Source organism: Olegusella massiliensis, assembly GCF_900078545.1.
Lineage (GTDB): Bacteria > Actinomycetota > Coriobacteriia > Coriobacteriales > Atopobiaceae > Olegusella > Olegusella massiliensis.
Genome location: NZ_FLLS01000001.1, coordinates 1 through 50838, shown reverse-complemented (window position 1 = coordinate 50838; position 50838 = coordinate 1). Strand labels below are relative to the sequence as shown.

At 46.7% G+C, this 50838-nt stretch carries 50 protein-coding genes, 2 tRNA genes and 1 pseudogene; 6 read left to right on the top strand and 47 right to left on the bottom strand.

All coding sequences use genetic code 11. The features are described from left to right. Positions 1 to 36: 36 nt before the first annotated feature. From BN4314_RS00265 to BN4314_RS00170, 20 genes are all read right to left on the bottom strand, one after another. Positions 37 to 113 (bottom strand) — tRNA-Pro (locus BN4314_RS00265). A gap of 161 nt (positions 114 to 274) precedes the next feature. After that, the gene (locus tag BN4314_RS00260) at positions 275 to 2080 is read right to left on the bottom strand and encodes an ABC-F family ATP-binding cassette domain-containing protein (protein ID WP_068539145.1); all 1806 of its coding nucleotides are present in this window, start codon (positions 2078 to 2080) and stop codon (positions 275 to 277) included. Then, a complete protein-coding gene (gene coaBC / locus BN4314_RS00255) occupies positions 2080 to 3531 on the bottom strand; it encodes a bifunctional phosphopantothenoylcysteine decarboxylase/phosphopantothenate--cysteine ligase CoaBC (protein WP_068539143.1) in 1452 nt (483 codons plus the stop codon). The genes BN4314_RS00260 and coaBC overlap by 1 nt, the downstream gene beginning before the upstream one ends. Next, on the bottom strand, positions 3528 to 4247 hold the full coding sequence (locus tag BN4314_RS00250) for a zinc ribbon domain-containing protein (RefSeq protein ID WP_068539141.1): 720 nt from the start codon (positions 4245 to 4247) through the stop codon (positions 3528 to 3530). The genes coaBC and BN4314_RS00250 overlap by 4 nt, the downstream gene beginning before the upstream one ends. Before the next feature lie 32 nt (positions 4248 to 4279). After that, positions 4280 to 5458, bottom strand: a complete 1179-nt coding sequence (locus BN4314_RS00245; RefSeq protein WP_068539139.1) for a cysteine desulfurase family protein — start codon at positions 5456 to 5458, stop codon at positions 4280 to 4282. A 1-nt stretch (position 5459) separates the two neighbouring features. Beyond that, the gene (gene rpe / locus BN4314_RS00240) at positions 5460 to 6137 is read right to left on the bottom strand and encodes a ribulose-phosphate 3-epimerase (RefSeq protein ID WP_082911101.1); all 678 of its coding nucleotides are present in this window, start codon (positions 6135 to 6137) and stop codon (positions 5460 to 5462) included. A 34-nt stretch (positions 6138 to 6171) separates the two neighbouring features. Next, entirely contained in the window at positions 6172 to 7176 is a 1005-nt protein-coding gene (locus tag BN4314_RS00235; RefSeq protein ID WP_068539135.1) for an NAD(P)H-dependent glycerol-3-phosphate dehydrogenase, read from the bottom strand. Then, entirely contained in the window at positions 7176 to 7841 is a 666-nt protein-coding gene (plsY, locus tag BN4314_RS00230) for a glycerol-3-phosphate 1-O-acyltransferase PlsY (RefSeq protein WP_068539133.1), read from the bottom strand. Before plsY ends, BN4314_RS00235 begins: the two co-directional genes overlap by 1 nt. A 2-nt stretch (positions 7842 to 7843) precedes the next feature. After that, positions 7844 to 9163, bottom strand: a complete 1320-nt coding sequence (gene der, locus BN4314_RS00225) for a ribosome biogenesis GTPase Der (RefSeq protein WP_021735548.1) — start codon at positions 9161 to 9163, stop codon at positions 7844 to 7846. A 128-nt stretch (positions 9164 to 9291) separates the two neighbouring features. Further along, positions 9292 to 10140, bottom strand: a complete 849-nt coding sequence (gene ispH, locus BN4314_RS00220; protein ID WP_068539131.1) for a 4-hydroxy-3-methylbut-2-enyl diphosphate reductase — start codon at positions 10138 to 10140, stop codon at positions 9292 to 9294. A 48-nt stretch (positions 10141 to 10188) separates the two neighbouring features. Continuing rightward, positions 10189 to 11733, bottom strand: coding sequence for a (d)CMP kinase (gene cmk / locus BN4314_RS00215; RefSeq protein ID WP_068539129.1), 1545 nt, complete (start codon positions 11731 to 11733; stop codon positions 10189 to 10191). Between the two features lie 73 nt (positions 11734 to 11806). Beyond that, positions 11807 to 12607 carry a pseudouridine synthase gene (locus tag BN4314_RS00210; protein WP_068539127.1) on the bottom strand — a complete coding sequence of 267 codons (801 nt, stop codon included), beginning with the start codon at positions 12605 to 12607 and terminating at the stop codon, positions 11807 to 11809. Then, a complete protein-coding gene (gene scpB / locus BN4314_RS00205) occupies positions 12600 to 13337 on the bottom strand; it encodes an SMC-Scp complex subunit ScpB (protein ID WP_021735557.1) in 738 nt (245 codons plus the stop codon). Before scpB ends, BN4314_RS00210 begins: the two co-directional genes overlap by 8 nt. Before the next feature lie 2 nt (positions 13338 to 13339). Continuing rightward, positions 13340 to 14152 (bottom strand): segregation and condensation protein A, encoded by an 813-nt coding sequence (locus BN4314_RS00200; RefSeq protein WP_068539125.1) that lies wholly within the window; start codon positions 14150 to 14152, stop codon positions 13340 to 13342. Next, complete coding sequence (locus BN4314_RS00195) at positions 14152 to 14847, bottom strand: site-2 protease family protein (protein WP_068539123.1); 696 nt, start codon at positions 14845 to 14847, stop codon at positions 14152 to 14154. The genes BN4314_RS00200 and BN4314_RS00195 overlap by 1 nt, the downstream gene beginning before the upstream one ends. After that, positions 14844 to 16835 (bottom strand): ribosomal protection-like ABC-F family protein, encoded by a 1992-nt coding sequence (gene abc-f / locus BN4314_RS00190; RefSeq protein ID WP_068539122.1) that lies wholly within the window; start codon positions 16833 to 16835, stop codon positions 14844 to 14846. The genes BN4314_RS00195 and abc-f overlap by 4 nt, the downstream gene beginning before the upstream one ends. 45 nt (positions 16836 to 16880) lie before the next feature. After that, positions 16881 to 17282, bottom strand: a complete 402-nt coding sequence (locus tag BN4314_RS00185; RefSeq protein WP_021735564.1) for a VOC family protein — start codon at positions 17280 to 17282, stop codon at positions 16881 to 16883. Positions 17283 to 17399: 117 nt separating this feature from the next. Next, positions 17400 to 18413, bottom strand: coding sequence for a CPBP family intramembrane glutamic endopeptidase (locus BN4314_RS00180; protein ID WP_068539120.1), 1014 nt, complete (start codon positions 18411 to 18413; stop codon positions 17400 to 17402). Then, positions 18410 to 19633: a radical SAM family heme chaperone HemW gene (hemW, locus tag BN4314_RS00175; protein WP_068539118.1), complete on the bottom strand. Its 1224-nt coding sequence runs from the start codon at positions 19631 to 19633 to the stop codon at positions 18410 to 18412. Before hemW ends, BN4314_RS00180 begins: the two co-directional genes overlap by 4 nt. After that, positions 19630 to 20706 (bottom strand): tRNA dihydrouridine synthase, encoded by a 1077-nt coding sequence (locus BN4314_RS00170; protein ID WP_232309691.1) that lies wholly within the window; start codon positions 20704 to 20706, stop codon positions 19630 to 19632. Before BN4314_RS00170 ends, hemW begins: the two co-directional genes overlap by 4 nt. Positions 20707 to 20807: 101 nt before the next feature. On the opposite strand from BN4314_RS00170, the gene BN4314_RS00165 reads away from it, so the two are divergent. Further along, positions 20808 to 21692: a histidinol-phosphatase HisJ family protein gene (locus BN4314_RS00165; protein WP_232309690.1), complete on the top strand. Its 885-nt coding sequence runs from the start codon at positions 20808 to 20810 to the stop codon at positions 21690 to 21692. A 20-nt stretch (positions 21693 to 21712) separates the two neighbouring features. Next, positions 21713 to 22678, top strand: coding sequence for an Abi family protein (locus BN4314_RS00160; protein ID WP_068539115.1), 966 nt, complete (start codon positions 21713 to 21715; stop codon positions 22676 to 22678). A gap of 40 nt (positions 22679 to 22718) precedes the next feature. Here BN4314_RS00160 and lepA read toward each other — a convergent pair whose 3' ends face one another. Beyond that, positions 22719 to 24533 carry a translation elongation factor 4 gene (lepA, locus tag BN4314_RS00155; protein ID WP_068539113.1) on the bottom strand — a complete coding sequence of 605 codons (1815 nt, stop codon included), beginning with the start codon at positions 24531 to 24533 and terminating at the stop codon, positions 22719 to 22721. Positions 24534 to 24673: 140 nt separating this feature from the next. Between lepA and rpsT the strand changes: the two genes are divergently transcribed. Further along, positions 24674 to 24937: a 30S ribosomal protein S20 gene (rpsT, locus tag BN4314_RS00150; protein ID WP_021735541.1), complete on the top strand. Its 264-nt coding sequence runs from the start codon at positions 24674 to 24676 to the stop codon at positions 24935 to 24937. A gap of 467 nt (positions 24938 to 25404) precedes the next feature. Next, positions 25405 to 25608 (top strand): hypothetical protein, encoded by a 204-nt coding sequence (locus tag BN4314_RS00145; RefSeq protein WP_068539111.1) that lies wholly within the window; start codon positions 25405 to 25407, stop codon positions 25606 to 25608. A gap of 207 nt (positions 25609 to 25815) precedes the next feature. Here the strand turns inward: BN4314_RS00145 and BN4314_RS08360 are convergent, their stop codons facing one another. The 26 genes and pseudogenes from BN4314_RS08360 to BN4314_RS00015 all read right to left on the bottom strand — a co-directional run bounded on the left by BN4314_RS08360 (position 25816) and on the right by BN4314_RS00015 (position 50079). Next, positions 25816 to 25962: a DNA methyltransferase gene (locus BN4314_RS08360; protein WP_408634863.1), complete on the bottom strand. Its 147-nt coding sequence runs from the start codon at positions 25960 to 25962 to the stop codon at positions 25816 to 25818. A 222-nt stretch (positions 25963 to 26184) separates the two neighbouring features. Then, complete coding sequence (locus tag BN4314_RS00140) at positions 26185 to 26691, bottom strand: hypothetical protein (protein ID WP_035098410.1); 507 nt, start codon at positions 26689 to 26691, stop codon at positions 26185 to 26187. Further along, positions 26691 to 27044, bottom strand: coding sequence for a hypothetical protein (locus BN4314_RS00135; RefSeq protein ID WP_196800686.1), 354 nt, complete (start codon positions 27042 to 27044; stop codon positions 26691 to 26693). The genes BN4314_RS00140 and BN4314_RS00135 overlap by 1 nt, the downstream gene beginning before the upstream one ends. 32 nt (positions 27045 to 27076) lie before the next feature. Continuing rightward, positions 27077 to 27385: an alpha/beta fold hydrolase gene (locus BN4314_RS00130; protein ID WP_021736209.1), complete on the bottom strand. Its 309-nt coding sequence runs from the start codon at positions 27383 to 27385 to the stop codon at positions 27077 to 27079. Between the two features lie 167 nt (positions 27386 to 27552). Next, a pseudogene (locus BN4314_RS00125) lies at positions 27553 to 27930 on the bottom strand (MptD family putative ECF transporter S component); the annotation flags it as partial. 105 nt (positions 27931 to 28035) lie between these two features. Next, positions 28036 to 29772, bottom strand: a complete 1737-nt coding sequence (locus BN4314_RS00120; protein ID WP_021736238.1) for an ABC transporter ATP-binding protein — start codon at positions 29770 to 29772, stop codon at positions 28036 to 28038. Beyond that, positions 29765 to 31483, bottom strand: coding sequence for an ABC transporter ATP-binding protein (locus BN4314_RS00115; protein WP_068539109.1), 1719 nt, complete (start codon positions 31481 to 31483; stop codon positions 29765 to 29767). Before BN4314_RS00115 ends, BN4314_RS00120 begins: the two co-directional genes overlap by 8 nt. 73 nt (positions 31484 to 31556) lie before the next feature. Then, entirely contained in the window at positions 31557 to 32150 is a 594-nt protein-coding gene (locus BN4314_RS00110) for a TetR/AcrR family transcriptional regulator (RefSeq protein WP_021736262.1), read from the bottom strand. Positions 32151 to 32670: 520 nt separating this feature from the next. Next, the gene (locus tag BN4314_RS00100; RefSeq protein ID WP_051333058.1) at positions 32671 to 33306 is read right to left on the bottom strand and encodes a VanZ family protein; all 636 of its coding nucleotides are present in this window, start codon (positions 33304 to 33306) and stop codon (positions 32671 to 32673) included. Positions 33307 to 33318: 12 nt separating this feature from the next. Continuing rightward, positions 33319 to 33744, bottom strand: a complete 426-nt coding sequence (locus tag BN4314_RS00095) for a GNAT family N-acetyltransferase (RefSeq protein ID WP_068539107.1) — start codon at positions 33742 to 33744, stop codon at positions 33319 to 33321. Between the two features lie 40 nt (positions 33745 to 33784). After that, the gene (gene holA, locus BN4314_RS00090; protein WP_068539105.1) at positions 33785 to 34762 is read right to left on the bottom strand and encodes a DNA polymerase III subunit delta; all 978 of its coding nucleotides are present in this window, start codon (positions 34760 to 34762) and stop codon (positions 33785 to 33787) included. A gap of 39 nt (positions 34763 to 34801) precedes the next feature. Next, a complete protein-coding gene (locus BN4314_RS00085) occupies positions 34802 to 37180 on the bottom strand; it encodes a DNA internalization-related competence protein ComEC/Rec2 (RefSeq protein ID WP_068539103.1) in 2379 nt (792 codons plus the stop codon). Beyond that, the gene (locus tag BN4314_RS00080; RefSeq protein ID WP_068539101.1) at positions 37173 to 37871 is read right to left on the bottom strand and encodes a helix-hairpin-helix domain-containing protein; all 699 of its coding nucleotides are present in this window, start codon (positions 37869 to 37871) and stop codon (positions 37173 to 37175) included. Before BN4314_RS00080 ends, BN4314_RS00085 begins: the two co-directional genes overlap by 8 nt. Positions 37872 to 38137: 266 nt before the next feature. Next, a complete protein-coding gene (thiI, locus tag BN4314_RS00075) occupies positions 38138 to 39415 on the bottom strand; it encodes a tRNA uracil 4-sulfurtransferase ThiI (RefSeq protein WP_068539099.1) in 1278 nt (425 codons plus the stop codon). 97 nt (positions 39416 to 39512) lie between these two features. Continuing rightward, positions 39513 to 39809, bottom strand: coding sequence for a DNA-directed RNA polymerase subunit omega (locus BN4314_RS00070; protein ID WP_021735033.1), 297 nt, complete (start codon positions 39807 to 39809; stop codon positions 39513 to 39515). After that, the gene (gene gmk, locus BN4314_RS00065; RefSeq protein WP_021734812.1) at positions 39796 to 40386 is read right to left on the bottom strand and encodes a guanylate kinase; all 591 of its coding nucleotides are present in this window, start codon (positions 40384 to 40386) and stop codon (positions 39796 to 39798) included. The genes BN4314_RS00070 and gmk overlap by 14 nt, the downstream gene beginning before the upstream one ends. Beyond that, the gene (gene mihF, locus BN4314_RS00060) at positions 40386 to 40694 is read right to left on the bottom strand and encodes an integration host factor, actinobacterial type (protein WP_021734838.1); all 309 of its coding nucleotides are present in this window, start codon (positions 40692 to 40694) and stop codon (positions 40386 to 40388) included. The genes gmk and mihF overlap by 1 nt, the downstream gene beginning before the upstream one ends. A gap of 223 nt (positions 40695 to 40917) precedes the next feature. Further along, a complete protein-coding gene (gene pyrE / locus BN4314_RS00055) occupies positions 40918 to 41571 on the bottom strand; it encodes an orotate phosphoribosyltransferase (RefSeq protein ID WP_021735100.1) in 654 nt (217 codons plus the stop codon). A gap of 40 nt (positions 41572 to 41611) precedes the next feature. Then, positions 41612 to 42346: an orotidine-5'-phosphate decarboxylase gene (gene pyrF / locus BN4314_RS00050; RefSeq protein ID WP_068539097.1), complete on the bottom strand. Its 735-nt coding sequence runs from the start codon at positions 42344 to 42346 to the stop codon at positions 41612 to 41614. After that, complete coding sequence (locus tag BN4314_RS00045; protein ID WP_068539095.1) at positions 42340 to 43266, bottom strand: dihydroorotate dehydrogenase; 927 nt, start codon at positions 43264 to 43266, stop codon at positions 42340 to 42342. Before BN4314_RS00045 ends, pyrF begins: the two co-directional genes overlap by 7 nt. After that, positions 43260 to 44042, bottom strand: a complete 783-nt coding sequence (locus BN4314_RS00040) for a dihydroorotate dehydrogenase electron transfer subunit (protein WP_068539093.1) — start codon at positions 44040 to 44042, stop codon at positions 43260 to 43262. Before BN4314_RS00040 ends, BN4314_RS00045 begins: the two co-directional genes overlap by 7 nt. Before the next feature lie 26 nt (positions 44043 to 44068). Further along, on the bottom strand, positions 44069 to 45358 hold the full coding sequence (locus tag BN4314_RS00035) for a dihydroorotase (protein WP_068539091.1): 1290 nt from the start codon (positions 45356 to 45358) through the stop codon (positions 44069 to 44071). Further along, on the bottom strand, positions 45358 to 46281 hold the full coding sequence (locus BN4314_RS00030; protein WP_021735061.1) for an aspartate carbamoyltransferase catalytic subunit: 924 nt from the start codon (positions 46279 to 46281) through the stop codon (positions 45358 to 45360). Before BN4314_RS00030 ends, BN4314_RS00035 begins: the two co-directional genes overlap by 1 nt. Then, positions 46269 to 46862 carry a bifunctional pyr operon transcriptional regulator/uracil phosphoribosyltransferase PyrR gene (gene pyrR, locus BN4314_RS00025; RefSeq protein ID WP_021734806.1) on the bottom strand — a complete coding sequence of 198 codons (594 nt, stop codon included), beginning with the start codon at positions 46860 to 46862 and terminating at the stop codon, positions 46269 to 46271. The genes BN4314_RS00030 and pyrR overlap by 13 nt, the downstream gene beginning before the upstream one ends. A gap of 215 nt (positions 46863 to 47077) precedes the next feature. Continuing rightward, entirely contained in the window at positions 47078 to 47635 is a 558-nt protein-coding gene (locus BN4314_RS00020; RefSeq protein ID WP_068539089.1) for a hypothetical protein, read from the bottom strand. 65 nt (positions 47636 to 47700) lie between these two features. Beyond that, entirely contained in the window at positions 47701 to 50079 is a 2379-nt protein-coding gene (locus BN4314_RS00015) for a DUF3160 domain-containing protein (RefSeq protein ID WP_068539088.1), read from the bottom strand. A gap of 101 nt (positions 50080 to 50180) precedes the next feature. Between BN4314_RS00015 and BN4314_RS00010 the strand changes: the two genes are divergently transcribed. Together BN4314_RS00010 and BN4314_RS00005 are read left to right on the top strand one after the other, a co-directional pair. Next, a complete protein-coding gene (locus BN4314_RS00010) occupies positions 50181 to 50657 on the top strand; it encodes a deoxycytidylate deaminase (RefSeq protein ID WP_021734988.1) in 477 nt (158 codons plus the stop codon). Positions 50658 to 50715: 58 nt separating this feature from the next. Beyond that, a tRNA-Asn gene (locus BN4314_RS00005) sits at positions 50716 to 50790 on the top strand. The last annotated feature ends 48 nt before the right edge of the window (positions 50791 to 50838 follow it).

Sequence of the window (50838 nt, the reverse complement as noted above, 5' to 3'; positions counted from 1 at the left end):
AAAGGCCAGAGCATAAAGCTCTGACCTGCGCTTACGTGGTCGGGTGGACTGGATTCGAACCAGCGACCCCTTGACCCCCAGTCAAGTGCGCTACCAAGCTGCGCCACCACCCGTTTGCTCGTCTTATCGACGCGCGAGTAAGTAATTTAACACCCTATCAGAAATAATGCAAGTAGAAATATCACAACAATTCACATGAACATTGATAAACAAGCATCTCTTGAGCATCAGCGATAGTTGCAACACGCAAAAAAACCGTTCTCCTCATTTGCGCTCATGCCAATTCCAGCTTTTCTGCTAGCTCAAGCCATTCATCTTCAAGTTTGGAAACTTCTTGCTTGTTTGTGTTCAAATGCTCTTGAATGTTTAGCAAACCTTGATAATCCGTAGGATTATGTGCCGCTAGCGCATCTTGTAGCTCGTCTGTCTCTTCACGCAATTTTTTAAGACGACGCTCAACAGCATCAAAGCGCTTTTTTGCAGTACGACGCTCTTGATTACTCAATCCAGAGACGACCTGATTGGAAGCATCAGAGGCAACACTCTGCAAAGAAACCCCATTTACTCCAGCAGCTTTACGCTCATCCAAAAGGCACAAATATTCATCAACCCCACCTGGACAATGCCTAAGGTGTCTGTCGATAATCGCGTACTGATTGTCTGTGACACGTTCCATTAAAAAGCGATCGTGAGTCACAAGCAGCAAAGTCCCTGGCCAGCTATCAAGCAAATCTTCAACCACCGCAAGCATATCGGTATCAAGGTCATTGCCCGGCTCGTCCAGTATCAAAACATTAGGTTCCTGAAGAAGAACTGCCAAAATTGCGAGACAGCGACGCTGGCCCCCAGACAAATCTTTAATAAAAGTTGGCCAATCGGCACGAGTAAAGCCTAATCGTTCTGCCATCTGTTGCGGACTTTGGGGCTTTCCGCCAGTATAGTAAATCTGCTTAAACAAGCTCAATAAATCCTCTACCCGCTCGTCATTGTGTGCAGATAATTCTTCAAGCTGTTGGGACAGAACTGCCAGCTGAACTGTTTTGCCAATTTTTAGGAAACCAGTTGTGGGACGAAGCCTGCCACACATCAAGCGCAGCAGGGTTGACTTACCGGCACCATTTTCACCAAGAATACCTATACGATCACCTGGGCCTACAATCCAATTGAGACCCTCAAGCACGATCTGATCTTCAAAGCGCACACCAATATTTTTGAGTTCAAAGACCTGCTTTCCCAAACGCCCTACTGCAAGACGACACAACTCAACGCTATCGCGTACAGGAGGATCTTGTGCGAGTAAGGCACGTGCAGCCTCAATGCGGAACTTTGGCTTTGAACTGCGGGCCTTGGCACCATGAGCCAACCAATTGAGTTCTTTACGCAAAACATTTTGTCTACGTTCTTCAGATGCTGCCGCTTGTCTTTGGCGCTCAACACGCTGCTGAATATACGCAGAGTATCCACCCTCAAAAGGATCAATGATGCCATCGTGAACTTCCCACATATGTTCACAGACCTCATCAAGAAACCAACGATCATGTGTCACTACAAGCAGCGCACCAGTACCTGCAGGCCAGCGACGCGTCAGATGACCTGCGAGCCATCGAATTGCATGCATATCTAAGTGGTTGGTTGGCTCATCCATTAAGAGGACATCCCAATCACGAGACAACACGCGTGCAAGATCGACACGACGACGCTGACCACCTGAAAGCGTGCCCACCTGACTTTGCAAGTCAACGTCAACTAACAGCTCATCACAAATAGAACGGATTTTGGGATCTGATGCCCATTCATATTCGGGCGTATCCCCCATCACTGCATGAATAACCGTATCACCATCATCAAGGCTATCTGACTGCGTTAACATACCAACAGAGATAGTATTACGCCAAGTAATGCTTCCCGCATCTGGCTCGATCCGATGTCCAATGAGTTGCAACAGCGTGGATTTACCATCACCATTTCGACCAACGATACCAATACGTTCGCCTTCATTAATGCCTATTGTGGCATCATGTAAAACCTGTTTGCCAGGCCACTCATGTGCAACGTGCTCAAGTCCAACCAAAATGCCCATTACGTATATAACCTCGGTCTCACCACGGTTGCATCTATATCATTTTTTGAATCAGAATGAGATGTTTTATGAGCCGTCTCAGAAGTAGTTTTTGCTGCCAACATGTTTGCAATATGCTCAGCAAGAGCTCTTGCTACCTGGTGTTTGCTTAGCGTTGGAAGCTGCTCAACGCCATCTGCTGTAACAAAGCTCACCCTATTGGTATCCCCGCCAAAGGCAGAATCCTTTCGCGAAACATCATTTGCAACAATGAGGTCACAACCCTTCTTGGCAAGCTTTTCCTGTGCATTTTTAAGCAAATCATTAGTTTCTGCAGCAAAGCCAATAACCAAGCGCTCACCTTTATTTACAGAAAGACTTGCAAGAATATCTCGTGTGCGTACGAGTTTAATAGTATCGAGATTCTCACGACCTTTTTTGAGCTTGTGATCGGCAGGATCCGCGGGCTTATAGTCCGCAACTGCAGCGGCACAAATTGCAATATCGCAGTTCTCAAAAGCCTTGATCGTGGCTTGATACATTTCAGACGCAGATACCACGTCAATGCGGTTGACGCCCTCAGGCGTTGCAAGGCTAGTAGGCCCTGCTATAAGCGTCACCTCAGCACCAAACGATTTACATGCTTCTGCAATAGCAAAACCCATCTTTCCCGAAGAAGCATTGGCAATATAACGAACAGGGTCGATAGCTTCGTGCGTGGGACCTGCCGTGATAAGAACACGCTTACCAGCAAGCTTCTCCTGCATAGCTGCTGCATCTTCTTTATCTTGTTCGCCACAAGCAACCTGACCAAAAGACAAAAGCATGGTGCGATCAGGGTCTGTATCAAAACTGCGCAGAGCAGTACGCGCATCGAGAGCATCCATTACAGAAGCAAAAATTTCATTAATATCAGCAAGCTTACCGGCGCCCACATCACCACACGCAAGGCGCCCGTGGACAGGAGAAATAATACGTATACCCCTGCGCTCGAGCGTCTCAAGATTATCTTGGGTAGCCGCTGCCTGCCACATATGTACATTCATCGCAGGAGCAAGCAATAAAGGGGTATTTCGTGGCAAAGCAAGCAAAGTAGTTGAAAGCGCATCATCAGCAATGCCACAAGCAAGCTTTGCCATACTATTTGCTGTTGCCGGTACAACAACAGCCGCATCTGCCCACTCGGCAAGCGTGATATGAGGAATAGGATCGGATCCTTCAAAAAGCTTAACAAGTACCTCATGCTGCGTTAAAGCCTCAAAAGTCGCTACTCCCACAAACCGCTCTGCTTCGGGAGTTACACACACGCGCACTTCACAGCCCTGCTTTTGGAAGAGCCTGAGCAGCTCGCAGGCTTTATATGCGGCAATCCCTCCACTTACACCCAAAAGAATTTTTGGAGCAAGGGTATCCTCCTTATCAGGATAAGTCTGACGAGACAGCTGGGAATCTCGTTGTGAGGATTCACTCATGCCAGGGCTCCTTTAGTAATAAGGATACGATGACAATAGGGGCAAGTAGCAATCTCCGGACCACGTCTAAGATCACCAAAATCTGCAGGTTGTAATTTAACGCGACAAACAGACGGTACATTTCCGCGCAAGGCCTCCACTGCAAGACCGCCAAAGCGTTTACAAGCCTGCTCGTAACGCTTAATCACCTCTGCAGAAATCTCCGTTATTACTTGCGCACGCTCGTTCTTAAGCAAGCGTTCTTCTGCTCTTAAATCAGCACTATCCTTCTCAAAGGAATCCTTTTGCGCAGTCTTTTCAGCAACAAGACGTTCTGCCATAGCACGAGCATTTGATTCAGCTTTTTGAAGGCGTTCCAAAGCTGCAGCTTTTTCCATATAAGCATGCTCAAGCTTTTCTTGTTGCTTGGCCAAAGCAGATAAATGAGCCTCTAAATCGCGTGTTTGACGAAATCCCGCCTCGCGCGCGTGCGCCTCCGCCTTTACATTGGCAATCTTATCCAACACAAGCGCATGTTGAGATTCATTGTCGTCAAGCTCCATCTGAGCATCTTTAAGTTGACCCACAATAATGGTTGTTTGGCGCGCCAACTGACGCTGTGCACGAGCAATGGTCCCAAGCTTTTTCTGCTGAGGCATGGCATCAAGCTGAGCGTGAATTCTCATCAATTTGATATCTATATCTTGTAGGCGAAGCAATGCCTCTGGTTCGGCCATATGAATCCTCAATCTCTCAATGTTGGTATCCACTATTTATTTTTGTGATAGCGACCAACAACACTAATCAGTGCAGCAGCAAAATCATACAATTCATCATCGGAAACACGCTCATCAAAAGAAATACGCAGTGCACCCAACGCAAGGTCTCTAGGAATGCCCATGGAGAGTAATACGTGACTCGCATCAAGAGAACCCGAAGAGCACGCAGATCCCGCAGAAACCTCAAACCCCAGTTGGTCAAGACTTAAAACAAGGGTTTCAGAATCAACACCTTCAACAAGCACAGATACCAAACCAGGTAGACGGTCTGCGTTCATCAAAGCAGAAGTAGTAGGACGAATATGCGTACCTGGGGCGCAAATATAATCATAGAGGCGCTGTGCTCGTGCGCAAACAAGCACGCGACGCTCCGTCATATGTTCTATACAATCACAGGCAGCGGCTGCAAAGGCAAGAGCAGCACGCACTGGCTGAGTACCTGGACGCTTGCCTTGCTCTTGTCCTCCCCCAAAAGTTTGTGCACGAAAAGGTGTACGACCGCGAATAGCAAGGGCACCAATGCCCACAGGGCCGCCAATTTTGTGCGCAGCAATACTTACCGCATCAACATCATCCAACGCGAGTGGTATGCGACCAAATGCCTGCACTGCATCACAATGCATCAAGGCGCCAGCCTTATGAGCAGTCGTTGCAATCTGTGCCAAAGGCTGTATAGTGCCCACCTCGTTGTTTGCTGCCATAACAGATACGAGAGCGGTATGCTCATCACAATGCTTTGATACGGCCTCAACCGTAACCACACCATCACGATTGGGGCGCGCTAACTTAACTTCAAAGCCACGGTCATGAAGCGCCGGAATAACATCAATTTCTGAATCATGTTCAAATTCAGAAATCACAATAACTCTACGCTGACGATTACGACTTCGAGCACCTTCCGCCATACCATAAAGAGCAAGATTATTTGATTCAGTGCCCCCAGAGGTAAAGATGACATCTGATGGACGAAAGTGACCTCCCAAACAATGGGCAATATCACTTCGAGCACCATCGAGAGCGCGAGCGGCTTTCCTACCAAGCGTATGTAATGAATTAGGATTAGCGCCTGCAATTTCTGATGCTTCGTAGGCAGCTTCGGCATCTATGGCAGCTTTGCTCATAGGCGCAGAAGCCGCATAATCCAAATACACATAAGGTCTAGAAGACATGCTATGCCCTTTTCATTTGTCCACGTTGACCCGCAGCACGAATATCAGCAATGGCCTGGGCACGATTGGCTGCACCAAATATCGCAGAACCCGCAACGAGTAAATTGGCACCCGCAGATACTATCGCTTCAGCATTGCTTACACCAACACCGCCATCAACCTCAATAAGAGGATTGACTTGGTGCTTGCAGCAAAGCTGATGTAACTCACGTAATTTTTGATAGCTACCTTCAATAAAACTTTGGCCACCAAAACCTGGATTTACTGACATGATGAGTACTAAATCAACATAGTCAATAATGCTTTCAAGACAGTTCACGGGAGTGCCAGGATTGAGAACAACGCCTGCTTTTGCACCTGCATCTTGAATCTGTCTTACTAAGCGATGGGCATGAATTTGAGACTCCCAGTGAAAACTCACCATATCAGCGCCTGCCTGAAGGTAGTGAATAACCACTTCGTCAGGATTACTCACCATAAGATGCACATCAACGGGAAGTGTGCTTGTCTTTTTTACCTGCTTTAAAATGGGCAAACCAAAGCTCAGGTTGGGAACAAAATGTCCGTCCATCACATCAAAATGAATATAGTCGGCTGTGGAAATAGCTTCGATATCCTCACCTAGCTTCATAAAGTCAGCTGAAAGAAGGGATGGAGCAATGCGAACCTCATGTGTCATGAGTGTAACTCTCCTCATCTAGTAACTTACCTGTCTAATCAATGCCATAAAACTCTTTTCGAGGCGGCCTGCCCAAAAGGCTATCTATTGCCGAAGAAATATCTGCGTGTTCATACAAAATGGCATGAACACTCTCAGTAATCGGGCATTCAACTTTGAGCTGATGCGCAAGCTCAAGGGTGGAGCACGCAGCTCGCGCTCCCTCTACCACCATATGCGTACGACTCTCGTAATCACTGAGACTCTCCCCTGCTACAAAAGCCTCACCAAAACTGCGGTTACGTGAATGTGGAGAGGTACAGGTAGCAACAAGGTCACCCATGCCCGCAAGACCCATACAGGTCAATGGATCACCACCTGCAGCAACGCTGATGCGTCCAATTTCAGCAAGGCCACGGGTCATAAGTACCGCAAGAGTGTTGTCTCCTGCGCCCAGACCAACAGCTACGCCGCAGGCAATTGCGATCACATTTTTGATTGCAGCACACAGCTCGACGCCTTTGATATCTGTACTGGCATATGCACGGAAGCTGGGACTCATAAAGAGTGTTTGAAACAAGGCGCTAATCTGAGGATCTTCAGAGGCAACTACTGCTGCAGATACCTTGCCTCGACAGATTTCCTCAGCATGATTGGGACCAGACAATGCTGCAACTTTTGCCTTACCACCCAGCTCTTCTTCAACAACATCAGCCATAAGCATGCAGCTGCCCTGCTCGATACCTTTGGTAAGCACACATATAGGCATATCTTTTGCAATATAAGCTGCTATCTGCCTTGTAGTGTCTCTTAAAAAAGAAGAAGGAACGGCAATAACTACCGCATCTACATCAGCAATGCTTTGACAATCTAGCGTCGCACATACATTTGCAGGCAGGACGTAGTCACAAAGATGTCGAGGGTTGTGATGGTTTGTATTGATAGCATCTGCAACCTCAGCACTACGAGCGAGCAGTGTTACCTCATCTGCATTTACCGCAAGTAAACCCGCTGCAGCAGTACCCCACGAGCCAGTACCAATGACTGATACCTTGCTCATTATTTATCCTCCTCTTCGTGATGGAAAGAAAACTTCTTTTCTTCACCTCTAGCGAGTTTTGCAATATTGTCACGATGTGCCCAAATAACAATGCAAGCAGCAGTAACTAAGCCATACAGAGCCGAAGATGGAAACCCAAAACAAAGCGCCCAAAACGGTAGAGAAGCCGCCGCTGCAACCGAACCAGCTGATACAAAACGTGTGGGTACAACCACACAAATAAAAACTACTAAAAGACCTAGGGGTAAAGGAGCCCAAAGACCAAGGGAGGCACCAAAACCTGCAGAAATTCCCTTTCCACCATGAAAATGGAGATAGGGACTAAAGATATGACCACAAATACAGGCAAGATAAAAAAGACTTGACACCCAACCAAATGAAGTTTGGGGATTAGTCATGGCGTAGTCTCCACCAAAAGCAATGTTTGCAACCAACTGCCGTGCCAAGACCATGCAAAGCAAAGCTTTTGCAGCATCTGCAATCAGCGTCGCAACTGCCGCCTTTACTCCTACCGAACGCCCAACATTTGTAGCTCCAATGTTGTGTGAGCCTACACTGCGCACATCAATGCCATGCAGCTTGGCAATCACCAATCCAAAGGGGATGCCACAAACTAAATAACACAGAATCATTCCCGCCAACAGAGCAGCCATGAGAGGCGTCATGCCTATGCATCCTTCCTGCGGAATTTCAACCTAAGAGGAGTTCCTTCTAGATTGAATGCCTCGCGAATACGATTCTCAAGAAAATGCTCAAAGTTATCATCTACCAAATCGGGTGCATTACAGAAAAACGATAGTACCGGTGGCTTACTCCCCGTCTGCGTTGCATAATTAATCTTGAGACGACGACCGCGGTCACTCACGGTATGACCGGTAGCGCGGATAGATTCGAGCACTCTGTTGATTTCCGAGGTCTTAAGCTGCTGCGCACGTGCTTCGGCAGCCTGGATAGCAAGGGATAAAATCTTGTCGCAAGAACGACCTGTCAAAGCCGACACATTGATAGAGGATGCCCAGGGTGCAAAGACAAGACGACGCTCAAGACCTGCTACCAATGAATCACGCATAGCATCAGTATCAACAAGATCCCACTTATTAAGAACAACAACTAGTCCGCAACCTCGGTCAATAGCAGCAGAAGCTAGTTTTTGATCTTGCTCGGTTACCCCTACGCTGGAGTCAACCACAAGCAAGCATACGTCAGCGCGGTCAATCGCCGCAAGGCCACGTACCAAGCTATAGTACTCAATATCCTCATGTACCTGGCTCTTTTTGCGCATACCTGCAGTATCAACAAGGCGAATAGGACGACCTTGCCACTCAATCATTGTGTCAATAGCATCACGAGTGGTACCTGCAATGTCAGAAACAATGGAGCGGCTCTTATTGGAAAGCCTATTAGCAAGACTGGATTTGCCAACATTGGGACGACCGATAATAGCGATGGACAAAACATCATCATCGACTTCTTCTTCGTCGCTTTCCTCAGGCAAAAGATTGACAATTTCATCGAGTAGATCGCCTGTCCCATAGCCATGACCTGCAGATATGGGACGAGGCTCACCCACGCCAAGCGAATAATATTGCCAAGTTGCAAGCTCATCTTGAGGATTGTCCTGCTTGTTAACCACAAGCAAAGTTGGTTTTTTTGCACGGCGCACAACGCGTGCGACCTCTTCGTCCTCGTCGGTCACCCCAACACTACCGTCAACAACCATGACAATAACCTGCGCTTCATCACAGGCAAGTAAAGCTTGTTCACGAATGCGCGGAGCAAAAGTATCCTGAGATTTAATTGACTCAATACCACCCGTGTCTATAAGGGTAAATTCGCGCCCATTCCAGTCACATTCATGATAGCTGCGATCTCGGGTAACACCGCGAGACTCATGAACAATGGCATCGCGAGATTGAGCGAGACGATTTACAAGCGTAGATTTGCCAACGTTGGGACGACCAACAACAGCAACAATTGACTTGGACATAGCTCTCCTTGCTGGTAAGTACTTACTCTAAGAGTCTACCCCAGCAACCGAGGCTCTAGTGCTACAAGCGCTGTATATCCTTTAGAAAATGCTCGCGACCATTTAGAGCACAAATATATCGATTTTTATTATCGAGCTTCTGCACAGAGCTTAGCAATGCGATTCCGTACCGCATCAATCTGATCGGTTGGTGTAGAGGCGCCTGCTGTAATACCTACCAGCTCCGCATCGATAAACCAATCGGCTTCAAGTTCGCTAGGTCCCTCAATATGGTGTGTCTTTTTGCAATGCTCAGCACAAATTTCAGCTAAGTGAGTGGTATTGGCAGAATTACGTCCACCAATAACAATCATTACATTTGCCTCAGTCGCTAGCTCAGCTGCCGCACGTTGACGCGATGAGGTAGCCTCACAAATGGTATTCACTACACGCAACTCATCAGTTAAAGGAAGTAGCGCATCCATAATCCCTTGTACGCGATCCTGCGTCATGGTGGTCTGTACCACCATGCCCACACGACGGGAAATGTTCACACCTTTAAGCTCTGAAGCATCTCCCACAATCAAAGCTTCAGGAGCATGCCCTACGGTACCTTCTACTTCGGGATGTCCTACCTCGCCCACAACGATAAGCTGATAGCCTTCGCGGCTAAGAAGTTCAGCTGCATTGTGTGCCCGTTTTACAAAAGGGCAAGTGGCATCAATAACCGTTGTGCAGGCCTTCCGAGCAGCAGATTCAACCTCTGGCGTCACGCCATGTGTCCGTAGTACCAAGGTATTGCCCTCAGCTTCGCAAGGCTGCTCAACCACTTCAACACCAGAAGCGTCCAAATCAGCCACAACCGTTGGATTGTGAATAAGAGGACCCAGCGTACGCACATGACCAGGAGCTGTTAGTGCTGCCTTACGTACCATATCAAGTGCACGGCCCACGCCATAGCAAGCGCCCGCTTCGCGAGCGATACGAATTTCTGGCATCAAGAAAGCTCCTTTCAGGTGAGCCACAAGACTGCAGAGGTCTTACATCTATTCTTTGCCTGGGTGCTTGGCTCGTAGCTCATCTCGCAATGCATAGACCTGCTCCATAGCAATGCGTTCCATCTCACGTGCCTTTGCCTTACGACCCTGAGCAGGAATATCCGCAAAAGAAATAGGGTCGCCTACTTTGAAGAAAACGCGCCAAAAAAGACGTTTGAAATGTGCGCCTTGAGGGGTAATTTGACGAGCCCCAACCACGGCTGTAGGCTGCACATCTGCCTTTGCCAACTGTGCCATCAATGCAAAGCCACCGTGAATCTCAATGGGCTCCTCATCACTGCGAATGCGTGTGCCCTCAGGATAGATCACAACACATTCACCTCGCTTGAGTGCTCGCTCAGCTCGACGTACCGCCTTAAGATCTGCTGTGCCCCGCTCTACGGGAATACAACCCGCTCTTGAAAGTAACCAGCTCATAAATTTATTTTTATCAAACTCACTTTTGTAGATAAAACGGCCTCGAATACCGTGCACATATAAAGTGACGAAGGCTGCAACTGGCTCCAACATTGAGACGTGATTCATAATGATGACACGACCCTTACGATTGGACCAAAGCTTTTCACCATCCTCAAACGTCCAAGGCCACAACAGCTTGGTCAAAAAGCCCAAAACCCCTACTACAACACCAATAAAGAGCTTTGCCGGTCGTGGATATTCGCACATTGCACGATCTCGGTAGTCATCAAAACTATTACCTGCAAAAGCGCGCAAGGGCTCTGCTTTTTCACGAGCAATTAACGACTTTTGAGAACTAGACTTTATAGATTGAGACGTGACTTCAGCGGTTTTTTGTTCACCGCCTTTAGCAAAAGGGACACATTCACCCTTTATAACAGGCTCTGTCATCCGCGCCTCATCAATCAGCGTAACTACACGTGTCACGACTTCTTCTACCGTAAGAGTTGATGAATCAATGTGACAAGCTCCCTCAGCTGGACGAAGCGGCGCCACCTCACGTGTAGAATCTAGTTGATCTCGACGCAAAATATCATCAAGCACCTGTTTTTCTTCTTCTGCATTGGTAGTCGCATCAAGGTCTACGGCAGCATCAAGACCTTCACGCTGCACCGTACGACGATGGGCACGAGCGGCGGCATCTGCAGTCAAAAATACTTTGACCTCTGCGTCTGGAAAAACAACGGTACCAATATCGCGACCTTCAGCTACCACATCACCTGCCGCACCCAGCTCACGCTGACGGGCAACCATCGCTTCGCGAACCGCAGGAATTGCAGAAACTGCAGAGACATTACGATCAACACCAGGAGTACGGATAGCAGCAGTCACATCAGAGCCATCAACATAAACGGTCTGTCCTCTACCATCAAGACCAAATTCAATTGAGATAGTCTGAGCAAGATGAGCAACACGTTTGACATCATCTACCGGCACACCGTTAACAAGACACTTCCAAGTAACCGCGCGATACATTGCTCCTGTGTCCAAATAAGTAAGACCACAGCGCTCAGCAACTACCCGTGCGACGGTTGACTTGCCCGAGCCTGCCGGACCATCAATGGCAACTCTCATGCTTTTCCTCTCATGCTGCGTACTAGAAGATTGATGCTAGCAGAAATAGTAATCCCCTCCTGCACGGCGCTCCTCATGAGCCCGCAGCCTGCTCAATAGCATACTGCTCTTGTTGCGTAAGTAAACGCCAATGTCCTCGTTTGATATCCACCAAGTGCAAAGGTCCAAAACTATCACGGTGCAAAGCAAGCACCTCATGGCCAATAAAGGACAGCATACGCTTAACCTGATGCTTTTTACCTTCATGAATCGTGAGTCCAACAAGAGAAGTACCTTTAAGCAAACCCTGTGGAATCACAGCCTGCGCCTCTGAATTATCAGCGGAAAGTAATTCTACTTCTGCTGGAGCAGAAATCCTATCGTCAAGTGGCACTCCTTTGCGTAGGCGTTTAAGCTCAGCCTGCGATGGTACACCTTTAACAAGAGCAATATAGTGTTTATCCACATGCCTTGAAGGATGGAGCAAAGCCTGTCCCATATCACCGCTGGTTGTAAAAAAGAGCAATCCTGTAGTATCACTATCCAATCTCCCCACAGGAAAAAGGCCTGGATAAAGCTTGGTTGGCACCAAGGAAGCAACACAGCGACGGCCTTGAGGATCGTTCATCGTCGTGACATAGCCTTGAGGTTTATAGAGCATCAAATACACGGGACTATCTGCAAAATGAACTCTTTTATTATCAACCGTAACTTCATCTACCAGTGGATTTACCTTGCTGCCCAACTCCTTTACCACAACACCGTTAACACGCACACGACCAGCTGTCATCAAATCCTCAGATTTACGACGGCTTGCAACACCTGCTCGCGCTAAAAACCGCTGCAGCCGTAAAGGAACAATACGCTCATCTGTCTGGTTTGAAGTCTCATTCATCTGCGCTGTCGCCTTCAACTGCAACTTTTTGCTCCTCTTGAGCAAAAGAAACTTCTTCGTCAGATAGATCATCTAGATCGTAGTTGGTATCAAGCAAATCACGCTCTGCTTCAAGCTCTTCTGTAGTTTCATCAAGAGTAGATCCTAGACTCGCACCCGAAAGGCGCTCGCGAATAAATTGGCGTGACTCCTCATCAGGAGCAAAATCCTCCAGAGGTGGCAAATCACGCAACGATTTCAAACCAAAACGCTCAAGGAAAGCGCGCGTAGTACCATACAAAATCGCCTGACCACGAATACGATCACGTCCCGCCTCACGCACCAAGCCCTTCTCTACCAAAGAGGCAATAACACCATCAGAGTTGACCCCACGCACCGCACGCACACCCTCACGTGTTACCGGCTGGTGATACGCAATAACTGCTAAGGCCTCAAGAGCAGCCTGAGACAAACGAGATTTGTCCCACGAAAGCACATAGGCCTCAACTTGATCATGATAGGATGGATGGGTAAAAAAGCGCCAACCACCAGCAACTTCACGGAGCTGGATGCCGCGATTGGCATCAGCATACTCAGCCGCAAGTTCAGCGAGGGCTGCAGAGGTCTCTCCCGGTGTTGAGCCGGCAGCCTTAGCAAGGTCAAGGGCAGAAACTGCCTCAGAAGACACTAAGAGGAGCGCCTCGAGAGCACCTTTGAGTGACTGATTGCTCAAGCGTTCAAAATCAGACATCCTTACTCCTCACCCACACTCGAAAGGCCTGCATTTGCATCAAAAGCAGGAGCCCCCTCGACATGATTTACCTCAATATCACCAAAAGGCTCAGTTTGATTGAGCGTCACAGCACCACGACCTGCCAGCTCAAGCATGGCAAGAAAAGCCGCAACAACAGACTCAGGCGTATGCTTACCCTCAATCAACTCAGAAAAACGCACCCGTGTGCGTGCGCGCACCATACGATCTACTGCAGCCACCGTCAAAGCCAAGGGTAAGCGCTTGGGAGCTACATGTTCTGCTTCCAAGAGAACGGCATCACGACGACAGTCGAGGTCCGCGCAGATAACTGCAAGTGACCTCAGTGTAATACCTTCAAGATAGTCAGGCATCAAACCAAGGAAATCAGGATCTGGGCCCGCTGTACGCGGCTCCATTAAAGCCTCAGTCTCTTGACGAGAGACAAGAGCGGCCGCAGCATTACGAAACTGTTTGTATGCAATCAAGCGCGCAATCAATACTTCGCGAGCAGTCTCGGGTGTAAGACCTAAAAATTCATCATCGTCATCATCTTCACGGGTAGTAGCACGTTTTTTTCCAAAGTCCTCAGGAATGAGAGCAGCCGCTTTAAGATCAAGTAAGGTAGCTGCCACCAGCACAAAATCGCTCGCTACATCTAAATCCATCGAACCCATTGACTCAACTTCTGCCAGATATTGATCAGCCACCTCAGCGACCGAGATAGCGCCGATATCAAGCTTTTGTCTACTTACGAGTTGCAGCAGCAAATCAAAGGGCCCTGAATATGTTTGGGTACGAATCCGGTATGACATCACAGACCCATCAACAAAAAGTCAAATAAACGTCCTGCTGTCAAATCGAGATAAGAAGACAGGGGATCAATATTAAGCCAGCTTGGCAGTACAAAAAGCAAAACGAGCAATACAGGCATAGAGTAGCGCTCGACTTTGTAGTACCACAGTCGAGCTTCGCCCGTAAGGAAAGGGGAAACAATCTTTGAGCCATCCAATGGAGGTAAGGGAATCAAATTGAAAAAACAAAGCACCAAATTGATGTAGCAAAAATTCAATAAAACAATGACTACCCAATAACTCCAGCCTTGACTCATAAGATAATCGGCCCAAATCACGTGAGGAAAAATGAGATGACAAAGGCCAGCACCAATAAACGCAAGCATGAGATTGCACATAGGTCCTGCAAGAGCAACTAGCAATTCGTCCCTCTGAGGGTTTTTGAGAAAGCGTGGATTATAAGGCACAGGCTTTGCAAATGCAAAAATAGGACCATGTGCGAGAGCCAAGACAAGCGGCAAAGCAAATGAGCCAATAGGATCGATATGAGCTAGAGGGTTAAGCGTGAGGCGCCCTTGCAGTTTTGCCGTAGGATCACCTAGTTTATAGGCAGCATAGCCGTGGGAAATCTCGTGCAACGTAGCAGAAATCATTACTATCACCACAGAGATAACAATGAGTATGACTTTGGTAAATTGAGCGTACGCCGCACTCATATAGATGCCTCCTCTATTTCGGCGGAAAGCTCCAGCCATTCTTCTTCCAGTAGGGGAATTTTCTTTGAGAGCGCCTCATACTCCTTCATGGCCTGATCAAACTTGGCGGCATCTGCATAGAGCTCTTCGTCTGCCATGAGTTTCATCAGCTGTTCATAGCGGGATTGCGCAGGTTTCAGCGCGGCTTCAACCTCTGTGAGACGTTTTTTTGTAGAACGGAGTGCTTTGCTCGTAGCTTGACGTGCTTCCGCCTCAGCACGGCGCTGCTCACGTGTCTTTACATTGCGGCCTAGTATTTGTGGTGCTTCAGCGGTAGTTTTGGTTTCTACCTTTGCCTGAACAACTGTTTCAGCCGACTGGCTAGCGGCACGCGCAGCCAGCTCAGCGCGCTTAAACTCAAAGTATTCGTAGTCACCATCGTAGAGTGTGACCTTATGGTCACGCACATCAATGACTTTGTTTGCCACAGCTCGCACTAAATGCTCATCATGGCTAATAAGGACGATAGTACCTGCAAAGGATACAAGCGCACGTTCAAGCACATCAACCGAATCGATATCCAAATGATTGGTTGGCTCATCCAAGCACAAAAGTGGATCGGGAGCCACGAGCATTTTTGCCAAAGCAAGGCGTGCCTTTTCACCACCAGAAAGCACTGATACATGCTTGTCAACATCATCACCATGAAAGAGAAAGGCACCAAGCAATTTACGCTCTTCAGAGGTGGTCCAGCCAGGCGCTACCGTGTCCATCTCAGCAAGTACCGTATTGCTCTCGTTCAGGCTTTCTAGCTGATGTTGAGCGTAATAAGCAGTGCTGACATTTTGTCCTAGCTCAATACTGCCGGCACTTGGCGCTTCAAGTCCCAAAATAAGCTTCATAAGTGTGGACTTACCAGCACCATTAGGACCAACAAGTGCAACATGATCTCCACGATAGAGACTCAAATTGACATCGCCATACACACGATGAGGTCCAAAAGACTTTGCAACATCGGTGAGTTTGACAACTAAGTCACCCGTACGAGGTGGCTCAGGAAAACGGAAATGCACCTTATGAGCCTGCTCGGGCAACACAACCAACTCAGACTGAATCTGCTCAACACGGCGAATACGCTCTTGGACCTGCTTTGCCTTAGTAGGCTTGTAACGAAATTTATCAATGAAGACCTGCATATGAGCAATATCGCGCTCCTGCGCCGCGCGCTTGGCACGCAATTGCAACAAATTATCCTCACGTTGGTGCAGGTAAGCAGAGTAGTTGCCCGTATAGGTATAAAGGTGGCGGTTTTCAAGAGATGCAACATGGGATACACAAGCATCCATGAAGCTACGATCGTGGGAGACTAAAAGCACTGCGCCATCATAAGCTGCAATAAATTGTTCTAGCCACTGAACGCTCTCAAGATCTAAGTGATTAGTTGGCTCATCTAACAAAAGCAAATCGGGATGACGCAACAGAAGCTTGGATAATGCAATACGCATCTGCCAACCACCCGAAAACTCATCTGCAGGCTTACCAAAATCTTCCACGGGAAAACCGAGGCCACCCAAAATTGCACGTGCGCGACTCTCCAATTCATAGCCGCCTAGACGCTCAAAACGATCCTGACTTGCTGCATAGCGCTCAAGCAAAACGTCCAACTCAGGGCCGGCTCCACAAAGCGAAATCTGTTTTTCTAATTTCTTGTTCTGATGCTCGAGGGCACGAATCTCTTCTGCAGAGTCAATCACTTCGCGCAATGCACTTTTACCACCATCAAGTTTGGTTTCCTGTTCAAGATAACCAATGCATATATCGCGAGCAAAACTTACGGTACCCTCATCAGGTACTTCTTGACCCATAACAATCTTGAGCAGAGTAGTTTTTCCAGCTCCATTAGGGCCCACCAAGGCCCAGCGCTCGCCAGCATTAAGCTGCAGCGTTGCTCCCGAATAGAGCATACGGCCACCAAAAGATTTTGAGATTTTATCTGCAAGAGCTATCAAAGTAGTACTCGTCCTATCTTGAGCCGTCAAAATACGGCTGTTACCTTACTCGTCATCAGTGAGGTGAATTGCAAAACCAGCAATTTCTTGCGTGAAATACACCAGATGAGTACTGCCGTCAGGATTGAGCGCACGGCTTGACTCGTTAATTTCAAAACCTCGATCTGCAAACCAACGTTCAGCGGCGGGAATATCATCAACATGAAAGCCAATATGACCACGCTTCCCGCGTCCTACGCCTTTCATAACCTCAATCAAGGTGCCTGCAAACACTGACACCGGCGCCAAAACATTGCGGGGTAGCCCCATCAGAGTATCGAACTGGCTGGCAATATCTTCTGCTTCTGCATCATCGGCAGCGTTAATACCCACATGTGCAATACGCAGACCAAAAAGCTCAACGGGATCTTCCGAAATGCCATCATTTTTTTGCAGATTCTCAGCCATAACTTTCCCTCCGAAGGTTTGCACGGTGTGCCCAAAGCATAGGCACAGAGACCTTTAGTATACGCACGCATACACCGGCCCGCCATGCTATATAAGCTCTACCACGACTTTCCCACCTTACATAGCAAGTTTTAAAGGGGTCTGCTGATCTTGAGCTGACCTCTTTATAAGAACACGATAAGACATGATGCCTACGGCTATAAATACCAGCAGGACTAATATGAGGCCGCTCTCGCCACTACCGAGATATTTTTCGCCAAGGCGAGCGGCAGGAGTAAAGAAATAGCCTACAAAAAATGACGACGCATTTACTGCAAAATGTCCAATCATTGAAGTAGGAAGATCTCCAACTCTCAGACAAATAAAACCAAGTACCGAGCCCACCACAAAAGCATAGGTTCCCTGCACAAGATTGCCATGGGCAATACCAAAGGCTAAAGCTTGTGCTACGACAACAAGCCAGAGTTTTGTAGTCGAGCGACGAGCATACTCAAGGGCAACACCACGAAAGAAAATCTCTTCACTAATGGGTGCCATTACCACCAGAGCAACAATAGAAACCCAGTTAGTATCAAATGCCTCCTTCATAAGTTCACTGTACTCACCCATCAACTTAGGGATAAAAGGCTCAATCAGGGTAAGGGCGGCGGAAATAACAAGCTGCAAGGCTAGGCCGATAACGATAATTAAAATCACATCTATGGTTTTTTTGCCGACACTCCCCTGCCAATCTTTACGAGCAAGCACGTTATCCAGCCAAGTCTTCTTATCTTTAAACACAATTTGCCGACGCGAGTTAATAAGACGCAAATAGCGGTAGAGAGGAAGACCAACAGCTACTGTTGTGATCTGGGAAAGCAAAAGCGCATATTCAATCAGCGTATTTTGAGACAGTTTTATCCGTGCAATAAAGGTCGTCAACATAAAAATAATACTCACGAGGATTTGAATCCCTAGATAGCCACCAAGACAAACAAGAACAATCATCAGCAGCCAACGAAGTCCTCCATGAATAATCTTTTCCTGTGGCTGAGAAGCTGTTGATTGGGGAGTTTGTTGTGGGGATATAGCGGTGTCACTATCAGTTAGGGGGACAAAGCCAGTAGGAACTGGCGGCATTGTTTCACTCATAAGCTAACCTCCAAAGTTTTGGTCTCAAACTCAGGCGTAAGCGACCAAAGCATCTCAAACAATTCATTGCCCAAGAGCCAAGCGCGCTGAGTAGGAGCCACTCGTTGTCCTTTTGACTGCAAAAGCCCCTGTTTGATGAGCTGCTCTATCTGCCTTTCAAGTAGTGCTTTTCCCAAAACCGACTGAGCGTAGTCAAGCTGATCAGCTGAAATCCCCTCAACCAAACGCGCGCTCAGCATCAAATCTTCTGCACAAGCTTGGCTCTCTGTCAAAAATTCGAGCTCAAGCTTATCACCTGTCAGCTTAGTACGGATACGCTTAAAAGAATCTTCAAGCTGAGGGAAAGCATAACCTTGTTTTCGCATGCGTCCATACAATTCAGCCGTCATCATGCCTGCAGCACCTTTCCCCAAACCCAAATAACTACGTCCTTGCCAATAGCTCAGGTTGTGCTGACAAAACTTATGATTTTTGGCAAAACTGGCCACCTCATAACGCTCAAAACCTACCGAACTCAACTTATCAGCTGCATAGCTCATGCGTTCTGCTTGGACATCCGAATCATTCCAAGCTGGGTTTTGGTCGCCTACTCTGTAAGCCAGTTCAGTGCCCTCTTCAATTTGGAGTGGATAGACACTGATATGAGTTGGGCCCCAAGAAATAAGCTTATCAAGACTATCTTTCCAACTTTGAGCAGTCTGTAAGGGTATGGCGCACATCAAATCGCACGAAACATCAAGACCTGCAGCAACCGCCTCTTTTACCCGCAGTTCTGCACAAGCTACATCGTGTATACGCCCCAAAGCATTAAGCTCATTGTCGTTGCAAGACTGCACACCCACCGAAATGCGCGTTAAGCCTGCTTCCTTGAGTTTTGAAACAAGTGGTGCAGAGAGTGACTCAGGGTTTGCCTCGCTGGTAAGTTCACACAGTTCAGGACAGCTTTGACGCAGTTCAGATACCAACTGCACCAACCCATCACCTAACATCGAAGGAGTACCACCACCTATATAGGCGCACCGACAATGCTCAAGCAAACCAGCTGCTGCCGCACGGTGTATGTCTGCAACCAAAGCATTCAGGTAGTCCTGCATCACAGCTGCGTGATGTGACGTAGCAAGTGAATAAAAATCACAGTAGGCACATTTCTTTATACAGAAGGGTATATGCAGGTAAATAGCCTCAAAACTGTCTTCATGTAAACGCGTATCCCAGCTCATGAGAGCGTCTCTTCAATTTTTTTTGCCATGGCAATAAAGGACTGGGCATCCAAGCAGTGCATAGCCTGATCGCGCCATTCTGCAGCATCAGGAATCCCCCTAAAGTACCAACCCGCAATGCTACGTGCTCGAGCAATATGTGCTCCTGTAGCTTCAAGCAAAGCAACATGGCAGCGAAAAGCTGCAAGGCGTTGATGAAGATCATGCTGAGGCGGAGTCTTTCCCAGCTGCAACAGCTGCGCGTCATTAAAAATCCAAGGATTGCCATACGTACCGCGGGCCACCATGACAGCTGTAGCACCAGTCTGCTCACGCACCGACTTTGCAGAGTCGGCATCTTTGATATCGCCTGAAGCAATAACGGGGATATCCACTGCATCCACCACGCGCGAAATGGTTGACCAATCAGCCTCTCCACGATAAAACTGATTGGCAAAGCGCCCATGCACCGCAATTGCTGAGACGCCTGCCTCTTGCATTTTTTGAGCAAATTTTGGTGCGAGTTCGTTATCCATCTTGTAACCGCGTCGAATTTTGCAGCTTACTGGCACAGGTTCTATGCCCAAATACTCAGCTCCCGCTGCAATGCCTTCACGGCATGCAGCTACAATTTCTGATGCGAGACCAGAGTCCAGCATCAGAGCAGAACCTTCACCCTTGCGAGTTACCTTGGGTACGGGACAGGCCATATTAATATCAATAAGCACAAGTTTTTTGCCTACTCGCTTGACTACCTGTTCGCTAGCCTCACGAAACTGTTCGACTTGAGCCCCAAAAAGTTGGACTGCAAGCTCTGGCTCAAACTCATGCGGCAACGCCAAATCCCAGGTTTTATCACCACCGAAGTGAATGCCTGCAACCGACACCATCTCGCTATATGCTAAAGCAGCACCACCTGCGCGTGCCATAATGCGCCACGCTGCATCACTCACCCCAGCCATGGGCGCCATCAAATAGGGCCTAGACTGCAAGCGTTCAGCAAGACTTTTTACCTGAGGGGGCTCTTCCCAGGCAGTCATTAAGCCCGCGCCAAGCGCATAGTGTTCTAGTACCTCTTGTGCTGTCTTTTGCACATTGCCTCCCTTTGCGGTAACTCAATTAGAATAGCAATAGTGTTCTCATACGGACAGATATGCACTATAGAAAGAGGCATTATATGTATGCGGATTACCACGTGCATAGTATTTTTTCCGATGATTCTAACTACCCTATTGAAGAAGTTTGTAGGGATGCATGTCGTCTTGGTCTTGATGAAATTTGTTTTACTGACCATGTAGATTACGGCATCAAATACGATCTCAGTCCTCTTGATGCTGCGGGCACACTCTTTGATAAGAGTTACGCCGAACCAAAAGAAACTAATGAATCTGCCCACATTGTCACCAATGTTGACTACCAGCACTACTTTCCTGCCATTGCCGCAGCTCGTAGGCGTTGGGGTACGGCTCAACATGATTGGTGGGGCGGTACATTACGCGTACGCTGTGGATTGGAATTAGGGCTACAGCGACACACTATCGACTCCAATCAACATTTGGTAGATGCTCGTAAAGATGAACTTGATTTTGTTTTGCTTTCTTGCCATCAGATTGATGATCTTGAGTTCTGGTCAAACGACTACCAAAAAGGCAAAGCACCCGAAGCTGTCACGCAGGCCTATTACGAAGAAATCTTCGCCTGCCAGCAGCTCTTCAAGGACTATAGCGTGCTGGCGCATCTGGATGCTATTAAACGCGACAATGCCGCTGACAAGCGTCCTTTTTCTGCTTACCGTGAGGTAGTTGCCGCGATTCTTGAGCAAGCAATACGCGATGGTAAGGGTATTGAACTTAATACCTCATCGGTACGTTACGGACTCTCTGATTGGCAACCTTGCAAAGAAATTTTGTCACTATATCGCGATTTAGGCGGGCAAATCATCACGGTAGGAAGTGATTCCCATCAGCCTGCTCAGCTCGGCAGTTACCTACGTCAAGGCTATGATTTATTACGCAACTTAGGCTTTGCGGGTGTCTACCATTTTAAACATATGACAGGCAGTTTAGTGCCCTTCGACTAGGCCAGAGACGGAAGACAAATATGACAAAACACAAGATGCGTTGGCATGGTAAACCTGGCCCCACACTCGACCCAAAAGACCAGATATCTTACCTAGCATCCCGTGGTATTACGTTTGAACGTGTCGATCAAAATACTGCCACGCGCTATCTGCGTGATACGGGTGGCTTTATGCGTACCGCATCCTATAAATCGCTGTTCCCCAAACTCCGTCATACCGATGGTTCAAGTAGCTATATTGGACTCGACTTTGCTGAACTCATGGATTTGACTGAGATTGACCACGAGCTTCGTTTTTGCTTTTTGCCGCTCGTCCTTGATGTTGAGCACTCTGCAAAGTTGCAACTACTCTATCTTGCCAACAAAAAACACGAAGATCCCTACGAAATTGTTGAGGCTTATATCAGCAGTCTATCTAGCGGCAAGCGGCAACGGCTTATGGCAGAACTAGAAAATCGCCGCGGAGATAATGATATCTATTCAGGGTTTCTCATTGACAAATATGTAGAAGACATGCCGCTCTGGGTTATAGCCGAAGTATTTGATTTTGGAGACTTTCTTGACCTCTGGGGTTTCTGTGCACGCAGATGGCATAGTGAAGAACTCGTACAGGTACGTTATCTGCTAAAAGATACCAAAGATTTGCGTAATGCCTGTGCGCATGGCTCTTGTATTCTCAATGGCATAGCATCTGGTTATGCTCCCTATGAAACTCCCCTACCACTCATACAAGCACTTAAAAATGCACATATTGCAAGCGACCAGCAAATTATGCGCTGGACTTCCAATCCGCGTACTCTAGAGCTCTTGGCCGCACTTTGGTGTTTTAATAAGCTTGTTCGGGATGAGCAGCGACGGGCATATGCGCATACATCTCTTGACAAATTCTTTGCTCGTGCGCGCAAGCATGCAGATTGGTATACAGACAATGAGACACTTGTATCTTGCTACCGCTTTTTTATGCTCATAGCAAAAGCCTGGCGTTAAACACCAGGCTTGTTTTTTGTTGCAATACGTTAGAAGAATCCTACTGATCGTCGCCTACGCGCAGCACGGCCAAAAAGGCTTCCTGAGGTACTTCAACCGAACCGAGAGTTTTCATACGCTTCTTGCCCTCTTTCTGCTTTTCTAGCAACTTACGTTTGCGGCTGATATCACCGCCATAGCATTTGGCAAGGACATCTTTGCGAAGCGCACGTACGGTACTACGACTAATAATCTTGTTGCCAATAGCTCCCTGAATGGGTACTTCAAATTGCTGACGAGGGATAAGGTCGCGAAGCTTGTCACAAAGACCGCGCGCAAGCGCATATGCCTTGTCCTTGTGCACAATAAAAGACAAGGCATCCACTTCATCGCCCGAAAGTAAAATATCCAGCTTGATGAGAGGACTCTCGCGATATTCATAGAAGTCATAGTCAAGACTGGCATAGCCTTTGGTGCGACTCTTAAGCTGATCAAAGTAGTCAAGAATAAGCTCTGCAAGCGGCATCTCCCAGTGCATTTCCACTGACTTATCTGAGAGATACACCATGTTGACGAAGCTGCCACGGTGCTCAACCGTCAAATCCATAACCGCACCAACAAACTCAGGTGGCACGATGACCTCGGCTTTAAGATAAGGCTCCTCGATGCGCTCAATACGTGTAGGCTCAGGCATATCTTGGGGACTCGTAAGCTCCAGCATCTCACCTGAAGTCAGATAAACGTGATAGTTAACACTGGGGCTCGTAGCAATAAGGTCAAGATCAAATTCGCGCTCCAAACGCTCCTTAACGACCTCCATATGTAGCAAGCCCAAAAATCCCACGCGAAAACCAAAACCTAAAGCAACCGACGTTTCGGGTTCCCATACCAAACTTGGATCATTGACACGCAACCGCGTGAGAGCATCGCGCAGATTCTCGTAGTCTTTATTGTCAATCGGGAAAAGTCCGGTGAAGACCATCGGCTTAACTTCACGATAGCCTGGTAAAGGCTTAGCACAAGGACGCATTTGGCCGGTAAGGGTATCGCCAGCTTTTACCAAAGCAGGATCCTTCAGGCCAGTCACCACATAGCCTACTTCTCCTACTTCTAAAGACGGTAAGGGAGTCTCAAGCGGACGCTTACATCCCACTTCTTCCACCAAAAATGGTGTATGAGAAGCCATCATGCACAGTTTGTCACCCGCAGATATAGAACCATCAAAGACGCGAACTGTTGCAACGACACCACGATACGCATCAAAGTAGGAATCCAAGACAAGCGCTCGTAAAGGCGCCGCTTCATCTCCTGAAGGAGGCTTCACCAAATAGACAATAGACTCAAGTAAATCGTGAATACCCTCGCCTGTCTTGCCTGAAACAAGCACAGCATCATCAGCAGGGATGGCAAGGGCATCCTCGATTTCGGCTTTTACTTCCTCGGGATGTGCAGAAGGCAAATCAATCTTGTTGATGGCAGGCACAATATCAAGATTGGCATTCATCGCAAGATTGGCATTGGAAACCGTCTGTGCTTCTACACCCTGGGTAGCATCTACTACCAGTACTGCTCCCTCACAGGCAGCAAGACTGCGACTAACCTCATAGGTAAAGTCTACATGCCCGGGAGTATCAATCAGATTAAAGGTATAGGTTTCGCCATCGTCAGCATCATAGAGCACGCGTACGGCGTTCGACTTGATGGTGATGCCACGCTCTTGCTCAATATCCATACTATCAAGCATCTGAGAAGTTAAATCTCTCTGCTCAACGGTATGGGTAAGCTCAAGAATGCGATCAGAGATCGTCGATTTACCGTGGTCGATATGAGCCACGATGCTGAAATTACGGATGTGTGATGTGTCTGTAGTATTCATAAGAAAGATAATACCTCAGTTGGCCCTCTGAGTGCTATACTTCATAGGTTGACCTCCCGTCTGGTTGTGTCCCCACGCTTCCAGACGTCGCTTGTCTCAGCATAGAGGCCTCATTGATGATTGGTTGAAAGGAAAAGCACGTGGCAAACATCAAGTCGCAAAAGAAGCGCATTCTCACCGCTGAGAAGGCTCGTCAGCGTAACAAGGCAGTACGCTCTGAGCTCAAGACCTATGTAAAAAAGGTCGTCACTGCTGTTGAGGCTGGCGACAAAGACGCAGCACAGCTTGCTGCAAACGCTGCTGGTCGTAAATTTGACAAGGCTGCAGCAAAGGGCATCATTCACAAAAACCAAGCAGCTGAGCGCAAGTCTGGCGTTCAGAACATGGTTAACAAGATGGCCTAAGGTTTTCTAGCCTAAAACTTTTGCAACATCATAGAGTCGAGCGAGATTTCGATTCTCAGTGAACTGATACTATTCTTAGCACAATGGAGACTGGCTCTGGAAATTTCTGGAGTCAGTCTTTTTGTATGCATTTTAGGGTGACGCATGAGGAAAGCTCTACTGAGCAAATCTCTATCTAAGAAATTCAGTACAGAGTCTGTCATTCGATTGTCACTCGCTACAGAAAATCTTAAAGCTTTTGTGGGTGCTATGTGTTCACATGCGTCCATCAAGCTTCAATCCCCTGGCGACCACAATATACTATGACAATAAAGTGTTATATCAGCGTATTAGATTCACGCTCACCCACGAATTGGAGCATATCTTCTAGAGCATCCTACAGACGAAAAGAAAGTCTACGAAGATGAAACAAATTTCTTTGCTCGATTTTTTCTTACTTCCAATCATATTTTAAGGAAGAAGATTAGATGCGTGTAACTGACTATCAAACCTTTGTCACAATATATATGGTGCTCGATGCTGCATATGACAAATCAAAATCAAAGAAAACTTTGGCATTTATTGGAGACGCAAATCCCAACATTTGGAAAGGGCGGACACCTGGCGATCCAGCGTTATTTTACGAGTTTAGCGAGAAGTTTGTTAAACGTTTTGCCAATAGAACACCGTAAACCCTGATGATGTAATGGCCTTTGTTAGAGAGTTCCTCACAGAACAAAATGCGGAATACGGTTGGGAAGCTGGCGACTTAGTAGCAGAGTTTGATTCTGTAGTAACACCCGAGCTGTGGGAAAAACGCTAAGTGAAGCACCAAAATAGGAACGTTAAACACAGCTGGTCGAGCGTAACCTCAATAGGATCTGTCTGAAAAGTGTACGCTACGTCTCGCCATACAAATCTGCAAGTACACGGTTCTTCAGCTTTCTAAGCGAAAGATAAGTCTCGGTAAGGAAATTTCCCGAACCACACGCTGGATCTATTCCGACACTGTATTTGATACAATTTAACGCTGGTGCGTAAGTCATGTGTTTAACCTCGAAATCCCTTGATTTACAGGGATTTTCGCCTTTCTGCGGAGCTTCCGTCACTGCCTTCCGTGGCGGTTTTTGTATGATTTTGGGGCTTTTCTGTGGCTCTTGCCGGTGTGTCTGTTTACGTTTTTCGTACCCCTTGGCGAGCAATCGTTAAAAGGTGTCAGCAATCGTTAAATTGTTTGAAGAACCGTTAAAAGGTTTACAGATTGCGAATTATCTGACTAACACTCCAATAATGAGCGCCTGGATTACTGATATGATTGGTATTAGCAAAAAGGGTACAAACAAAAAATGTTCCCAAATCGCCAAGTGCTTCATCCAATTCTTAAATTCATAGTCCTTGTGCCCCTCTGTGCCGGGAATAACAATTTTGCTCTTATATTTTCCTTGAAATAACAGACAATCTAACAGCAAAAAATCTCCTGCATTTAAGATGCTCCACTGAATATAGCTCATCCAAAACAAGTTCCAAAAACCAATAATTGGGGAATGCATAAGGCTCGCAACCGAATAAACAAAACATATCCCAACGAGGCCGATAGTGAATATGAGATTTATCTTTTTCTCTTGCGTTGTCATTGGTAAAGGAGCTGCCTTTTGAATGGCTTTTGGATAAGAGTCCAAAAACCATCTTGGATTGATCAGTGCCAAGCTTGCGACAGCCCCATTAAAAATTGCGGCGATCGCCACGCCGTCAAGTATTGCTCGTAGGATATCCATCAACTTTTATCTTTCTCATTCCATAAATCCGAATCCAAAAATTCTTTTACAAACGTCAGATACGCCTCCGTGTTTTGCGTCATCTCCTCGCAGTGCCCATAGCCTTGCCAGATTTTTATTTCCGCTTTGAGATAATGTTTCTTGATACTTCTTTTTGCGTGTCCAAGATTCGGATCTTTGTCCCCATAGGAAAAGATGACCTCTTTCTGCCTATCTTCCAATAAGCGCGGCAAGCGGATGTGCCCGCAATCGTACACAATGTTTCTGATGCTCTGCTTGTCCATCGAAACAAGTGTGTCAACCGGCAGCTTCGCGTACTTTCCATAGCGCTTGGCGACCTGACTGATCACCACTTGGGGATCTTGCCGTGCTTTCTTTTGTTTACTCAGAAATACACGCCCCAGCATTTTTGAGATAAGTCCTGCGTTTTCAAAAAAGCTAGTTCCTTCAAAGAACAGTTTTTGAAAAGATCATGCTCCTTTAAATAACAGGCAAGCGCGGCTGCTTCCTCAGTTGTGCTGATATAGGGATTGTCTTTTGCCTTCCCATGCCCGGAAAGATCCGGAACGATATAGCGATACTCGTTTCCCAGCTTTTTTGCCATACTTTCTATCATGAGTTGCCCGGAAAAATTCATGGGATGGATAAGGACGATGGTCTCTTGTTTATCTTGATTGATGTCATGAATTACCATACTTAGTCATCTTTTCCTTGATACTTTGCTGCCTCCGGCAAGAAAGCGCGTGCGCATCCTCTTCGGTGCTATCACTTTCGTCGTAGCTGTCATAGGGAGCGGTCGGATCAGTCGGTTTTTGCATGTAGAAAGCATTGCAGGTCTTATCGGTATGAGCAAAGACAAAGTCAAAGTCGCAGCTGTAACCGGTATGAAAGAATGCTGTTCATCGAATCGATAAACATGGCAACACTAAAAGCAATGGCGATGCGTTTGCTATTATCGTACTTTCCGATAATCAGCTCGCAGACAATCCCTGCAATCAGAGTAATCGGAATCATGATCCCATAACCTAAAATTGCATATACCAACCCAAGCACAGCCCAAAAGAGAAGCGCTGTGCCACGCTTTTGTACTTTTCGAGCCGCAATCACAAAAGTCGGTCCGATCACAAAAGCGGCAAACCCGGCTGAAATGTAGAGGGCAGCCATGCCTAAAAGTCCCGTCAGCATACTGATTCCAAAGGAGACAACACAGCCAATTACTGCCAATACGGCAATCTGTACAACATTTTTTAGTTACATCATAAAATTCCTTTCTGAACATTTAATTCTCGACAACATCAGGCACAATCATTTTTATGTCGAAGATGTTGTTGTTAGTTCCAAACTTTAATTTGCGAATCTCCAGCTTTCCGCCTTGCTTCTCGATTCGATAAGATCTCGATAAAGACCTCCTTGCAGCATCAATTCATCATGTGTGCCGCACTGCTCAATCCCTGCTTTGTTCAGTACCAAAATCCGGTTTGCATTACGGATCGTCTTCAAGCGGTGCGCGATCATGATGACGGTTTTGTTTTGAGTAAGGGCTTCAATGGCTGCTTTCAGCTTGTCTTCGTTTTCCGGATCAACATTTGCAGTAGCTTCATCAAAGATGATAATCGGTGCATCTTTCAGCATTGCTCTGGCAATGGAGATGCGCTGTTTTTCACCGCCGGAAAGACTTGTTCCACCTTCTCCGATCATGCTCTGATAGCCATCGGGCAAGGCGGAAATAAAGTCATGGCACTGGGCCTTTTTTGCCGCCGCAATCACATCATCGCGGCTGGCATTTGGGCATCCGAATTTAATGTTGTTTTCAATCGTATCGGCAAAAAGATAGACATCTTGGAAGACCATCGAAATATGATTCATGAGATTTTCAAGGGAGTAATCTTTTATGTTCTTTCCTCCAAGGCGAATCTCTCCTGAATTGACATCCCAAAAGCGAGAGATCAAATTGCAAAAAGTTGTTTTTCCTGAACCAGACGGCCCTACGATAGCCGTCATTGATTTTTCGGGGATATAGCAAGACACATTATTTAAGATTGGCTTTTCGCCATAGGCAAAGGAAACATTTTTAAATTCAATATCGTGTTGCTGAAGTACATCATTGATATGACCTTCCGGCATATCTTGCATTTGATTGACGTAATCATAAGAATCCATCGCGTTGTCAATGGTTCTAAGCATGGCCATAGCACTACCAGAAGCCAATAAACTGTTAAAAATAACAAAACTGGCAACCAGCGTCATGATGGTATAGTCCAAAGAAAGCTCTCCCGAAAAGTAGCATGAAAGTGCTGTGGCAATCATAACCGAAATCGTGATCGCAATGATGATTTTCAGCAGTACCGTGTAAGGCGTAACGGCCTTTTCAAGGCTCAACGTCGATTTTTTTGTTTCTTCAAAACTTTGATCCAGCTTGTTGTTATTTTGTCCGCCCAAGTTATAGGACTTGATGATCTGCATACCTTGCAAGGTTGCCAGCACTTCTTTCGTGAGATCGTTTTGTACAACAGAAACTCGATCCGAACTCTTTTTAGATCTTTGCTGCATTAAAGCGGCCGCTGCCAAGAAAATCAAAGACCCAGCGATAGCAATGAGTGCAATTTTCCAATGCAGCATAAAAAGGGACAGGATAAATACCACGGTTACAAGCAGACCGCCGAATACCATAATAAAAAGTGTGGGCACCCAAGTTTCGAGACTGTCCAACTTTGTCGTCGCAATGGCCGTTAAATTTCCTAAGCTAAAATCATTGAAAAAGCCCATTGGCACTTTTTTGATTTTTTCTCCCATAGCGATACGTTTATTTGCGGCTGTAAAATAGCCGGCATGCGTTTGCTTAAGCATGGAATTTTTCTTAGAAATAATGATGCCCAGTAAGGAAAGCAATAAGAATGCGCTGCACATACCAATCGTCTGCCACGTAATTTCCTGCTTTATAATCGCCGCAATGACCAAATAGATGGCCATAAATTGAAAAACGTTAAAAATCGCGCCCAAAAAACTCCAGATCACCGAGGAGCGAATCATTCCTTGCTCACGCTCTGCAAATTTCCATAACTTCTTAAATGTATTAATCATTTTCTTCACCTCGCATGGCCGCACTCCACAATTCTTGGTAAACCGGAGAATCTTTTAATAGTTCATCGTGTGTTCCGTGATTTTCAACATATCCATCATGGATTACAAATATTTGATCCACATCTGCAATGGTTTTCAGTCGATGGGCGATAATAATGAGCGTTTTGCCTTTTACCAATGTGGCGATGGCATCTTGCAAAATAGCTTCATTTTCTGGATCGATATAGGAAGTGGCTTCATCCAAAATGACAATCGGTGCATCTTTGAGCATGGCGCGTGCAATAGAGATGCGTTGGCGCTCACCGCCGGAGAGATGCCCGCCACCTTCTCCGGCAACCGTTTCATAGCCTTGTGAGAGCTTCATAATGAAATCGTGGCAGCCCGATTTTTTAGCGATTTCTATAATTTCCTCATCCGTTGCATCTTTTTTGCCGATGCGAATATTATCTTTGATGGAAATATCAAACAAATAATTGTCTTGAGATACATAAGAAATAGCATCCGAAAGCTGTTCTAAAGGCATATCCTTGAGAGCTATGCCACCAATTGTTATGGTGCCACTATCGGTATCCCAAAATCCGGCGAGGAGCTTTGCAACGGTCGATTTCCCTGAGCCAGAATACCCGACGAGTGCATTGACACTACCTTCATTGATGTGCAGATTGACATCCTTGATAACCTGTTTGTTATCATCGTAAGAGAAATTCACGTGATCGAAAGTGATGTCATAGCGTGCAATGTTTTGTGTACCGGTTGCGTGGGATAACTCTTTTGAGTTGAGAACTTTTTCAATCTCACCGGCAATGGTTTTGATGCGACCCATATCGTCCTCATAAGACATCACCTGCATGATATTTGAGATTGTGCCAAACGATAAAATAATCAACATCAAAAGATGAGCGCCGCTTAGGCTACCTTGCATACAGAAGAAAAGGCCAAACGGAATGATGGTTAAAATACCCATCGGTGCAAGCGACATGCTCACCGCATAATCGTTGTTGTTCAAGCCCATCCACTTGCAGTAATAATCTGCTTTGGCATAAACATTATCGCTATATTTTTTATAGGATGTATCGCCTTGATTAAAAGACTTAATGACCTCGATGCCGTTGATATATTCCACAATCGAGTTGTTCATGTCTTGACCAATTTTGACTGCTTTGGGAAACATTTTAGGCATGCGCTTCATCGGGCCGGCCATAAAAAACATGCCGATCACAAGAGGAACCAGTGCCAAGAGCGAAACGCGCCAATCGAGTACAAACATGTAAACAAGAAGTAAAACCGGGCCAACAATATTAGCGGTCATTTCAGGAATCAGGTGAGCCAGGGTTGTCTCCATGCTGTCAACTTGATTCACGATGACATCTTTTAGCTTTCCTGTGCTTAAATTCAAAATGTTTCCTAACGGCATTTTGAAAAGTTTGTCCATGATATCTCGCCTGATTTCACACAAAGCACCATAGGTCGCCGTATGAGAAATCGTGGTGGAAATACCCATAAAAACTTCTTTTGCGCACAGCAGCGCGAGAATACTGAGGACTCCTTTAGTATAAAAAGCAAAATCTGTATTCCCTGCAATGAGGGCAATGATCATTTTGCTCAAGAGCACATAGGTAAAAAGTCCTGCCAGTACACCCAAAACGGCAAAAAGAACCGAGAAAAAGTAGCCGGTCTTATTTTTGGCGATGTACTTTTTCAATAAGTTCATATCAAAAAACCTCCTTAGTAAATGAATGAAATGCGGAAATTGATGGAAGATTTTAGAGTCCGGAAACTTCCGCTTACTGAGAAGTCGAACGAGTAAAATAACCTTCAATCATGGATACCAAGTGCTGTCTGTTCTTTAGAAAATTTTCACGCGTATCTAAAATTTCACAGGATAACAAGCTTGCATTGATGAGATTTGTTACAAATTCATAGTCATCATCAGTAAGCAATCCGCAGTCGTACCCATTCATAAAATGCTTAAAGTAAGTAATCGAATCCCTCTTGAGTTTTTCATATAGTGCGTTAAGCTGTTTATTTTTCTTAGTCTCACCAAGAAACATGACATAGATAGGCGTAAAAGGATTATTCGCCAACATTTTATCGACGACAACTTCAGCCAAGATATGTGGTGAAAGCTTGTTCCCCATATGTTGAACCGTGTTTGTTACCGTCGCTTCTCGCATCCTGCTTCCTCTGTCCATAATGTCGTAGAGGATTTCTGCCGTATTTTTGTAGTAGTAGTATAATCCGCCGGCTGATAAACCGGATTTTTCACGAACATCATCCATCGTCGTATTGTTAAAGCCCTTAGAAGAAAAGAGTGCCATAGCAGCCTTTTGAATGTCTTCCTTACGCATTTCCGGATCTAATCGTTCTCTTACCATCATTTCCCTCTCCTTACAGAGATTATTCTCGGTAAATAGCAAGTTGCCATAGACTAACTTGTTTGTCAAGAATTTTATGCGGTAATGGCAATTCGCCTAATGTTGCATAAAAAAGAACCCTGCCAGATAGAACAAGATTCTTGTAACGCGTAATGCTTCTTAGTTTAATTTTAGGATGAACATCGCTGTGAGCTTATTGATTTTCGTACCACATACTAAATTTTCGTACCCCTTAGTATTAGGTTCGTACCCTAAGCGGCGATGCCGTTAAAATGTATCAAATATGGTGTTTTGTTCTCTGTTGCCGTGTTTAATTTGATACAACATAACGGCAGCATTTTTCTACTCCTTAACGATGAACACCCCCGTGTGCATTTTTGCACACCCCTCATAACGATGCCGTATGCACCGTTACGGAGTAAGGGATTCGGTTGTATCGCTGCCTGTGCGTACATATCGATCTCCTCGTGAAACTGGTAGTCACAGTTCGTGGCCACCAGATCTTTTTTCTCCTCGTTATTGATTAATTCCATGTTTGTATTTCGCCGCCGGCAGTAAATAATGCATGATATATTTGTGGCTGTATAGTTATCATCATCAAAAGTGTACATAACCAAAAAATCACCAATTCATATATGCATTGTGAACCATCTACTTGAATCTTTTCTAAATATGATTCCGGGATAATCCTACATAGCATTTTATATATGCAGAAGCCCAAACAAGCACCCACTGTATTGGTTATCAAATCATTGATGTCTGTCGCTCCACATCCAAACATCTGAACAACTTCAACGGATGCCGAAATCAAAAAACCAGCTAAAGCTATTTTTCCCATTTTATCGAACTTTTTATAAAGCAATGGAAGAAATATCCCCAAGGGAATAAAAAGAACGACATTGAGTATAGTATCAACTGGGCCTCTGATCATATCCACAAAAGGAATATATACGATTCTCGGATCAAAAGCTGACGTATACCAAATCCCCGTCATCGTCAATATTCCTGTCAAATAGAAGCAAAACACACAAGAAATGGCAATATGACCAAACGTCCGTCTTCTCTCTTTCAAATGTAAAAAAATAAAGTACACCGCCAATAATACGATAATAGGAGCAAACCCGCATAACAGATGTCTGCTACTTAATTCCCAGTCCATAAACACATCTCCTTATAATTCGCACACCATAATGTATTCTTCGGCATTTTCATCGACCGTCTTGAAGCCGACATTCTTATACATCTTCACGGCGTAGTTTTCTTTCTGCACCGCCAGGGACGCTTGTTCATATCCCTGCCATTTCAGCAGTTTGAGCATCTTCACCATAAGCTGTGAGCCGATCCCCTGACCGCGATACTCTTTGTAAAGCGAAATGGCAAAGGACGACGTCTCGTCATCCACATGGCCATAATCGTCCATTATCCTTGTCCAAACCGCTCCGACCACCTTGCCGCCGAAATCAGCCACCAGGCAGTTATCACCCTTGCGTGTAGCGAAATCATCCGTATACACTCGCAGTTCCGGCTTTTCGATGATATCTCGTGTCGGCGGCTCCGCACCTTTCGGTATGAAGACTGCTTCATACAAGAAGTCCATAAAGAGGCAGATAGCCTATTCTCCCTTCAGTCCGTACATTTTATTGCTGAACAGCACCACAGATTTGCAAGATAAGCTGGGTAAATCTTATGTCAGGATTGGCACCTGATTTGAGATCTCGGTCGCAGTCGGCACAGGCTTGCAAAAATCGACTGAGCTCCCCTGGAGCAAAATTTCTTACCCACCGCTTATACTTGTCTATCTGAAAATCGCGCTTGCGAAGCGTAGAGGCTAGAACATATTCCTGCCCTCGCGCCATCAAACTCTGAGTACATATCAACTCACGCAAACGACCAACTAACATGACGAGAAGAGAGATTTGCGAAGGGTTTACCATCAAGTGATATTGGGTGAGCGCTGCGACCGCATTGCGCTGGCAGATAGGATCAAGAAAATCCCACGGTTTTATTTCTGCTGTTTGCGAAATATTGTTGACGACATCGTTGTAACTAATATGTCCTTGTGCACGACAAAGAGTACAAAGCTGAATAACTTGTTTTTCGAGCAGTTTTCCAGACTCTCCTGAGCGCTTAATGAGCTCATAGATTGCGGAATCATCCATATACATTCCTCGTGCCTGTGCAAACATCTTTACTTCCGCAACAAGCGAACGGTTCTTTTTTGGTGCACAGTCAATGATTGCTTGAGGGCCCACAGAAGCTATGGCCATGTATAGAGGGGTTTTCTTAGGCAACGAGTCAAAAAGTAAGCAAAGTGTACAGGCGCTGTTGGGATTTGAAAGGTAATCCACCAACATATCTTTGACCGTCATATCCAGACGATCGGCAGCGTTTACGATGACAAAGCGCTTCTCTGCCCCAAAAGGAAGAGTGTTAAGCGAGCCTAATAGTGTCGCTGCATCAAGTTCAGCTGTAGCAGTTATCTCATCTAAATTGAAGGCTTCCATACCTGCATCTAAATGCCTTTTGAGTCTATTCACAACAGACTTTTTTTTGCGCTCATCACTACCAATTGCCGCATAAGCCACAAGCATTGCGCTCTTTTTTGTCTCTAGCATCAACTCCCCCTCGCATGTTGTATGCCTTCAATAATAGCTTTAGTCTACAAAACTCTTTTGACATACGATGGTAGGTCCCCCTTCAGCAGGACATACGCAGATATCACCACAATCAATCGTACAGAGAAAACATGATCCTATGTTTTTTACTATCTCAATACATTCACCTGATGGATGCCCATACTTATTTTTTTCACCCGCGCTGGCAAGACAAAGCTCAGGCAAAAGTTCTTGCGCCTGCTTTGCCGTCAAAGAAATTTTTGAACCATGATGTCCTAGCTTCAAAACATCAATATCGCCGATATCGCCCGCTGCAATTAGTTCTGCTAGTTCCTTTTTTTCTGCATCTCCGGTAAGCAGAGCTCGAAATCTTTGCTTGTCGTCTTGATAAAGCACATCAAACTGTATTGAATCCTTATTTTCAAGGCCACTTACAGGCATGCGAGGCCAAATCATCCTTAAGACAAATTGCCCCACATGCAAGGTATCCCCATAGGACAGCTCTTCGAGCTGGGTTCCCACCAATGCCTTACAGGCAGACTCAAGTTCAGGTGAAAGTTCGGATGTAACGCCTTCGGCAAAAAATATCTGTTCACAAGGCATTTTGTACGCAAGGTCAGCTACACCACCTACATGATCTGCGTGCTGATGTGTCAAAACAAGCGCATCCAAATGGAATACGTTTTGACGTGCAAGGGCAACGCTAAGCCTATCGGGAGGTCCTGTATCAATCAGCACCGCTTGTGCTCCCTCTTGCACCAAGATGGCATCACCTTGGCCGACATCAAGTACCACCATGCGTGCGGGAGCAAAATAACGCCATCGTACAAAAAAACTGAAAAGGGCAAGTATGACTACCAAGAACGCTTTAATACAGGTTTTCTTTTGTATGGGTGGCCACAGATGATAAAGAGCAACGAGCAGCGCGAAAATCATGAGCAAAAAGAGCAGTTCGTTCACCTTATTGCCGAGATCTACCGTTATACATGCGAGAGGAAATGAGGCAAACAGACGCAAAAGAGTAAGTACTAAATTTGCACAGACATCACAGATGGCAAGAAGCACATGGTTCACCAAGGGAATATCCACCGTACTTGCAGCTAAAGCTCCACAAACGACAAGAGCGGTAAAGGGCAGCATAACCATACTGTTTGCCAAAGGAGCGACAAATGATATGAGAGAAAAGAGCGGTAGTGTCAGCGGTATGGTAACTACTTGACACACGAGACTTGCAGCACAGCTTGAACGCAGTTCATTAAGAGTGCTCTTAAGTCTCCTTGGTAGGCGACATTGTTTTGGAAAAGCAAAAAGAGTTTTCAGTCCATAGTTGACATATGCAGAAAACAAACAAAGCCCTACTACTGCAAGCACTGATAGCTGAAACCCAAGTTGTCCCACAAGTCCAGGATTGCAAATTGCCATAAGAAGCGCAACAAAACTCACAGCCGAAAGGGTGTGCTCACGTCGGCCAACACACCAAGAAAGAGCAGCCACAGCTGACATTATCCAAGAGCGTATTGCACTAGGAGGAGCGCCACAGCTCAAAACAAATAGAGCAGAAACACAAAGACTTAAAACAGCTCGACTACCTGGTCTAAGGTGTAAGAGTCTGGCTAGTTGTAAAAGTAGATGAGAAATGATGGCAATATGCCCACCTGATACTGCCATCAAATGCGCTACACCACAAGCAGAAAAAAGCTCATTGAGTCCTTGTGTATCTAAACTAAATCGGTAGCCGCACACAGCACCAGCCAGTACTGCTCGACTTGCCTCTTTTTCTGGACAAAAATTTGAGAGCGCCCGACGCCTAAACATAATAGGTAGGGCCCATAAGCCTTGAGGATGTATTGACTTGCGTATTGAGCGAACGGTAACTTCACCCCAGATACCCTGCAATCTTGAGCGATATCCCCAACTATCATTATTCAAAGGCTTATAGCGCCCTACTACGACAAGTTGCTCGCCGTAATTTACGGACTCATGCAAGCTGAGCCATACCTCAACACTGTGTCCCTCACTTGAATAGGCCTGAGCCCGGCAGCGCCAGCCAAACTGGGTTTGTTTACAGTCCCCCATAACACGAAACTGCCACGCAGAAAGATTGGAATTTTCCAAAGCAGACGCTGCTCTATAGCTCCTCGCAACAAAAAGTTCTACTGCTACAAGTCCTATACAAATACCCACAAGCAAAGCTTTAATCGCTTGTTTGTGAGCAGAAGCTTTCATCTTGCTCATAACAAGCAAGTTGCCCAGGAGGTAGATGCCCGTTGCCACAAGCAACACTTTCCACTGAAGCTCATCCAACTTCAAAGGCAAATAACAGAGTAACAAGAAAGAGACAAGCAACACGCCTACCAATGTCCAACTAAGAAAAGGAATTGAAGGACGTGGTGGAAGCTCGAGCTTAGGCTCAAACACAAATATCATCCTTGAACTTTGCGAATTTCTTTTCACCTATACCCGAGACACGCATAAGATCTTCAGGGCTCTCAAATGCGCCATTCGCCTCTCGCTCCTTGATAATGGCTTTTGCCGTTGCCTCACCAACTCCAGGAAGGCTTTGCAGAGTCGTCTCATCGGCTGTATTGATATTTACCAAGCCCCGCTGTGAAGCGTCCGAAGAAGGTCGTGTTGACAGCTTTGAGTCAAGCTGACTGTCCATCCCCAGCTCTTCCCCTTTACGAGGTACATAAACCTTTTCCCCATCCTCTACCTTTTGGGCAAGATTAATACGCACTCTATCCGCATCATCAGAAAGTCCTCCTGCAGCCTCAATGGCATCCATTACACGCGCATCATCTGCGCTCAATTTGTAAACCCCAGGCTTTGCAACCGCTCCGCTCACATCTACCAAGAAGCGTTTCAAAGGGGCTGACTCAACTGATGTATTTTGTGATGAGTTCTTTTTAGACTTATTTTCACGAGAGCTCTGCTTGGGTGCTTCAAGTTTCTTATCAAGCTGAACTGCTGTTGGCACGAAACGTATGCAGTTGTAGGCAACACTCAACAGGATAATAAGACCGATACCCACACAGAATAGAACTGCTGGTTTACGGTCGATACGTTGTCCGAAAATAGTAAAACAAGCGTGCTGACGTCTTTGAGCCATTGGACTTCCTCCTTCACCTTTTAAGCCTGAAGGAGAGTCACAGCAATAATGCCAACTTTATCGATTTGCCTTGTCTCATACTGACTGACAGCTGCACTCTAGCACGCACATATCGGCAAAACCGCAGCTCATCGACCTGTAAGTGAAATTTTTCTATTCGTAGCTTACGTATAAGAAAAACAGCCTCGTCCTTCTGACAAGGCTGTTCGCAAAATCCATCTTATGCAGAATTCGTGTGCCAAACAGAGCGCCAAGCTAAAGGGAAGTTAGACCTCCAAACTCGACTTCTCTGATTCCCTAGCATCCTTATCTGCCCAAGCAGGAGTAAGTTCTTCATGCCTGTGCCGCAGACAGCGAGGCGCATGATAACTAGGACACTGATCAAAGTCCACATACTCAATATGAGAAACCAAATCCTCAATCATCTGCTCGTGGTCAAAAGAATCCCAAGCAGCATGTACTTCATCAAGTTTTGCATGGGTCTCGGGTTTGCGCGGCATAAAGAGCGTGCAGCAGTCAGGAACTGTTTCGCAGCTGATGTCAAAGGTATTAATCTGATGCGCACGTGCCATAATTTCCTGCTTATCAGAACCAATCAACGGACGGAATACAGGAATAGATGCAATTTCATTGACCGCTGAGATATTCTCAAGCGTCTGAGAAGCTACCTGGCCTAAGGATTCACCCGTTACAAGCGCCTTTGCACCCTCAAGGCGCGCAATACGCTCTGCCACGGCAAACATAACACGGCGGTACATAATAATGCGCAGCTTTTGAGGAACAGCTAGCGAAATCTCACGCTGTTTTTCCCCAAACGGCACAACATATAAACGGCCAATCACCCCCGAAGGAGCTAAAGCGCGGCAAATGTCCTGTGTCAACCACTCACTCGTATCAGCGGTCATAGGACGACCCGAGAAGTGCACCGGCACGCAAATAGCACCACGGCGACCAACAGCCCATGTAGCCACAGGAGAATCAAAGCCAGATGAGAGCAGCGTAATAACTTTGCCCGCAGTACCCACAGGCAAGCCACCTACCGCACGTTCGGAGAGTGCATACACAAAAACACGTGCTTGATTAACGATGACATTAACTTGTACGTCTGGATGATGCATTTTGACTTTTTTCTCGGGGAAATGCTCGCAGAGAATGCTTCCCACCAGCTGATTTATCTCGATTGAATGGCGTTCATAGCTGGTAGAAGAACGATGTGCATGCACCTTGAATGTCTCAAACTCCCCTACTTCAGACAAAGCTCGTATGGCAGCCTCGCAATATTCATCTTCGTCAAGAGAACAACACCATGCCAAAGAAACGCGCGCAATACCTGGAATTTGACGCAGCACAGCCGCAATCTCTTGGTCAGCAGATTCATCTTTAAGATTGACTAAGAGATGGCCTGCGATACGTCTAACCTCACGTGCGGGAAGCGTTTTGACGGCATGACTAATATTGCGTACAAGTTGGTTTTCAAACGTAGAACGATTCTTTCCTTTAAGACCAATCTCGTGATAGTGGACGAGGCATACTCGCTCAGACATGTCCACACTCCCTTCGCACATACTGCGAATTTACAAATACAGACCCCAACTGCCAAGACAACAGTCGGGGTCTACAGCTCACATCTATAAGCAGAAACTAGATGCTTTGATGCATAGCCTCTTTATTTGCTCCAGCGAGACGCTCATCAAAGCTTTCCTTAACAAAAGAAAGCGTACCATCCTCAATCTCGCCCATAGCAATAGAAACCGGATCCTCACCAGAAACGACAGTGGTGATGTCATCGTAATCCTGGATTGCAGTCACGCGAAGATGCTGACCACGCACCATATTGTTAATATCACAAGCGCGTTTGGAAGCAATAGAACAGAGCAAAAAAGGATTGCGTTCACACTTGTCGAGCAGGTTGTCAATCTCAGGCTTAACCACGGACATTGGTAAGACCTCCGTCTTTCTCATACCTTGCAAAGACGTCAAGTAGCTCTTGAGCAGCTCGTTCAACGTCATCGTTGACTATACGCACATCATACTTTTTGGCAGCCTCTATTTCAGCTTTTGCATCCGCAAGGCGAAGAGTGATTTGCGCTTCGTCCTCAGTGCCTCGACCACGAAGTCTATGCTCAAGTTCCTCAAAGGAAGGCGGTTCAATAAAGATAAGTACGGCATCAGGCCACACCTTTTTGACATTAAACCCGCCTTGACAGTCAATCTCAAGGATGACTGAAGCACCTCTATTCATACGCTCGGTAGCTTCGCTCATAAGCGTGCCATAACGATGAGCGTGAACTTGTGCCCATTCAAGGAACAAGCCTTCCTCAACGCGATGAGAAAACTCATCGTCGCTGAGGAAGTGATACGAAACTCCTGGAATTTCCCCTGGTCGAGGTTGTCTCGTTGTAGCAGATACTGTCAACTCTAGGTCAGGACGCAATTCGCGAATACGCGCAACTAAAGTACCCTTACCTACACCAGCAGGACCTGAAATTACAAAGAGACGGGGTGTAACTTCCACTACTTGGAAAGCACCTCAAGCAGCTGCTCGCGCTGACGAGCACCCAAGCCCTTGACACGGCGAGTAGCAGAAATGCCCAGCTCATCCATAATCTTGGTAGCCTTTGCCTTGCCATAACCAGGCAAAGACTCGATAAGAGCGGAAACCTTCATGCGTGCAGCAATGGGGTCATCAGAATCGAGAACCTCCTGCAGAGAAATTTGACCGTTTTTGATCTTATCGCGAAGCTCTGCACGAGCATGACGGGCTGCAGCCGCCTTTTCGAGTGCTGCCTTACGCTGCTCATCGCTCAGCTGAGGTAGTGCCATGAAGTCCTCCAAACATCCAAAGTACCTAAATGCAATTCAAAAAAAGCGCGCCAGTCGCACATCACATTAACGCAGCTAACTTGCACGGATATTTAGTGTGCCACAAATTTGTCTGAATGCAAGTATGAGCTGCAAAAACGCGTTTTTTTAGCCTTCTTCGTCACATTACGTACGTTTATACACGTATTTTGGCGTAAAAGAAGGACTAGAACAGGTTTCACGACTAAGCACGCCAAGACTCATCAGCAGGATTATCTCGAAATGCCAGCAAACGTGCCTCATCTTCCGGCTTGATATATCCCTCTGCGACCGCCACCTGTGCAAGCGTATCAAGATCACACAAGCTCGTATTACAAACATGCTCTGTCGATAAACGATCCAGGCCTTTTTGCATGCCGTACGTAAATATCGACACCACACCTAAAACTTCAGCGCCTGCTTCGCGCAAAGGCAAAACGCAGTCGAGTACAGAGCCTCCCGTTGAAATAAGGTCCTCAACTACAACAACCTTCTCACCAAACTCTAAGTGGCCTTCAATTTGATTTTTGCGACCATGATCTTTTGCAGAACCGCGCACATAACCCATAGGCTTACCCAAACGATCAGCCGCAATAGCAGCATGAGCAATTCCTGCAGTAGAAGTTCCCATGAGCATTTCTACTTCGGGATAAAGCTCGGCAATACGAGCGGCGATAGACTCATCGATGAGGGTACGTACTTCCGGATATGAAAGAGTAAGACGGTTATCACAATAAATTGGGCTTTTGATACCACTTGCCCACGTAAAAGGGTCATCTGGCTTCAAAAAAACCGCGCGAATAGAAAGCAAGGCATGAGCAATCTCAGCGGCAGATGCAGCACGCGTAAGGGAATTCATGGGAGTTCCTCCTTTTTGACAAAAAGCTCTAGAGCAACGCTTAGTGAGCAGTCAGCTCAGCAACAATGGCATCAAAGGCCAAAACGGGATCTTCTGCCTTCGTAATTGGTCTTCCAACAACTAACTTTGAGGCACCTGCCGTAAGTGCGTCAGCAGGAGTAGCGACACGCTTTTGATCTCCCCTATCAGCACCTAGAGGACGTACCCCAGGTGTCACAATAAGCGCATCAGGACCCAATAGTTCACGCATTTCGGCTGCCTCCTGAGGAGAGCAAACGATGCCATCAGAACCTGCCCCTACAGCTAAAGTTGCAAGACGAGAAACCTCTTCTTTAACCGTAGACTGCACACCAATAGATGCTAAAGCTTCTTGATTCATGCTAGTCAGTACTGAAATTGCCACCAGTTTAGTGCGCTCACCACGCATCTCGGCTGCCTCTTCAGTACCCGCGCGTGCTTCACCTACCATCTCAGCACCACCAAGACCATGAATAGAAAGTATATCTGCTCCTACCAATGATGCAGCACGAGCTGCTCCTCTGATTTGGAAGGGAATATCATGCAGTTTGAGATCAAGAAAGACTTTGAGTCCACGCTCATGCATCTCCTGGACAATAACTGGTCCGCAGGCATAATAGAGAGTCATACCCACTTTGACCCAGCGAGCACGGCCCTCAAGCTGTACGGCCAATTCAAGTGCTTCTTCGTGACTGCAGTCAAGCGCAATGATTATTGCATCACGAGCTTGTTCAACGGACAAAGGAAGGCTTAGCATTCAAAAGCTCCTATCAATTCATTAATATCCGACGCGCCCTGATTTTTTGCCCAGTCATATAGCTCGTCTACTACGCGAACTGCTGTCATGGGATCAGTCAGATTTGCTGTACCAACCGAAATTGCAGTAGCTCCCGCCAAGATAAACTCTGCAGCATCTGCACCATTAGTAATGCCACCAATGCCACAAAGAGGAAGGCTTGATGCCCTGTGAGCCTCCCAAACCATACGCACGGCAATAGCATGAATAGCAGGACCACTTAAGCCTGCAGTGGGTCGAGAGAGGCGAGAGCGACGTGTGCGCGTATCAATGGACATAGCGGGAATCGTGTTAATAAGGCTTAGCGCATCTGCACCCGCAGCTTCAAGAGCACGCGCAATTTCTGGCACCCGACTTGGTGCCATTTTGACCATAAGCGGGCGTTTAGTACGAGGACGTACTGCCTGCATAAGCTTTGCTGCCGTCTCAGGGGTAGCTCCCATTGCCGCACCACCGGCGGCGATATTAGGGCACGAAATATTAAGCTCAAGTCCAGAAGCCCAAGGTGCAAGCTCCTCATAAAGCTCTACTGCCGCAATATATTCCTCAATGGAATGGCCCGCGACCTGCAAAATTACGGCACAACCACGCTGAGTTAATCCCTGAAGATATTTACCTTCAGACTCCACCATAGCGCGAATACCCACATTTTGTAGTCCAACCGTATTCATAATACCTGAGCTAACCTCACACATACGAGGTGCGGGGTTACCATCCCAAGGCTCTGCTGCACAGCCCTTACACGTAATGGCACCAAGGTGAGCAACATCATAAAAGCTCTCAAACTCCCGCCCAAAACCATAGGTACCCGAAGCGGTATTCACAGGATTTTGCATATGAATACCACCAAGATTTACCGCCATCAAAGGTGTACTCACCATGCCACCTCCTTGGCATCAAAAACAGGGCCGTCAGTACAGCAGAATTTATAGCCACCCGCTCGCATAGCAACATTACAGGTATGACAGGCTCCAAAACCGCATGTCATCATCCGTTCTAGAGAAGCTTGGCAATCTATTTTTGCCTTTTTTGCAAGCGCTGCAACACCAGCCATCATAAGGTTAGGACCACAGGTGAGAATCTGTCCGAAATCACCTGGTAAAAGCTCTGCTACCACCTCGGTTGTAAAGCCTTGCCTACCATAACTTCCATCGTCTGTAGTGACAATGACGGTAGCACCCATATCCTTAAGCACCGACTCGCCCCACAGTCGATCTTTTGAGCGCGCACCAAGAATAGCGCAAAGCTCCACACCCCGTTCTTTTAATTCGCGCGCCGCAGCAACAATGGGAGGTGCACCAACACCACCAGCTACCAAGAGAGCAGAACGATTATTGCTGAGATTCCAGCCCTTGCCACACGGACCGATCAACGTAGAACTCGCACCAATCCCCATCTGAGAAAGCCGATGCGTACCTTCACCTACTACCGCATAGATGAGTTCAACGCTGCCCTCTTGCAAATCGAGTGAAGCAAAGGACAGAGGAAGGCGCACAATATGAGACGGATCACCAGGGACGGCAATGTTGATGAACTGACCTGGCGCAAGTTTGTTGGCAAGCTCAGGTGCCAAAATTTGCATGCGATACACGTCTCTTGCAACTTGAGCGTTGGACACCACGCTAAAGTCATATTGCTTGATACCCTCTGTCCTCATTTTCACCCCACTCCTTTGTGTGAACTTTAGGCCACGACACCGTTTGCAAGTGTACGTTTACCGCCACAGAACACATCACAAGCAGCGCCTTTGAGCTTATTGCCTAAGAAGGCAGAGTTTTTAGATTTAGACTCAAAGTAGTCCTCAGTTACCTCAACCTCAGCTTCAGGATCAATGAGTGTCAGGTCGGCAACCGAACCTTCCTCAATCTTGACAGCAGGAAGACGCAAAATCTCACGCGGGGATACAGCCATTACTTCGACGAGACGACTCCAACTCATAAGACCAGGTTCAACCATATGGGTGAGCATCAGAGGAAGAGAAGTTTCAAGGCCGATAGTGCCAAAGAAAGCAATCTCCCACTCACAGTCCTTCTCGTGGGCGGCATGAGGAGCATGATCGGTCACCACACAGTCAATGGAACCATCAATAATGCCCTGACGCAGAGCCTCAGCATCCTTGGCAGAGCGCAGAGGAGGATTCATCTTGAGGTTAGTGTTGTAGGTAGTGGTGATATCGTCGTCACAAAGGAAAAGATGGTGAGGGGTCACCTCACAGGTTACAGGTAATCCTTCGGCTTTTGCCGCTTTGACCATTTCAAGGCCACGTGCCGTTGAAATATGAGCGATATGTAGGGCATAGTTGCTAGAGCGGGTTAACTGAATATCGCGCCAAATTTCATGCTCTTCAGCCAATGCGGGCCAGCCAAACATTCCAAGACGAGTTGCCGCACGACCAGCGTTAATAACACCATTCTTTGAAAGGCTCTCATCCTCACAGTGAGCAATAGCTACCTTGTTGAACTGAGAAACATAGCCCATACAAGTCTTCATCATGCCAGCAGATTGCACACCGTGCCCATCATCAGAAAAAGCGCACGCACCTTCGAGTACCATATCCCCTATCTCAGCCAAAGCCTCACCCTTTTGACCTTTGGTAAGCGCGCCGATAGGACGAATATGCACATAACCTGCTGCTTCACCGCGGTCAATCTGATAGCGAATCTCGGCTCCCTCATCAGCAACGGGATTGGTATTGGGCATAGTGGCCACATCGGTAAAGCCACCATGAGCGGCCGCACGAGATCCTGTCTCAATGGTTTCTTTGTACTCAAAACCCGGATCGCGGAAATGTACGTGCATATCCACCATACCAGGAATGAGCACCTTGCCTGTTGCATCTACTACCTCAGCATTTGCAGCATCAAGATCGTTGCCAACTGCCTTGATTTTATTACCCTCAATCAGCACATCGCGCACATCATCAAGATTAAGCTGTGGGTCGACAACGCGTGCGCCACGAATCAAATACGCCATTAGTTTTCTCCTCCTAAGAGCAGATACATCTCAGCCATACGGGTTAGGACGCCTGCGTTGACCTGCTTTAAAATCCTCGACTGCAAACTATCAGCAACCTCAGTATTGATTTCCATACCACGGTTCATAGGGCCTGGATGACACACGATGGCACCAGGCTTCATCATGGCGGCACGGCGAGCGTCTAGACCATATAGGCGGTTATACTCACGCTTGGAAGGAATTGCAGCGCCCTCCATACGTTCCAGCTGCACGCGCAGCATATAAACAACATCCATCTCAGGAATAACCGAGTCGAGATCTGCTGTTTGCTTGCAGCCATACCAGCTGGGATCACCCACCTGGAAGGTTGGAGGCCCAACAAGAGTGACTTCGGCACCCATAGTCTTAAGAGCAGGAGCCAACGAACCACACACGCGACTGTGAGCGAGGTCGCCAACAATAGCAACCTTAAGACCATCAAGATGTCCAAACTCCTCGCGGATGGTATAAAGATCAAGCATGGCCTGGGTAGGATGCTGATGTTTGCCATCGCCTGCGTTAATAACAACTGCATCGGTATTTTCAATAATTTTTTGGGGAGTACCTGCCAGCCTTGCACGACAGACAAACATATCAACGTTCATAGCATCAATGGTCTGAATTGTGTCAGCGAGACTCTCGCCCTTTACAACAGAGCTAGTAGAACCGCCCATATTGAGAGAGTCGGCCGACAGACGTTTTTCCGCTAGCTCAAAAGAACTGCGCGTACGCGTAGAAGGCTCAAGAAAGAGATTGACAATCGTGCGCCCACGTAAAGCGGGGACCTTCTTGATAGTACGGGCATTCACAATAGGGTCAAAGGATTTGGCGGTATCAAGAATCTGGGTGATGTCATCTGCCGTCAGGTCGTTTGTATCAATCAAATGCTTTACTGAGAGCATGAGGGTTGGCCTCCTGTCTGAATTGCGGCTTTGTGAGTCGCATTACCCCAAATCTCAACTGCCGAGTGATCATCCTCAGGCTCAACATAGACGCGCACATCTTCCTCACGGGAAGAAGGAACGTTTTTGCCAACATAATCAGCACGAATAGGCAACTCACGGTGGCCACGGTCAACCATAACGGCCAGCTGAACCCTACGAGGTCTGCCGTAATCCATCAGAGCGTCAAGAGCAGCACGAATAGTGCGGCCCGTATAAAGGACATCATCTACAAGCACAACCTCAGCATCATCAATACCAAAAGGAATACTGGAACCCTGAAGTACTGGTGCTACGCGCTTACCAATGTCATCACGGTAAAAGCTAATATCGAGCGTGCCGATTTGTGGACGCACACCAGCTGCCTTTTCAATCTCATCGGCAAGCTTGCGAGCAAGGGCCTCACCTCGACGGATGATTCCTACAAGAACAAAATCCGTACTACCTTCGTTGTGTTCTAATACCTCATGGGCGATACGGGTGATGGCGCGACTCATCGCCGCCTCATCCATAATCGTTGCCTTTGGCTCATACTGTGCCATTACGCTCCTTCCCATCTCTTGGACGCAGCCGCGACAAGAAAAAAGATGCCCTGTCGCCGTTAGCGACACGAGACACCCCGTTAGTAGACACAGATATGAAATTCAGCACCTTACGGGCATCTCGTACCGCGCTTAAAGGTCGTGCTCCAGTGTAGCAGGTCTTACAAAACCTGTGTGCCACAAATAAACAAACTATTTATCTTTCGTAAGACAGACTAGGTATCTTCCATATCAATACACACAAGTCCCCAAGAAAGCCATGCCCAGCAGGACTTTCTTCCATCAGGTGTGGTGCAACAAACTTGCTGCTTATCATTTAGGGATATCGAGGCAATTTCAAAATCAATGGCAGAAGACTGCCAAATAGCTTGGATATGCCCTTCTTGCATAGTCCAAATAAAGATGTGCTGGGAAAAATTTATATCGTCTTGCTTGATCCAAAAGGGACGGGATTTGCCAAAACTTCCCCGCTTCCATAACAGACAAATAATTTCTTGACTGTTGTCATGATTGATATCGCCTACCAGCACATCAGAAACAAACCAACTGGTATCTGTTTGAAAAAGCAAGGTTGTATTGTTGCTTATCTTTAGCTGACGCTGATGGAGTGCGAGTGTCTCTGTTGTTCCATTGTTATCAAGATCAAGATCTTGCTCGCACTCTTGCCAGCTTATCCAGCTAGGTAGAAAGCGTCCCTGTACCCAGAGCTGAAAAAAGATGAGCGCTACTACAGCAGACGCTATCAAGATGCCAAAGAAACCTGCCCACCGCATATTCTTTTTTTGAAGCAGAGCCTTCCTAAAAGAAGGCTCTGCTTGTCTCAATGGCTGTCTGTGCACTAGTCTATCTCGCAACTAAAACTCTTAGTCCATGCTGGCTTTTCGGGCATAGGAGTAGCATTTGCATCAGGAGACGCACTAATACCGAGCATGCTACGCCATTCAGAGTCAGTCAGACGAGAATCTATAGGTTGCGTGAATTGATAGAAGTTCGAGACCGCACCAACGGCTATATGGAGCTCACCATCAATAGGAAACACAACATATATCGTTGAAAGTATGCCGGTACCTACCTGCAAGACAGAACCATTTGGGTCAGTTGCTATATCGGTAACTATAGCAGCGGGACGCTCTTGAGCCTTTGTCCAGGACTGATTGTCGGTATCTGCCGTCAAATCCCAAATATGTTCCAGCTGGCCACCATAGCTACGAATAAACTCATATTCCTCATCACTCAGCTTTTCATTGGCGAGTTCTTTTTTGGAGATGGCCTCAAGCTGGCTCGCCAGCTCAGCTAAAATTTTGAGTCCATCGGCATCTGTGCTGGACAACACGCCATAATGCGAAAGACCTTCTTTTGTTCCTTGGGTTAAGCGTGCAAGCCGACCATAAAGTTCAGGTTCAGGTTCCACATAACCGCGATCGTCAAGCTCCTCAATAGGACCGCCGCCCATCTCGGCCATAGCCTGCTTTGAATACAAAACCGTATCATGTTTGAGCTCGGTATAACTTGCTAAATAGGTCTGCAAGTTTTTGCGCTCCCACTCTTTGGACTGCATAAAAGCAGGATACCCCTCGCCCTTCGTTGCGAGTAGTGGATTGAGGGTATAGAGCCACTGTGCGTAAAGGCTACCGGTCCAAAGCTCATCGGCGTTTTGGGCAATTTCCTTACGCAGGCTCTCACGATTGTCGCTATAGTTGGCAAAATCATCAGCGCCTGCTTCATGCAAAATCGCCTGAGCCTCCGTAGATCCCAAGACGGAAGGCACATCAAGGGCGTTGGGAAGCATGCGCTTTTCTCCCGCAGAGTTTTCGCCCACGCGGCTATACATCAGCTGACTAAAAATTCGTTCATCCAGTGAGAATCGCTGACCCATAAAGCGAAAACCAAGGTTTTCTGAACTGTGATCTGCCTCTTCACCTCTATCAGCTACTACCACCGAATTGATTTTGGGAGCTTGCATGTGAGCTGTTGTTTTATGGAAAGTATTCCACTTGTCCTTGGTATTGTTAAGGCTCTCTACGCTGACATCATCGCCATAGACTGCCTGGATAATAGGCCAGTATTCGTAATAACTGTTATCATCACTGACGCCTGCAAAAAAACTCGTAATGGTATAGATTGCCTCCCAGTCAGACATTGCGTCGCTATTAAGGGCCATCGTCATAAGCAAAGCACTGCGATCAAGCGTCTCTTCGCTCTGAGTGAAATTTACCTGCCCATACCACATCATCGTGCGGAAATATGCCTCGAGAGTCGCGTCACCTTCGTAATAACCGCGAGGCTTGAACTGGGTGTAATCTAAATTCACTCCGTTTTTTGTACCTTCAGACAAAACGGCCGAGCTGCCCACAGTGCTTGCCGCCATAATTTGCGCAACTTCACTATCAACAGCGGATTCAACTGCCTCAGGAATAGGTGTATCAGAGCCGCACAGCTTGCAGGCAACAGAGAAAAACGCTACATTGCGCCAAGCGGCATTTTGCCACTCATCATCAGTCAGTTTGCTGAGCTGATCTTGACTCTCACGAAGCATAGCTTCACTCATATCGCGCAGTTTTGTTGAAAGCTGACCACGCTCACAGGTTTTGAGCAGATAGCTGAAGTAGAGATGATAACTGTGCATCATTGAATCGGTTGTAACAAAGTTGGGAACCAAATCATACCGGTTTAACTCGTAGGTTTCAAAAAACTCATACCCAGCCGTATCTTCAGCAATCGCAAATCCATTTTTTGCCAGCAGGGGTTTCACAGCTTCAGGCAAAAAAATATCGTTAACATTTGTAACGTTTGAAAGACCATCTTCTACACTATAGCTCTTGATATCGGGTTTAACACCTGCTGAAGTATCTGAACTTCCCTCTTTGCGATACTTTGAAAGTGCAGGTGCTGCCTTTGCTGCAGCTTCCTTATCGAGAGAAGAAATAAGTGTGGGTCGCTGTAGACCCCTGATTTTCTTCCCTGACACGGTAACAGTCGCTGCAGCAGTAGAAGACGTAGCTGCAGGATTGGTCGTTTTTGGCAAACCAAATTTCATCGCCACAGTGACAATAAGCAAAACGACTACAACACCAGCAGCAGCAACAAGAATCCTTAGGGTTGTAGTACTTACTTTTTGCTGCTTTTTTTGGGTCGAAGAGGAAGCTAAGGGCTTTCCACAATGAGGACAAAACCGCTCATCGCCTCCAACCTGCTTTCCACAATGAGGGCAAAACATGTGCTACCCCTTTCGCCATTATGCCTGTAGAATTCAGATGTTAACTTACTTGCGACATTTAAGCTTTTCTGCTGGCAGAAGGCTTATTGAAAGAGGTAAACGTGGATCAAGGAAAAAACGTCTTGGAGTGGGACGAGTATTTTATGGGTGTTGCAGCGCTCTCGGCATTGAGATCAAAAGATCCTCATACGCAGGTCGGCGCCTGTATTGTAAGTAAAGATCGTCGCATTTTGTCTATTGGCTATAACGGCACACCTCGCGGGATTGACGATTCAGTCTTTCCTTGGTGCCGTGAGGGCGACTGGCTTGAAACTAAATATCCCTATGTTGTCCACGCTGAACGCAATGCCGTATTAAATTTCCGCGGTTCCATGCGTGAGCTCAAGGGTTCAACAATTTATGTCACACATTTCCCCTGCAATGAATGTTGTAAAGAGCTTGCACAGGTAGGTGTTGCGGAAGTTGCCTATGCATATAATCCATATCCTGATTCTAGAGAGACTATCGCTGCAGGTAGAATCCTTGAATCAGCTCATATTTTTACACGCGTGGTAGCTATCCCCAAAGTGCAACTTTAATTTTGTTTTTCCACTTGCACGATAGTTGGATGTGTGTATAATACTTTCTTGCTGATATTCCCCGGTGGCGCAGTGGTAGCGCAGCTGACTGTTAATCAGCGTGTCGCAGGTTCGAATCCTGCCCGGGGAGCCATTGAAACTTTTGAGGACCCGTTCGATTGATTTCGCACGGGTTCTTTTC

Bases quoted from the DNA above. Each gene is read 5' to 3' on its own strand.
- BN4314_RS00260 (WP_068539145.1), bottom strand. From the start codon at position 2,080: ATGGGCATTTTGGTTGGACTTGAGCACGTTGCACATGAGTGGCCTGGC.
- coaBC (WP_068539143.1), bottom strand. From the start codon at position 3,531: ATGAGTGAATCCTCACAACGAGATTCCCAGCTGTCTCGTCAGACTTAT.
- BN4314_RS00250 (WP_068539141.1), bottom strand. From the start codon at position 4,247: ATGGCCGAACCAGAGGCATTGCTTCGCCTACAAGATATAGATATCAAA.
- BN4314_RS00245 (WP_068539139.1), bottom strand. From the start codon at position 5,458: ATGTCTTCTAGACCTTATGTGTATTTGGATTATGCGGCTTCTGCGCCT.
- rpe (WP_082911101.1), bottom strand. From the start codon at position 6,137: ATGACACATGAGGTTCGCATTGCTCCATCCCTTCTTTCAGCTGACTTT.
- BN4314_RS00235 (WP_068539135.1), bottom strand. From the start codon at position 7,176: ATGAGCAAGGTATCAGTCATTGGTACTGGCTCGTGGGGTACTGCTGCA.
- plsY (WP_068539133.1), bottom strand. From the start codon at position 7,841: ATGACGCCTCTCATGGCTGCTCTGTTGGCGGGAATGATTCTGTGTTAT.
- der (WP_021735548.1), bottom strand. From the start codon at position 9,163: ATGTCCAAGTCAATTGTTGCTGTTGTTGGTCGTCCCAACGTTGGCAAA.
- ispH (WP_068539131.1), bottom strand. From the start codon at position 10,140: ATGCCAGAAATTCGTATCGCTCGCGAAGCGGGCGCTTGCTATGGCGTG.
- cmk (WP_068539129.1), bottom strand. From the start codon at position 11,733: ATGAGAGTTGCCATTGATGGTCCGGCAGGCTCGGGCAAGTCAACCGTC.
- BN4314_RS00210 (WP_068539127.1), bottom strand. From the start codon at position 12,607: ATGAATGAGACTTCAAACCAGACAGATGAGCGTATTGTTCCTTTACGG.
- scpB (WP_021735557.1), bottom strand. From the start codon at position 13,337: ATGTCTGATTTTGAACGCTTGAGCAATCAGTCACTCAAAGGTGCTCTC.
- BN4314_RS00200 (WP_068539125.1), bottom strand. From the start codon at position 14,152: ATGTCATACCGGATTCGTACCCAAACATATTCAGGGCCCTTTGATTTG.
- BN4314_RS00195 (WP_068539123.1), bottom strand. From the start codon at position 14,847: ATGAGTGCGGCGTACGCTCAATTTACCAAAGTCATACTCATTGTTATC.
- BN4314_RS00185 (WP_021735564.1), bottom strand. From the start codon at position 17,282: ATGGCTGAGAATCTGCAAAAAAATGATGGCATTTCGGAAGATCCCGTT.
- BN4314_RS00180 (WP_068539120.1), bottom strand. From the start codon at position 18,413: ATGAGTGAAACAATGCCGCCAGTTCCTACTGGCTTTGTCCCCCTAACT.
- hemW (WP_068539118.1), bottom strand. From the start codon at position 19,633: ATGAGCTGGGATACGCGTTTACATGAAGACAGTTTTGAGGCTATTTAC.
- BN4314_RS00160 (WP_068539115.1), top strand. From the start codon at position 21,713: ATGACAAAACACAAGATGCGTTGGCATGGTAAACCTGGCCCCACACTC.
- lepA (WP_068539113.1), bottom strand. From the start codon at position 24,533: ATGAATACTACAGACACATCACACATCCGTAATTTCAGCATCGTGGCT.
- BN4314_RS00145 (WP_068539111.1), top strand. From the start codon at position 25,405: ATGCGTGTAACTGACTATCAAACCTTTGTCACAATATATATGGTGCTC.
- BN4314_RS08360 (WP_408634863.1), bottom strand. From the start codon at position 25,962: ATGACTTACGCACCAGCGTTAAATTGTATCAAATACAGTGTCGGAATA.
- BN4314_RS00140 (WP_035098410.1), bottom strand. From the start codon at position 26,691: ATGGATATCCTACGAGCAATACTTGACGGCGTGGCGATCGCCGCAATT.
- BN4314_RS00130 (WP_021736209.1), bottom strand. From the start codon at position 27,385: ATGGTAATTCATGACATCAATCAAGATAAACAAGAGACCATCGTCCTT.
- BN4314_RS00120 (WP_021736238.1), bottom strand. From the start codon at position 29,772: ATGATTAATACATTTAAGAAGTTATGGAAATTTGCAGAGCGTGAGCAA.
- BN4314_RS00115 (WP_068539109.1), bottom strand. From the start codon at position 31,483: ATGAACTTATTGAAAAAGTACATCGCCAAAAATAAGACCGGCTACTTT.
- BN4314_RS00110 (WP_021736262.1), bottom strand. From the start codon at position 32,150: ATGATGGTAAGAGAACGATTAGATCCGGAAATGCGTAAGGAAGACATT.
- BN4314_RS00100 (WP_051333058.1), bottom strand. From the start codon at position 33,306: ATGGACTGGGAATTAAGTAGCAGACATCTGTTATGCGGGTTTGCTCCT.
- BN4314_RS00095 (WP_068539107.1), bottom strand. From the start codon at position 33,744: ATGGACTTCTTGTATGAAGCAGTCTTCATACCGAAAGGTGCGGAGCCG.
- holA (WP_068539105.1), bottom strand. From the start codon at position 34,762: ATGCTAGAGACAAAAAAGAGCGCAATGCTTGTGGCTTATGCGGCAATT.
- BN4314_RS00080 (WP_068539101.1), bottom strand. From the start codon at position 37,871: ATGGCTCAAAGACGTCAGCACGCTTGTTTTACTATTTTCGGACAACGT.
- thiI (WP_068539099.1), bottom strand. From the start codon at position 39,415: ATGTCTGAGCGAGTATGCCTCGTCCACTATCACGAGATTGGTCTTAAA.
- BN4314_RS00070 (WP_021735033.1), bottom strand. From the start codon at position 39,809: ATGTCCGTGGTTAAGCCTGAGATTGACAACCTGCTCGACAAGTGTGAA.
- mihF (WP_021734838.1), bottom strand. From the start codon at position 40,694: ATGGCACTACCTCAGCTGAGCGATGAGCAGCGTAAGGCAGCACTCGAA.
- pyrE (WP_021735100.1), bottom strand. From the start codon at position 41,571: ATGAATTCCCTTACGCGTGCTGCATCTGCCGCTGAGATTGCTCATGCC.
- pyrF (WP_068539097.1), bottom strand. From the start codon at position 42,346: ATGCTAAGCCTTCCTTTGTCCGTTGAACAAGCTCGTGATGCAATAATC.
- BN4314_RS00045 (WP_068539095.1), bottom strand. From the start codon at position 43,266: ATGGTGAGTACACCTTTGATGGCGGTAAATCTTGGTGGTATTCATATG.
- BN4314_RS00040 (WP_068539093.1), bottom strand. From the start codon at position 44,042: ATGAGGACAGAGGGTATCAAGCAATATGACTTTAGCGTGGTGTCCAAC.
- BN4314_RS00035 (WP_068539091.1), bottom strand. From the start codon at position 45,358: ATGGCGTATTTGATTCGTGGCGCACGCGTTGTCGACCCACAGCTTAAT.
- BN4314_RS00030 (WP_021735061.1), bottom strand. From the start codon at position 46,281: ATGCTCTCAGTAAAGCATTTGATTGATACAAACGACCTGACGGCAGAT.
- pyrR (WP_021734806.1), bottom strand. From the start codon at position 46,862: ATGGCACAGTATGAGCCAAAGGCAACGATTATGGATGAGGCGGCGATG.
- BN4314_RS00020 (WP_068539089.1), bottom strand. From the start codon at position 47,635: ATGCGGTGGGCAGGTTTCTTTGGCATCTTGATAGCGTCTGCTGTAGTA.
- BN4314_RS00015 (WP_068539088.1), bottom strand. From the start codon at position 50,079: ATGTTTTGCCCTCATTGTGGAAAGCAGGTTGGAGGCGATGAGCGGTTT.